Raw genomic sequence first — 47,110 nt, forward strand, 5'->3', positions numbered from 1 at the left:
TATTTTTCACTATATTTATCTATAAGAAGAAACAAAAAACCATTAAAAGGAGTAAGATCAAGATAAGAGTGAAACTCCGTTTGAAAGAAAGAATCGAGATCATTGAGTTTATTATCTAAGAGGAAGTCAGAAATATCTATAAATAACTCTTTAACACCATCCTGATTAACTTCAGATAAATAAAGATCCAATATAGGCTCAAGCTCATCCGTCTCTAACTCATATACAGTGTCTTGATTAAAGTAGGACCTTATAAAATTAAAGAAAATCTCATGTTTATTTTCCATAGTTCTAAACCTTTTTCAAGACAGGAAATGCAGTAAGAATATAATGTGGCATGTTATTATGCTGTTTGACTATCATTGTAAGATTGATTCTATTAGTTTCATGAACTACAGTAGCATCATCACTTTTAACTGCAACACCAATTTTTTGTGGAATATCCACTTCTTTAGAAAACCTAGCTTCATATTTGGCAGGTTTATTCAACCATTTTTTAAAATCTTCTAAATAACAACCAAACCATTCAGTGGATGCAAATTCAGCAAGATTTAAATCATCGAAAGTAGAAATTGATTTCAATCGTGTTGATTGTGCTAACCTACTGCGCAACTCAGCAATACTTTTGCCAACGTGTCTAGCTATTGTATGCCCACCCGTTTTTCCATCTTTTTCTTTCTCATGCTGAGATAGAATAATTGGAATTTGTGTCGGAAAAATTTTTTCAAGTTGTGAATCAGAAGCTAAAGAAGACATAATTACCCTCTGTGATAACTTTGCAGCACAAGTCTATGCGCAAAAAAACCAAATCTGCAGGAAAGGATTTATGTTAGATAAGTATGAAAATACACCATAAACTATAAAAGCACACTTCAAATTATAAAAATTTTTGAGGTCTCCCCCACATTGTTCACCTCAACCAGCGAAAGATGGGGGATGCCCTTTCACCCCGCGCCATTACTGTGACCATGGAATTCACTTCAGAGAATATGGGGGAGCCAGCCAAGAAAAAGCAGGTGGGGAATCAACCACAACATCTGTCCCTGATGCTGTGGTTGCTGTAAGAATTACTGAGGTAATTTCTCGTCTCTAAGCCGTCTCACCTCATCTTCTTCAAAAGCATCTCTTAACAGCTGTAGCTGGTAGGCAAGGATGAGAAGCAATGCATAATTCGGGCCGATATCGTCAGGATGCTCAAGCATCACATGCACCAGGACTCGCGAGCGATCAACCAGTTCTCTGGCTGAGGGTTGTTCTACGGTGATTTTCATAGATACCTCCGGCGGAGGCTGGTGCAAAGGGATATTCAGGGACAGGACACATACGCAGCGCTCCGCTTCGTGATAAGCAGGTTAACGCCACCACCGGAGACGCCAGGCTCACTGGTGGTGACCCAGACAGGGTTGGCGTACCGGTTATCACGACCCGGTGCTTCTTTCGAAGCCCCTGCCTGAGCCACCATTGAAGGGGCGAGCGCAGGCCGCGCCAGTAGCACTGCAAACATCGCTACCGACACTCGTGATAATTCGGAACGCCAATTCCGGTTGCGGTTTTGCCGCAACGTGGGGACTATAGCGCAAGTCAGTACGCAAAAACTATGCTTATCACCTCATAACAGAGGGCTATGCGCACTGCATAAAATCGTCCGCTCAGTTATTCAGGAGGCTCGATTCATTGACAAAAGCTATTGCCATTACGGGAACATCTGCAAATAAAAGCTGAACTCCCCTAAGTCCTCATAGGGTGATGGTTTTAACCGTGGTTCCACCAGCTATTTGTTTTTTGTGTCCTTGAATGTGCCCATAGCCATGTATTCAAGGTAACGTATCGCTGATAGATTAACGAGTTAGCTCGATTTTCAAGCTTCGTATCACCCGCATTAACGCCGCGTTAATGCGGGTTTTTTCTTGCCCTTTGCGGCGCAACGTTCTCTACTTTTATCTCCCCTTAACCACGAGACTAAAGCATGACCGTTGAATATACCGTGATCGAGAAGGTGCCCTCCGCCGAAGCGTTTTGCCACCTGCGAGAGGTAGCGGGTATGTCGCCGCGCCCCCTGGAAGGCGCCAGAGCCGGGCTGCCGCGCAGCTGTTATGGCGTACATATCCTCTGGCAGGAGACGCCTATCGCCATGGGGCGCATCGTCGGCGACGGCGCAATTAATTTCGACATTGTCGACGTCGCCGTCGATCCGGCTCACCAGGGAAAGGGCCTTGGCCGGCTGGTGATGGAGAAGCTGGTTGCCTGGCTGGACGCTAACGCCTTTGACGGCGCCTACGTTACGCTGGTGGCGGATGTTCCGGAGCTGTACGCGAAGTTTGGCTTCGAAAGCGTTCGGCCGGAAAGCGAAGGGATGGCCCGCGTGTGGCGATGCCGGGGCCGCTAGTTCGCGTTTCCTGCCAGGAAAATAGCGTTGTCCAAATGGCAACTCGTCTTGCGGGACGTTCCTCACTATGCTGAACGCCATTCACATCGCGAGGATCTCATGACACGCTTTCTTCTCTGCAGCTTTGCCCTGGTTCTGCTCTATCCCTCCGGCATCGATATGTATCTCGTCGGCCTGCCGCGTATTGCTCAGGATCTGGGAGCCAGCGAGGCGCAATTACATATCGCCTTCTCGGTCTATCTGGCCGGAATGGCCTCCGCGATGCTGTTTGCTGGCCGTATCGCCGACCGCTCGGGGCGTAAGCCTGTCGCCATGGTGGGGGCGGCGATCTTTGTTATCGCCTCCCTGCTCTGCGCGCAGGCGCACACCAGCAGCCACTTCCTTACCGGACGCTTTATCCAGGGGATCGGCGCCGGCTGCTGCTACGTGGTGGCTTTCGCTATTCTGCGCGATACGCTGAACGACCGTCGACGGGCCAAAGTGCTGTCGTTGCTCAACGGCATTACCTGCATCATCCCCGTGCTGGCGCCGGTGCTCGGCCACCTGATCATGCTGAAATACCCGTGGCAGAGTCTGTTCTACACCATGATCGGCATGGGGGTAACAGTGGGTTTGCTGGCGGTATTTATCCTGCGCGAGACGCGTCCGACGGCGCCTGCGCAGACGGCTATGCCGCAGCATGGCGCGGGCGAATCGCTGTTGAACCGCTTTTTCCTCAGCCGCATTCTCATCACCACCCTCAGCGTGACGGCGATCCTCACCTACGTGAACGTCTCGCCGGTACTGATGATGGAGGAGATGGGGTTCGATCGCGGCACCTATTCCATGACGATGGCGCTGATGGCGATGGTCAGCATGGCGGTCTCCTTCTCGACGCCGTTCGCCCTGTCGCTGTTTAAACCACGCACCCTGATGATAACCTCGCAGCTGCTGTTCCTGGCGGCAGGCGTGGCGCTGAGCCTCGCCACCCAGCAGGTCGTCACCCTGGTCGGGCTGGGCATGATTTGCGCCGGCTTCTCCGTCGGCTTCGGCGTCGCAATGAGCCAGGCCCTGGGGCCATTCACGCTGCGCGCCGGTGTCGCCAGCTCGGTACTCGGCATCGCGCAGGTGTGCGGTTCGTCGCTGTGGATTTGGCTCGCCGCCATCATCGGACTCAGCGCAATGAATATGCTGATCGGGATACTCATTGCCTGTAGCATAGTGAGTCTTGTTCTGCTACTGGTCGCCACTCCGCCGCGGGTTGCGCAACACAATGAAGAAGCCGCTTTCGAGTCTCGATCTTAATTTACTGCTCTGCCTGCAGCTCCTGACCCAGGAGCTCAGCGTCACCCGTACGGCGAAGCGGATGAACGTTTCGCCCTCGGCGGTGAGCAAGTCGCTGGCCAAGCTGCGCGCCTGGTTTGACGATCCGCTGTTTGTCAAAACGCCGCTGGGCCTGGCGCCTACACCGCTGGTCAGCAGCATGGAGCAGGATCTGGCGGACTGGATGCAGATGGGCAACCAGATCCTCGATAAACCGCACCACACCATGCCGAGCGGCCTCAAGTTCGAGCTGGCGGCGGAAACGCCGTTGCTGATGATCCTGTTTAACACCCTCTCCCAGCGCATCTATCAGCGCTACCCGCAGGCATTGATTCGTTTGCGCAACTGGGACTACGACTCCCTGGACGCCATCATCCGCGGCGAGGTGGATATCGGCTTCTGCGGACGCGAAAGCCATCCGCAGTCGCGGGAGCTGCTGAGCCTGCTGCCGTGGTATATCGATTTTGATGTGCTGTTCACCGACCTGCCGCAGGTCTGGCTGCGCGCCGATCATCCGGCGCTCAGGGAGGAGTGGGATCTGGCGGCATTCTTACGCTATCCGCATATCACCATCTGCTGGGAACAACGCGATACCTGGGCGCTGGACGACGTGCTGCAGGAGCTGGGGCATAAGCGTAATGTGGCGCTGACCGTGCCGGGGTTTGAGCAATCCCTCTTTATGGCGGCTCAACCGCAGCACACCATGCTGGCCACCGCGCCACGCTACTGCCAGCACTATAATCAGCAGCATCAGCTACCGCTGGTCTCCCGGCCGCTGCCGCTAGAGCCGCAGCATCTGGAAAAGCTTCGCGTCCCCTTCACCTTGCTATGGCATAAACGCAACAGCTACAACCCGAAGCTTGTCTGGCTTAGAGATACGTTGAAAGCGCTCTATTCCGGTACGCTGTAAGCTTTGTTTCGTGTCCGTAGCACCTTATTTGCGCAATAATTTGTAAAATCCAAACAAATTCCCTTTTCAAGGGGGGATTTCGGCATTAAAACCTGTTAATACCAGGCGATAATAGCGCCCGCAGTTTTCATTCAGACCATTACTCACGGAGCGACGTATGGCAACGCATTTTGCACGAGGGATACTCAGTACCGGGGAGCCGCTATCGACACGTTTGTCAGCGGCCTGTCATCAATCCGCACGTCGGCTCCCTGAATACCGGCAAGCCCGCTTTCGCGCTTCGCGGTCGCTGCTCGCCGAACTGCTGTTTATGCTTTACGGCATCGGCGAGCTGCCTGAAATCGTTAACGAAGCCAATGGCCGACCGGTTTTTAGCGATCGTCACCTTCCCCGCTTCTCTATCTCTTATACTGGCAATATCGTTGGCGTAGCGCTGACCACCGAAGGGGATTGTGGCCTCGATATGGAGCTGCAGCGCACTGTCCGCAGCCACGACGCCGACCGGCAAAATTTCAGTAACAATGAGAATCTGTGGGTTAACATTCAGCATGACCCGGACGAAGCGCGCAGCCAACTGGTGGCGCTGCGGCGCAGCGTGCTGAAGCTGACCGGTGAAACATCAACGCAGCTGCAGCTGCTGCCTGGCTCCGGCCGCCTGCGTACCGCCGGTAGCCTGCCGATCGAAGCCGTCTGTGACGCCGAATCGCTGCTGGTGTGGTCGATTGCCGCTACCCCGAATATCGGCCCGCTGAAGGTCTGGGAGTATGACGCTAAGGGAGGCGACTGGCACAGCCTGGCGGACGCTCAGCGGCGCGCGCGCGAGCCGTCAGCCCGCCTGATGCGCTTTACCAGCCTACCCACGGAAAAAACCTTATCCCTCAATTGACCGGTCTTGCCGGCATCATGATCCAAAGGAGCAATCATGTCAGATACCTTGAAAGTGGTTACGTTACTCGGCAGCCTGCGTAAAGGGTCGTTTAATGGAATGGTCGCGCGTACCCTGCCCGGCATCGCGCCGGCGGGCATGGACATCTCCGCGCTGCCGTCAATCGGCGATATTCCGCTGTACGATGCTGATATTCAGGAAGAAGAGGGATTCCCGCAGCGCGTGCAGGAGATTGCGCAACAGATCCGCGAGGCGGATGGCGTGGTGATCGTCACCCCCGAGTATAACTATTCCGTGCCTGGCGGCCTGAAAAACGCCATCGACTGGCTTTCACGCCTGCCAGAGCAGCCGCTGTCCGGCAAGCCGGTGCTGATTCAAACCAGCTCAATGGGCGCCATCGGCGGCGCGCGCTGCCAGTATCATCTGCGGCAGATTCTGGTGTTCCTCGATGCGATGGTAATGAATAAACCGGAATTTATGGGCGGCGTGATCCAGAACAAAGTGGATCCGCAGTCAGGTGAAGTGGTCGATCAGAGCACCCTCGACCATCTGCGCGGCCAGCTGACCGCCTTTGGCGATTATATTAAGCGGGTAAAAGCATAAAAAAAGCCCGGCAGCGATGCCGGGCTTTTTCATCATGCGTGCGGATTAATGTGCATCAATAAAGACAATCTTCAGCACGAACAGCAGCGAGACGATAATTACGCAAGGGCTGAGGTCGCGCAGACGGCCGGTGCCGATCTTCATCACGCAGTAGGAGATAAAGCCCAGGGCGATACCTTCAGTGATCGAGAAGCTAAACGGCATCATCACCGCGGTGATAAACGCCGGTACCGCTTCCGTCAGGTCATCCCACTTCACGCGCGCCAGGCTGGAGGTCATCAGCACGCCGACGTAAATCAGCGCGCCGGCGGCCGCATAGGCCGGAACCATCCCCGCCAGCGGAGAGAGGAAGATAACCAGCAGAAACAGGATACCGACGACAACGGCGGTCAGGCCGGTGCGCCCGCCTACGGAAACGCCGGAGGAGGATTCGATATACGCTGTTACCGATGAGGTGCCGATGAAGGAACCTGCCACCGACGAGACGCTATCGACAAACAGCGCCTGCTTCATGCGCGGGAATTTACCGTTGGCGTCCGCCAGACCCGCTTTATCCGTCACGCCGATCAGCGTCCCGGAGGAGTCAAACAGGTTGACCAGCATAAAGGAGAAGATTACCCCGGCCAGGCCCAGATTCAGGGAGCCCGCCAGATCGACATGACCGATCACCGAAGTCACGCTCGGCGGCGCTGAGACGATACCGGTGTAGTGCACATCCCCCAGCATCCAGCCCAGCAGGGTGGTCACAACGATAGAGACCAGTACCGCGGCGTGAATGTTGCGCGACGCCAGAATCGCGATGATAAAGAAGCCCAGCACGCCCAGCAGCACGCTGTGGGAGGTAAGATGACCAATGCTGACCAGCGTTTCCGGGTTGGCGACAATCACCCCGGCGTTCTTCAGGCCCATCATACCGATAAACAGGCCGATCCCGCTGGTGATGCCCACGCGCAGGCTCAGCGGAATATTGGCGATCATCCAGTAGCGTACGCGGAAGATCGTCAGCAGCAGCAGGCCGACGGCGCCCCAGAAAATCGCGCCCATGCCGACCTGCCATGGCAGGCCCATCGCCTGCACCACCACAAAGGCGAAAAAGGCGTTCAGGCCCATCGCCGGCGCCAGAGCAACCGGCAGGTTCGCGAACAGCCCCATCATGATACTGCCGAAAGCGGCAATCAGACAGGTGGTCACAAACACGGCGCTGGTATCCATGCCCGCTACGCCAAGAATTTGTGGGTTAACAAAAACGATATACACCATCGTCAGGAACGTGGTGAAACCGGCGATGGCTTCCGTGCGCACCGTGGTGCCGTGCTCGCGCAGTTTAAATACGCGCTCCAGCAGACCCTGGCCAGAAGACTGGCTGGTTTGTTGTTGACTCATTATCGGTTTCCGAACGTAAGGAGGGAAAATTCGACGCTATCCTATACCAAATTACAGCGCCAGGCGCGGTTGTATGGTAATTTTTTTCATTTATTTTGCTTATACGGCAACGATTGCGTCGCGGCATTGGACATAACGAAAACGTTAAACTTGTTAATATGGAATGGCTATGACTCAACCAGAAGCAGTATTTTTTGACTGTGACGGCACGCTGGTCGACAGCGAGGTAATTTGCTCCCGCGCCTACGTGCACATGTTCCAGGAATTTGGCATTACGCTGGAGCTGGCAGAGATTTTTAAGCGCTTCAAAGGCGTAAAGCTGTACGAAATAATCGACACCATCAACGCCGAGCATGGCGTTAACCTGCAAAAGGCCACCCTGGAGCCGATTTACCGTGCGGAAGTCGCCCGCCTGTTCGATAGCGAACTGGAGGTGATTGCTGGAGCCCAGGCGCTGCTGGATGCGGTAAGCGTCCCGATGTGCGTGGTCTCCAATGGCCCGGTCAGTAAGATGCAACACTCTCTCGGCCGCACCGGCCTGCTGCACCATTTCGCTGACCGGTTGTACAGCGGCTACGATATTCAGCGCTGGAAACCCGATCCGGCGCTGATGTTCCATGCCGCAAAGGCGATGAACGTTAACGTTGAGAACTGCATTCTGGTTGATGATTCCAGTGCAGGTGCACAATCGGGAATAGCCGCCGGCATGGAGGTGTTCTACTTCTGCGCCGATCCGCACAACCCGCCAATCGATCATCCCAAAGTGACAACCTTTACCGATCTGGCTGCGCTGCCGGCATTGTGGAAAGCGCGCGGTTGGGATATCACTCGCTAGCCCCCGGCGTCGCCCGGCCGGGCGACGGTTGGCAGCAAGGGTAGCCCGGTAGCGCTGTGATCTCGCCCAGAACAGGATGGCTGGCGACCGGCTTAACTCATTATCTTCGGACACAAGCACTTTCATCTTGTCTTTCTTCACTCGCGGAAAACGGGGGCTAAACGCCCCCTCCGGCTATTTAAACAGTTTTTGCACAAACTCCGCGTAGGCAGGGCGCCAGACGTCCATTTCATGGTTCAGGCCGGGATAGGCGTGATAGTCAAAGTTGATCTTCTGTTTTTCCAGCTCGCTTTTCAGACCCGCGATGTCTTTGCCGGTCACGGAATCTTTTTCCCCGACGACCACGGTAAAGTTACGCAGCTGTTTATTGATCGCCTCAGGATGTTTCAGCTGTGCTTCCACACCAGCATTCGGCACCGTGGTGGTTGTGACGCCGCTAAACGTGGCGAGCCAGCCAAAGCTCTCCAGATGATTCATTCCGGAGACCAGCGCCTGATAGCCGCCCTGCGACAGCCCGGCGAGCGCCCGGCCATCCGCGTCTTTACGCACATTAAAACGCGCATCAATCAGCGGAATGATATCGTTCATCAGCTCGTTATCAGCCGCTTTCGCATTTAGCGGATAGAAGGTTTTGCGTCGCTCCTGCGGCGGGAAGTTTTCCGCGATGGCTTCCGGGATATCGGTTTCGGTATCCGGGACCACCACCAGCATTGGCTTGATCTTGCCCTCCGCCAGCAGGTTATCCATGATTTGCGGGATCCGCCCCTGATCGATGGCCGACAGGCCGCTGTCGCCAAAGCCATGATAGAAATAGAGCACCGGCAGCGGATCGCCGGTTCCGCTATAACCCGGCGGCGTCCAGACATAGAGACGACGTTCAGCGTTCAGCGCCTTTGAGTGATAGGTAAGGGTGCGCAGATCGCCGTGCGCGACCGCCCGATCGTCAAGAATACTGCCCGGCACCAGAATCAAACTGGTGTTCACCTGGCGCTGCGGCTTCTGATAGCGGCCGCCGGTATCTACCGAGCGGAAGCCATCCACATCGAAATAGTATTCATAGAGATTGGGCTTCATCGGCTCGCTTTTCCATGTCCAGACTCCGTCCGCTGCCTTGGTCATGTCGTGCGAGACAAAAGAGTCCGGCGTGGCGCCGGTGACTACCGAAACCCGCCGGGCATCAGGGGCAAACAGGCGGTAAGTGATACTTTTATCCGCGTTAACTTGGGTTATAAAGTGGCTCACCGGCAGGGAGGGGTCCGGCACCGCGGGCAACGGTGCCGCCTGAATGGTGAACGCCGCGCCCGCCAGCGCCAGGGCGAAATAAATTGCATGTCGTTTCATCGTTATTCCTCTTATGTTGTGTCCGTTCTGTTATCGTCTCACCACCAGATTTCCGCCTGCGCCCCTACGGCAAACTGATCGTTTTTACCGTCTTCAAAAATGCTGGTGGTGTTATTCGCGGCCTTATCCAGGTCGATATCCTTCGCTTTAATATAGGTGGCATAGAAGCGAATTTCCGGGCGCGAGGTCAGCATACTGGTATTAACTTTGAAGGTATGGAACAGCGTGGTCTTATAGCCGGACTCGTTATATTTTTTGCCGGTAACATCTTTGTTTTGCTGCTTGAAGTACCCCAGTTCGACGCCGGTCTGGTTATATTTATTCCAGATATAAGCCGGTCGCAGGACCGTACGGATGGATTCAAAATCGGAGTGGGCCCCGGTCTCGTAGCTGTAAACGTCGTTACCAAAAGAGTAAACGATGGCATTCGCCATAATAATGTCATCACGTAAATAGGTTTCCCCTTGCGAGGTTAAGCGCACGGCGGTGCCATTGGTATGGTCGCCATAATAGCGGCCGTTAAAGGTTGTATAGGGGCTGGATCCGGCATAGCGCGAGAAGCTGCTGGCAATGGAGTTATTCGCCAGTAAGAAAGAGAATTCGTTAAAGCCGCCGTTAGCAAATTTTTGCGTTAACGAGGTGCCGGCCATCCAGGTATCTTTCCATGGATAATAGCCTTCATTGCCCTCTTTATATTTCTCAGAAGAACTTTGGTTGGCAGCGACATAGCGTCCGCTGACCATCAGGCTGGCTTTATCCCACAGCGGGATCTCTTTGTAACGGATATCAAGGGTATTGGTGTTTATTTGCTGCTTATTGCTCAAGGAACGATCGTAGTCATCAACATCTTCCCGCACCAGCGCGATATCGAATTTCCCGACGCCAACCTGCCAGTTTTCCAGCCCCACGCCAGCCGCCGCATCGGTTCTCTGCGTTTTCCAGTCCAGCATCTGGATCTCGATTTTTGGCGCACCGTGTTTGCCGACCCAGAAATCGGCCTCCGGGGCAAACGGCAGGAATCCTTTGGTGTTAACGTACATATCCGAGAATTGGATGTAGTTTTCGCCGCCGGCATTGTCGCCAAACCAGCCAGTGGAATACTGCTGGCCAACGTTCCCGTCGAGCATCACGATGGCGTCGACGCGTTTATCGCCTTCCTGAAACACCCGCTGCTTCAGCTGCAGATCGAACCAGCCGGAATATTCATTGCCCAGACGGCCAAGCGAGCCGATGGCCCACGATTTTGGCGAGCCATGCGAGGCGGTTCCCCAGCCCGAGCGGAAGTAGCCGTTATAGCTAAAGCCAATTTCATCTTTGACGAACCTGCTAAAATCTTTCAGCGTCATCGCGCTGTAGGCTGGTGCACTGTCTGTAGCAGGTTGTTGATTTTTGACCAGTACCGCATCCGGTTTCACCGCTGCTTTCGGTCCGGCTGCCGCCGCGACGTTGCGCTTCTGGCTCTCTGCAGGCGGAGACCATGAGGCCCAAATCTGGTCTCTTTTTCTCTCCTGGTCTTGATATTTTTTGAGCTCTTTTTGCGTATCGCTGAGCGCTTTTTCCAGCAACTCAAGCCGTTGCTCTACCGTCAGCTGGCTCGCGATCAGGGAGGTTGAATAACAAAGCGGCGCCAGCAAGGCTATCGCCGAAGCGATCCTGGTTTTTCTCATCATAATATTCCCTTATATAAGTATTGGCATTAATAAAAACGACAGCGACAAGCATCGCGCGGGTTCAAATAGCTTTATCCATACCGCTTAAGGGCGCGGGGACTGTTATTTTTGCGCCTGGAAAAAAGCAAAAAAACCCGAAGAAGACGATCTGCCTTAACAGATAATCCTCTTCAGGTTTTGCCCGCGCATCGCGGTAGCAACCCTTATTAAGTCATTCTTCGCACGCATAAAAAAACCTGATATCGCCGCCGTGGGGGCAATATCAGGTTTTGCCTGCTGTCGCAGTAACAATCCGTTTAAAACATTCTGAGCTTGCGCGCTCAGTCAGTGGATGCTGATTGTTACGCGATAAAATGAAGAACTCAAACGGGCAGCCTGTTAATTGTGACGATAATCTCAGCAATATCGCTGCCGGTGGAGGAATCATATCTAATTCTGATAAATCCATTCATCAGAATTAGACAAAATGATTATTACTCTTTCGGATCTTTACCAGCGAGCAATTTATCCAGTTCATCGCCGCCCACATGACGGAAATCCTGGCCTTTGACGAAGTAGAAAATATATTCGCAGATATTCTGGCAGCGGTCGCCGATACGCTCGATGGAGCGCGCGCAGAACAGCGCCGTCAGGACGCTGGGGATAGTGCGCGAGTCTTCCATCATGTAGGTCATCAGCTGACGTACGATGCCTTCATATTCCTGGTCGACTTTCTTGTCTTCGCGATAGATACGTACCGCCTCGTCGAGATCCATACGCGCGAAGGCATCCAGCACGTCATGCAGCATCTGCACCGTATGGCGGCCCAGCGATTCAAGGCTCACCAGCAGCGGCTGATGCTGCTGGGAAAACTTCTCCAGCGCGGTACGGCAGATTTTATCCGCCACATCGCCAATGCGTTCCAGCTCAGCGATAGTCTTGATGATCGCCATCACCAGGCGCAGGTCGCTGGCGGTCGGCTGGCGCTTGGCGATGATGCGCACGCAGGCTTCATCGATCGCCACTTCCATCATGTTGACCTGTTTGTCGCCGTCAATCACGCGTTTCGCCAGTTCGCTGTCCTGGTTATGCATTGCGGTGATCGCATCAGAAAGCTGTTGCTCCACCAGCCCCCCCATGGTCATCACCTGGGTGCGGATATACTCCAGTTCAGCGTTGAACTGGCCGGAAATATGTTTGTTAAGATTTAGGTTGTCCATGGTGTCTCCTGATTGCCCAACTGGTGAGAGCCTGAAAGCACAAGGGCAAATCAACCGTAGCGGCCAGTAATATAATCTTCAGTTTGTTTCTTCGCGGGCTTGGTGAACAGATCATCCGTATTGCTGAACTCAATCAGCTCGCCAAGATACATAAATGCCGTATGGTCGGAGCAACGCGCAGCCTGCTGCATGTTGTGAGTCACGATAACGACGGTGTAGTCCTGTTTCAGCTCGGTGATCAGTTCTTCGATACGCCCGGTGGAGATCGGGTCCAGCGCGGAGCACGGCTCATCAAGCAGCAGCACTTCCGGGCGGATCGCGATACCGCGGGCAATACACAGACGCTGCTGCTGACCACCGGAGAGAGAATACCCGCTCTGGTGCAGTTTATCTTTGGTTTCGTTCCATAATGCGGCTTTGGTCAGCGCCCACTGCACGCGCTCGTCCATATCGGCACGGGACAGTTTTTCAAACAGGCGCACCCCGAAAGCGATGTTGTCGTAAATGGACATCGGGAACGGCGTTGGCTTCTGGAACACCATGCCAACCTTAGCGCGCAGCAGGGCGATATCCTGGGTGTTAGTCAGAATATTGTCGCCATCCAGTAGGATCTCACCTTCCGCACGCTGCTCTGGATACAGTTCAAACATTTTGTTGAACGTGCGCAGCAGGGTGGATTTACCACAGCCTGACGGACCGATAAACGCCGTTACCTGGTTTTTGGTGATATCCAGGTTGATGTTCTTCAGGGCATGGAATTTGCCGTAGTAGAAGTTCAGGTTACGAACTGAAATCTTACCCGGAGCTGTATTCACCATACTCATCTCAATCTCTTCCTCATTCAGCGCAGCCGTGGCTGCGCCGCAAAAAATTAACCGTGTTTCTTCTTGGCGAAGATAACGCGCGCCAGGATGTTCAGCAGCAAGACGCACAGGGTGATAATCAATACCCCGGCCCATGCCAGTTGCTGCCACTCCGCAAACGGACTCATGGCAAATTTGAAAATGGTCACCGGCAGGTTGGCAATCGGCTGCATCATGTCGGTGCTCCAGAACTGGTTAGACAACGCGGTGAACAGCAAGGGCGCCGTTTCCCCAGCGATACGGGCGATAGCCAGCAGGATCCCGGTCATAATCCCTGAGACGGAGGCTTTCAGGGTGATCGCCGAGATCATCTTCCACTTCGGCGTCCCCAGCGCATAGGCCGCTTCACGCAGGCTATCCGGCACCAGTTTCAGCATGTTTTCGGTGGTACGAATAACGATAGGCACCTGCAGCAGCGCCAGGGCGATAACGCCCGCCCAGCCCGAGAAGTGCTGCATCTGCGCCACCACGATGGTGTAGACGAACAGGCCGACCACGATAGACGGTGCGGAAAGCAGAATATCGTTGATAAAGCGGATAATTTCAGCCAGCACCGACTTGCGGCCATACTCCGCCAAATAAATTCCGGCGAGGATACCCAGCGGCGTACCAAAGACGGTTGCCCACAGGATCAGCAGGCCGCTGCCGGCGAGGGCGTTGGCCAGACCACCGCCCGCGGTATTCGGCGGCGGCGTCATTTCGGTAAACAGCGCCAGACTCATGCCGTCGAAGCCGCGGGTTATGGTCGCCATCAGGATCCAGATAAGCCAGAACAAACCAAACGCCATGGTGGCCATCGACAGCGCCAGAGCGATACGGTTCTTCATGCGGCGTTTGGCCTGCATCTTGCGGCGGGACTCCGCCAGCTCGGCGGTGCTTTGCATTTCAATGGTCGCCATTAGCGTGCCCCCTCATTCTTCGCGAGGCGCATAATCATAAACTTCGACGCCGCCAGAACGATAAAGGTGATAACGAACAGGATCAGGCCCAGCTCCATTAGCGCCGCCACGTGCAGGCCGGTTTCCGCTTCGGCAAATTCGTTGGCCAGCGCGGAGGTAATGCTGTTCCCCGGCATATACAGCGATATGCTGTCGAGCTGGTAGGTGTTGCCGATGATAAAGGTGACCGCCATGGTTTCACCCAGCGCGCGGCCCAGACCGAGCATCACGCCGCCGATCACCCCGTTTTTGGTGAACGGTAAAACGATGCGCCAGATCACTTCCCAGGTGGTGCAGCCGATGCCATAGGCCGACTCTTTCATCATCACCGGCGTCTGTTCGAAAACATCGCGCATGACCGCGGCGATATAAGGGATGATCATGATGGCCAGAATGACGCCAGCGGCGAGAATGCCAATCCCAAACGCCGGACCGGCAAACAGCGCGCCGACGAACGGGATGGTCGACAGGACGTTCCCCACCGGCTCCTGAAAGTAAGTCGCAAACAGCGGGGCGAAAATAAACAGGCCCCACATGCCGTACACGATACTCGGGATTGCCGCCAGCAGCTCAATCGCAATGCCCAGCGGGCGCTTGAGCCAGGCGGGGGACAGTTCAGTCAGAAACAGCGCGATGCCGAAGCTCACCGGGACGGCGATCAGCAGCGCGATAAAGGAGGTCACCAGAGTTCCGTAGATCGGCACCAGCGCGCCGAAGATTTCGTTGGGCGCATCCCACTCTTTGGTCCACAAAAAGGCAAAGCCAAACTTTTGAATGCTCGGCCAGGAAGAGATGATCAGGGAAACGATGATGCCGCCCAGCATCAATAGCACAATCAGCGCAGCCAGTTTTACCAGCGCACTGAAAATTATGTCACCCTTTTTCCCCGGAGGGGTAAATGCAGGCTTGGTTGCAGCCATAGATTACTCTTTACGTATTAAAACTTGTTCGAATAAATGCCCGGTGGCGTTGGCTCCCGGGCCTACAGTCTGAACCGTAGGGCGGGCAGCGCCTGAACGCCCCCGCCATCTTCGTCAAAAATCTACTGTTAGTACAGCGCTTTACCGCTGCTGTCTTTGACGTTGGTTTTCCATGCCGCACGAACCTGCTCTACCACGCTTTCCGGCAGCGTCGCGTAATCCAGCGCATTGGCTTCTTTCCCGCCGTTTTTATACGCCCAGTCAAAGAACTTCAGCACTTCGGCGGTCTGCTCAGGCTTGTTCGTCGCCTTATGCACCAGGATGAAGGTGGTTGAGGTGATCGGCCATGCGTTTTCACCTTTCTGGTTAGTCAGGTCCTGAGCGAAAGACTTGCTCCAGTCAACGCCTTTTGCGGCGTTAGCGAAGTTGTCTTCAGTCGGGCTAACCGGCTTGCCGTCGGCAGAGACCAGTTTGGTGTACGCCAGGTTGTTTTGCTTGGCGTAAGCGTATTCGACGTAACCAATCGAGCCCGGCAGACGCTGAACAAAAGCGGCGATACCGTCGTTGCCATTACCGCCCAGACCGGTTGGCCAGTTAACGGTAGAGCCTGCGCCGATTTTCGATTTCCACTCTTCATTCACTTTGGACAGGTAGCTGGTGAAGACGAAGGAGGTACCGGAACCATCGGCGCGGCGAACCACGGCGATATTCTGCGACGGCAGCTTCAGACCCGGGTTGAGCTTAGCGATCGCTTCGTCATCCCATTTTTTAATTTTACCCAGGTAGATATCGCCGAGGGTTTTGCCATCCAGCACCAGCTCGCCGGATTTCACGCCAGGCAGGTTAACCGCCAGCACCACGCCGCCAATCACGGTCGGGAACTGGAACAGGCCTTCCTGGGTCAGTTTGTCATCAGCCAGCGGAGCATCAGAAGCACCGAAATCCACGGTGTTGGCAATAATCTGTTTAACGCCACCAGAGGAACCAATACCCTGGTAGTTCACTTTATTGCCAGTTTCTTTCTGATAGGTGTCAGCCCATTTGGCATACACCGGCGCAGGAAAAGTTGCACCTGCGCCAGTCAGGCTTGCTGCTGCGAAAGCAGAGAAAGCGCTCATCGATAAGGTCGCGGCGACAACTGTTGCGACGGTGGTACGCATAACGTTCATAATGTCTCCTGCTGGGATTCGTAAATCATTGTTTCGAGGCTATGGTGAGCAAAATAGGTCAAAGAGGTGACAGTAAAATGTACGAATTATGACAGTTTTATGACACGCCGGGAGGGGGGATTTTACGTCAAATAATACGCTTATAACTCAAATGGTTATCTACTAGCATGACCACACAATGACAGAGTAATTTTCTTTTTATGACAGCGAAATCGCAGAGCAAAACGATCGTTTGTCATCTATCGCCTCCCCAGATATTGCGCACAAGATCGGCGAAAAACAGCAGGTAAAAATAAAAAAGGGCCGCCGCCGGCAGCCCTTTGCAAAAGAGATAATACGTTACTCAACCGTGACCGATTTCGCCAGGTTACGCGGCTGATCAACGTCAGTGCCTTTGATCAGCGCAACGTGATAAGCCAGCAGCTGCAGCGGTACGGTGTAGAAGATAGGCGCGATGCTCTCTTCGACATGCGGCATCTCAATGATGTGCATGTTGTCGCTGCCGTTGAAGCCGGCGTCACCGTCGGCGAAAACGTACAGCTCACCGCCGCGGGCGCGAACCTCTTCGATGTTGGATTTCAGTTTTTCCAGCAGCTCATTGTTCGGCGCCACTACGATCACCGGCATTTCCGCATCAATCAGCGCCAGCGGGCCGTGCTTAAGCTCGCCTGCCGCGTAGGCTTCCGCATGAATATAGGAGATCTCTTTCAGCTTCAGCGCCCCTTCCATAGCGATCGGGTACTGATCGCCGCGGCCAAGGAACAACGCATGATGCTTATCAGAGAAACGCTCTGCCAGCTGCTCAATACGCTTGTCCTGGGAGAGCATCTGCTCGATACGGTTCGGCAGCGCCTGCAGGCCGTGGACGATATCATGCTCAATGGACGCATCCTGGCCTTTCAATCGCGCCAGTTTCGCCACCAGCATCAGCAGCACCGTCAGCTGAGTGGTAAAGGCCTTGGTCGAGGCCACGCCAATTTCCGTTCCGGCTTTGGTCATCAGCGCCAGATCGGATTCACGCACCAGCGACGAGCCCGGCACGTTGCAGATGGCCAGCGAGCCGAGATAGCCCAGCTCTTTCGACAAACGCAGCGCCGCCAGGGTATCGGCGGTTTCACCAGACTGGGAAAGGGTGATCATCAGGCTGTTACGACGCACCGCAGACTTCCGATAGCGGAATTCGGAGGCGATTTCCACATCGCACGGCACGCCGGCTAACGCCTCGAACCAATAGCGGGAGACCATCCCGGAGTTATAGGAGGTCCCGCAGGCAACAATCTGAATATGTTCAACCTGAGCCAGCATTTCATTGGCGTTCGGTCCCAGCTCGCTGAGATCGACTTCGCCGTGGCTGATTCGCCCGGTCAGGGTGTTCTTAATCGCATTCGGCTGTTCGAAAATCTCTTTCTGCATATAGTGGCGATAGATACCTTTATCGCCGGCATCATATTGCAGATTGGATTCGATCTCCTGGCGCTTCACTTGCGCAGCGGATTTATCGAAAATCACCACCGAGCGACGAGTCACTTCCGCAATGTCGCCTTCTTCAAGGAAGATGAAGCGGCGGGTAACCGGCAGCAGCGCCAGCTGGTCGGAGGCGATAAAGTTTTCCCCCATGCCCAGACCGATAACCAGCGGGCTACCGGAGCGGGCCGCCAGCAGGGTACCCGGGTCGCGGGTATCCATGATCACGGTGCCGTAAGCGCCGCGCAGCTGCGGGATGGCGCGCAGCACGGCTTCACGCAAGGTTCCACCTTGTTCCAGCTCCCAGTGCACCAGATGGGCGATAACTTCGGTATCGGTCTCAGTGACGAAGACATAGCCGCGAGACTGCAGCAATGCGCGCAGCGGCTCGTGGTTTTCGATGATCCCGTTATGGACCACCACAATGTGTTCAGAAACATGCGGATGCGCATTGCTCTCAGACGGTTCGCCGTGCGTCGCCCAGCGAGTATGGGCGATCCCGGTACCACCGTGTAACGGTTGCTCTTCGACCGCCTGAGCCAGCATCTGTACCTTACCCAGGCGACGCACGCGGGTCATATGACCTTCGCTGTCGACTACCGCCAGACCGGCAGAGTCATAGCCACGGTATTCCAGACGACGTAAACCTTCGAGAAGGATTTCAGCAATATCACGCTGCGCGACTGCGCCAACAATTCCACACATAGTTAAATTTCCTGATAATGGCGATATGCCATGCGTTGTCGCTGACCTGTATTTGCCCGTTTTCCGGGCGCCCCGAGCCTTGTAGAGAGTGGGGTTATTGTTATGGTACTGCCTGCGGACGGGGATCTATGTTGACCCTCTCATCCTGGTTCGCCGGGCGTTGTACACCCCCGGCGACAATTCTGTTCATTTTTTCTTCACCGGACGCTGCCAGCCCTGCTTATGGACCTGCGGCACGCGGCTCAACACCAGTTCGTTATCGGCGATATTGCGTGTGACGGTGGTGCCGGCGGCGATAGTGACGCCGTTGCCTACCGTAACCGGGGCCACCAGCTGGGTATCCGAGCCGACAAAGACATCGTCGCCAATAATCGTTTTGTGTTTGTTCGCGCCATCGTAGTTGCAGGTGATGGTGCCCGCGCCGATATTGACGTTATCACCGATCTCCGCATCGCCCAGATAGGTCAGATGACCCGCCTTGGAGCCTTTGCCGAGACGCGCCTTTTTCATTTCCACGAAGTTGCCAACGTGGGCGCCTTCCAGCAATTCGGCGCCCGGGCGCAGACGGGCAAATGGACCGATGGTGCAGGCCGCCTGCAGCTGGGCATCTTCCACCACGCTGTAGGGGCTGATTTCACAATCATCGCCGATAATGCTGTTTTTAATCACGCAGCCGGCGCCGATTTTCACACGATCGCCCAACACCACGTTGCCTTCCAGAATAACGTTAGTATCGATCTCTACATCGCGCCCGTGCTGCAGCGTACCGCGCAGATCGAAACGCGCCGGATCGCGCAGCATCACTCCCGCCAGCAGCAGCTTTTCCGCTTTCTCAGCCTGGTAGACGCGCTCCAGGCGCGCAAGCTGCAGGCGGTTGTTGACGCCTTCGACCTCGCTCAGGCGCTGGGGATGCACGGCAACGATCTCGCGACCTTCCTGATGCGCCATGGCGATGATATCGGTGATGTAGTATTCGCCCTGGGCGTTGTTATTGGTGAGATTCGCCAGCCAGCGCTTGAGGTCCGCTCCGCCGGCGATCAGGATCCCAGTGTTAATTTCCTGAATCTGGCGCTGCGCCTCGCTGGCATCTTTGTGCTCAACGATGCCCGTCACCTGGCCATTTTCACGGGTAATGCGGCCGTAGCCGGTTGGATCATCCAGCTTCACGGTCAGCAGACCAATCCCGCCCTGCGGCTTCGCGGCGCGCAGGCGCTGTAGCGTCTCGACGGAGATCAGCGGCACATCGCCGTAGAGCATCAGGATGTCTTCATCATCATTGAAGAACGGCGCCGCCTGCTGCATGGCGTGCCCGGTTCCGAGCTGCTCGGCCTGCAGCACCCAGTTCAGGTTGTCTTCATGCAGCGTCTGACGCAGCAGATCGCCACCGTGGCCATACACCAGGTGTACCGCACATGCGCCTAAATCGTTAGCGGCATCAATGACATGCTGCACCATTGGCTTCCCAGCCAGGGTATGCAGCACCTTAGGAAGATCGGAATACATGCGGGTCCCTTTGCCTGCGGCAAGGATAACCACGCTCATCGCACTATTTGACATACTCATCCTGACGGTAGTTAGAACGAAAAGTAAAAGCCTTTCACGTTGAAATTTCTACATATTTTTCATCATAAAACGAGACGTGGAGAAAACGTCCAGGCTCACTGCTATACACCATTTTATGACGCTATTTTTAACCACTGCAAATCAGTTTAACGCTGAAAAAGGAGGGCGGGGAGGATAATCATTGACTATCTCACTGCTTTTGCTGTTTTTTCGCCACCTGAATAAAGCCGCTGCGGAAAGCGATTTTCAGTACCCACAGCGGGAAGAACCAGGATAATCGTCGCCAGTCGCTGGCGGGGGAGGGCGGCAAAGTGATTGATGTAGCGATAAAAAACGAAAGGCCACCGTCAGGTGACCTTCTTTGCCCGGTTTCACATCGCCAGTGTTGTCGTTTTGATGGGCGATACGTCGTGTCAGCGGGGGGGATAGCGCGGAGCTTAGAAGCTCAGGACGCTAAATTTAGCGATGATTTTATGGAACAGTTTCATGATGATTTCCTGACACAGGTGCAGTTTGATAACGCTATTTTATGTGATATACATCACATAAAATAGAGTCTACGCTTCATCATTTAACTAATCAATAACAATTAAGGGGGAATTCTGTTTTCACTTCATCCGCTCGTCAGCTGCTGGGCATAAAAAAAGCCAGCCTGGAAACCAGACTGGCTTTTTACGTTCAAGCCGGTGTTACATCGCTTTTTTGGTCAACTCGATAACGCGCAGTTTAGCGATCGCTTTGGCCAGTTCCGCAGACGCCTGAGCGTAATCCACATCGCCGTGAGAGCTCTTAATGTGCTCTTCCGCTTTGCGTTTCGCTTCCAGCGCTCGCGCTTCGTCGAGGTCCTGACCACGAATTGCGGTATCCGCCAGGACGGTCACGCTGCCAGGCTGCACTTCAAGAATGCCGCCGGACAGATAGATAAACTCTTCATGACCGTGCTGTTTAACGATGCGAATCATACCAGGCTTAATGGCGGTGAGCAGCGGTGCGTGTCCCGGGTAAATACCCAGTTCACCTTCGCTACCCGTTACCTGGATTTTTTCGACCAGACCAGAGAACATTTGTTGCTCTGCGCTGACGACGTCCAGGTGGTAAGTCATTGCCATATCACCCTCCGATTAAGGCGTTAAAGTTTTTTGGCTTTTTCCACGGCTTCGTCGATGGAACCGACCATGTAGAACGCCTGCTCTGGCAGGTGATCGTATTCGCCTTCCATGATGCCTTTAAAGCCACGGATGGTGTCTTTCAGCGCCACGTATTTGCCCGGAGAACCGGTAAAGACTTCAGCCACGAAGAACGGCTGGGACAGGAAGCGCTGGATCTTACGTGCGCGAGCTACCACCAGTTTGTCTTCTTCAGACAGTTCGTCCATACCGAGGATGGCGATGATGTCTTTCAGTTCCTGATAACGCTGCAGGATGGACTGCACGCCACGCGCGGTGTCGTAGTGTTCCTGACCAACAACCAGCGGATCCAGCTGACGGCTGGTGGAGTCCAGCGGGTCAACGGCCGGGTAGATACCCAGGGAAGCGATCTGACGGCTCAGTACTACGGTTGCATCTAAGTGAGCAAAGGTAGTGGCTGGGGATGGGTCAGTTAAGTCATCCGCCGGTACGTATACCGCCTGTACGGAGGTGATAGAACCGGTTTTGGTGGAGGTGATACGTTCCTGCAGAACGCCCATCTCTTCCGCCAGGGTCGGCTGATAACCTACCGCTGAAGGCATACGACCCAGCAGTGCGGATACTTCCGTACCGGCCAGGGTGTAACGATAGATGTTATCGACGAACAGCAGTACGTCACGACCTTCGTCACGGAATTTCTCAGCCATGGTCAGGCCGGTCAGCGCAACGCGCAGACGGTTTCCCGGCGGCTCGTTCATCTGGCCGTACACCAGGGATACTTTATCGATAACGTTGGAGTCGGTCATTTCGTGGTAGAAGTCGTTACCCTCACGAGTACGCTCACCTACGCCCGCAAACACGGAGTAACCGGAGTGCTCGATCGCGATGTTACGGATCAGCTCCATCATGTTTACGGTTTTACCTACACCCGCACCACCGAACAGACCGACTTTACCGCCCTTCGCGAACGGACACATCAGGTCGATAACTTTGATGCCGGTTTCCAGCAGTTCCTGAGAGCTGGACAGCTCTTCATAGGACGGCGCTGCGCGGTGGATAGCCCAACGCTCTTCTTCGCCGATGTCGCCTTTCATGTCGACCGGTTGACCCAGTACGTTCATGATACGACCCAGCGTAGCTTTACCAACCGGGACTTCGATCGGGTGCTCGAGGTCTTTTACATCCAGACCGCGGCGCAGACCATCGGAAGAACCCATGGCGATGGTACGCACGATACCGCCGCCCAGCTGCTGCTGAACTTCCAGCACCAGAACTTCATTACCATTCTGTACCTCAAGGGCTTCGTACACGCGTGGTACGGCATCCTGAGGGAACTCGACGTCGACCACGGCGCCGATTACCTGGACAATCTTTCCAGTAGCCATCTTAAATCCTCTACGAAATAACCTGGTTAAACCGCGGCGGCCCCCGAGACGATCTCGGTGAGTTCCTGAGTAATGCTGGCCTGACGAGCTTTGTTGTATACCAACTGCAGCTCTTTAATCAGGCTGCCGCCATTATCGGTCGCGGCTTTCATCGCCACCATACGGGCGGCCTGCTCGCTGGCCAGGTTTTCAACCACGCCCTGATAAACCTGAGACTCGACGTAGCGGCGCAGGAGGGTATCCAGCAGCGCTTTCGGATCGGGCTCATACAGGTAATCCCAGGATTTACGTTTCAGATCAGCGTCTTCTGATGCCGGTAACGGCAGCAGCTGAGTGATCGTCGGAACCTGAGACATGGTGTTAATAAATTTGTTGCTGACAACGTACAGCTTGTCCAGACGGCCTTCATCATAGGCCTGCAACATCACTTTTACCGGGCCGATCAGTTCGGACAGGGATGGGTTATCCCCCATACCGGTCACCTGTGCAACAACGTTGCCGCCAACGGAGTTAAAGAAAGAGACGCCCTTAGAGCCGATCATTGCGAGGTCGCACTGAACGCCTTTATCGGACCATGCTTTCATTTCCGCCAGCAGTTTCTTGAACAGGTTAATGTTCAAGCCGCCGCACAAACCACGGTCGGTCGACACCACCAGGTAGCCCACGCGCTTAACGTCGCGTTCTTCCAGGTAAGGGTGCTTATATTCCAGATTACCGTTCGCAAGGTGACCAATCACTTTGCGCATAGTATCTGCGTAAGGACGGCTGGCCGCCATGCGCTCCTGCGATTTACGCATTTTGGAAGCGGCGACCATCTCCATCGCTTTAGTGATCTTTTGCGTGTTCTGGACGCTTGCGATCTTACTACGTATCTCTTTTGCGCCGGCCATGAGCTTCTCCTCAATGCCTTGCGGCCTGCCCTAAGACAGACCGCCAGACGTTACCAGGACTGGGTTGCTTTGAAGGAATCGAGGATGCCTTTCAGCTTGCCTTCGATTTCGTCGTTATAGCCACCGGACTGGTTAATCTCTTGCATCAGCGGAGCGTGATCACGGTCGACGTAAGCCAGCAGTGCGGCTTCGAAGCTACCGATTTTCGCCAGTTCTACATCAGCCAGATAACCACGTTCTGCTGCGAACAGAACCAGAGACTGCTGCGCGACGGACATCGGCGCATACTGTTTCTGTTTCAGCAGTTCGGTCACTTTCTGACCGTGGTCCAGCTGTTTGCGGGTTGCATCGTCGAGGTCGGATGCAAACTGGGAGAACGCCGCCAGTTCACGATACTGCGCCAGCGCGGTACGGATACCACCGGACAGTTTCTTCATGATCTTGGTCTGCGCTGCACCACCCACACGGGATACCGAGATACCCGGGTTAACCGCAGGACGAATACCGGCGTTGAACAGGTTGGTTTCCAGGAAGATCTGACCATCGGTAATGGAGATTACGTTGGTCGGAACGAACGCGGAAACGTCACCCGCCTGGGTTTCGATAATCGGCAGCGCGGTCAGGGAGCCGGTTTTCCCTTTCACTTCACCTTTGGTGAAGGCTTCAACGTATTCGGCGTTAACACGCGCAGCACGCTCCAGCAGACGAGAGTGGAGGTAGAATACGTCGCCCGGGAACGCTTCACGTCCTGGCGGACGACGGAGCAGCAGGGAGATCTGACGATAAGCAACAGCCTGTTTAGACAGGTCATCGTATACGATCAGCGCATCTTCACCGCGGTCGCGGAAGTATTCGCCCATTGCGCAACCGGCGTATGGCGCCAGGTATTGCAGTGCAGCAGATTCGGATGCAGTCGCTACCACCACGATGGTGTTAGCCAGCGCGCCGTGCTCTTCCAGTTTACGCACCACGTTAGAGATGGTGGACGCTTTCTGGCCGATAGCAACATAGACGCACTTGATGCCGGAATCACGCTGGTTGATGATGGCATCGATAGCCAGCGCAGTTTTACCGGTCTGACGGTCGCCGATGATCAGTTCACGCTGACCACGACCGATTGGGATCATGGCGTCAACGGATTTATAACCGGTCTGTACCGGCTGATCAACGGACTGACGTTCGATTACGCCCGGCGCGATCGCTTCAACGGCGGAGAAACCGTCGTTTTCCAGCGGACCTTTACCATCAATTGGCGCGCCCAGGGTGTTAACCACGCGGCCCAGCAGGCCACGACCAACCGGAACTTCCAGGATACGGCCAGTACATTTCACCTTCATGCCTTCGGCGAGGTCAGCGTACGGACCCATCACCACCGCACCGACGGAGTCGCGCTCCAGGTTCAGTGCGATAGCGTAACGGTTACCCGGCAGGGAGATCATCTCACCCTGCATACATTCGGCAAGGCCGTGGATGCGGATAACACCGTCACTTACAGAAACAATAGTACCTTCGTTATGAGCTTCGCTCACAACATTGAACTGAGCAATGCGCTGCTTGATCAGTTCGCTGATTTCGGTGGAATTCAGTTGCATGCTCCAGTCCCCTTAAGACTGCAAGACGTCTGCAAGGCGATCAAGACGGCCGCGTACGCTGCCATCAATGACCATATCACCCGCACGGATGATAATACCTGCCATAACAGACTTATCGATTTTGCAATTCAGCTTAACTTTGCGTGACAGACGTTTTTCCATCGCGCTGACGATCCTGGCAAGCTGTTCATCACTCAGTTGGTTGGCAGATATGACTTCTACCTCTGCGATGGCCTCACTGGCCGCGCGCAGGTGAATGAATTGCTCAAGAACGTCCGGGAGCACCTTCAGACGATTATTTTCCGCCATCACCTTAATCAGGTTCTGGCCGTTTTCGTCAAGTTGCTCGCCGCAGATAGCGATAAACGCTTCTGAGAGCGTTTCCGGCGCCAAAGCACCGGAGAGAAGCTCTGCCATTTGATCGTTTTTGGTCACTTCGGCGGCAAACGCCAGCATATCCTGCCAGCGTTCAACACTGTTGTGTTCGACGGCAAAGTCAAAAGCTGCTTTGGCGTAGGGGCGAGCTACCGTTACAAATTCAGACATCAGCCCCTCCCTCCTTACAGTTCAGCGACAAGTTTATCCACGATGTCGCTGTTAGCAGCTTCATCCACGGAACGTTCGATGATCTTCTCGGCGCCAGCAACAGCCAGGATAGCGACCTGCTTACGCAGCTCCTCGCGTGCACGTTTACGCTCAGCATCAATTTCAGCCTGCGCTTGTGCAACGATTTTGGTGCGTTCCTGTTCTGCTTCAGCTTTAGCTTCGTCCAGAATCTGAGAGCGGCGCTTGTTCGCCTGCTCAATGATTACCTGGGCTTCCGCTTTCGCTTTTTTCAGCTGGTCGGTCGCGTTGGCCTGTGCAAGGTCCAAATCTTTCTTAGCGCGTTCTGCAGAAGCTAAACCGTCAGAAATCTCTTTCTGGCGTTTTTCGATGGCAGCCATTAAAGGCGGCCATACGTACTTCATGCAGAACCATACGAAGATAACAAACGCGATGGCCTGGCCGAGGATTGTTGCGTTCATGTTCACAGCACAATACCTCTTTAATTAACTCTGTGGCTTAGGTTTCTAACAACTTACTACGCGACGGCGAACATCACGTACAGACCCAGACCTACAGCGATCATCGGGATAGCATCCACCAGACCCATAACGATAAAGAACTGAGTACGCAGCAGAGGGATCAGATCCGGCTGACGCGCTGCGCCTTCCAGGAATTTACCTCCGAGGATGCCGATACCGATCGCAGCACCGATTGCCGCCAGACCCATCATCACAGCGGCAGCCATGTACAGCAGATCCATATTCAGGTTTTCCATGACAGTCTCCAGTTTGTTTCAGTTAAAACGTAGTAGTGTTGGTAAAAATCAATGCTCTTCAGACGCCATCGACAGATAGACAATCGTCAGAACCATGAAGATGAAGGCTTGCAGCGTAATAATCAGGATGTGGAAAATGGCCCAAGGCACATTCAGAACCCACTGTGACCACCACGGCAACAGACCAGCAATCAGAATGAAAATCAGCTCACCGGCATACATGTTGCCGAACAGTCGCAGACCGAGAGAGACCGGTTTGGACAGCAGGCTTACCCCTTCAAGGATTAAGTTGACAGGAATGAACGCCCAGTGATTGAACGGCTGCATGGTCAGTTCTTTAACGAACCCACCCACGCCTTTCATTTTGATGCTGTAGAAAAGAATCAGGATGAACACGCCAAGCGCCATCGACAGGGTGATGTTCACGTCAGCAGACGGAACCACGCGCAGTGCAGGCAGGCCGAAAATGTGTTCGCCGATATAAGGAAGCAGGTCGATTGGCAGCAGGTCCATCAGGTTCATCAGGAAGACCCAGACGAACACGGTCAGCGCCAGCGGCGCGATAACCTTGCTCTTGCCATGGTACATGTCTTTGACGCTACCATGGACGAAGCCGATGATCATTTCGATGAAGGTCTGGAATTTCCCTGGTACGCCGCTGGTCGCTTTCTTAGCAACGCTACGGAACATGGCCAGGAACAGCAGACCGAGAACCACCGAGAAGAACATGGAGTCAATGTTGAGCGTCCAGAAGGTGGCCGGGGGGTTGTGCGGATCCACCAGCGAGAAAGTACGCAGGTCAATCTGAAGGTTGTTCAGATGGTGACCTATGTATTCCTGCGGCGTCATATTTTCTGAAGCCATGATGCCTTTTACCCTTTGTTGTTGATTACAGCTGGCGCCAGAACTTGTACCACCAGCACCAAAACCCACGTCACGATCAGTGGCAAAAATACCACTTTTAAAACGGCCAGCGCCACCGCCAGGAGGGCGAAGGTCAGCAACACCTTGAAGGCTTCACCGAAGGCGAAGGTCCAGGCCACACGGCCTTTTGCTGGTGTATGCGCCTGATGACGCCAGGCAAAAATCATAAACATCAGATTTGGCAAAACCACTGCCAAACCGCCGCATACCGCGGAAATGCCCCAGAAGGGGTCTTTGAGGCTGAACAGCAGTCCACTTGCCATTACTGCCAGTAACTGAATAAACAGAAGCTTGCGAGCAACGTTTCGACTCAAGAGCGACACTGACATCACGTTTTTACTCCTGCTCCCTTTGAGGTATGTCGCGTGTCGTATAAAACGTCCTTTAAGACGAAGAGTCAAGCATCAAAAAGCGGACAAATTATACGGTGACGCCCCGTGATTTCAAACAATAAGTAGCAAAATAGTGAATAAATGTTTAATTATTTTCCAACGGACAACTTTCCGCGCATTTCAGCGTTCTGTGAGCGGTCATACAAAACTGCAAATAACGTGGAAACACGGCAATTAAAGCGTGCATTAGATCACATAATAAACATTTCAAGCGCCCTTTAATGAATCAAGGACATAAAACACTATTTTTCATGCTTTTGATATTCAAGATAAAAAGTGAGGACATTATCTAAAACAACCCCACATACAATAAAAACCTTTTATTGACATTTATAATAAAAATTTAACATCGCTATGCTGTTTATCGTTGTCGATTTTTAGCACCCTGATATTTTCAAAGTTGACTATTTTGTCAGTGAATCAGTTACGCTAAGTTAACCGCAAGAAAAACCATAGTAAAAACATGGTTAAATGCAGCCCGATAAGAACGGGAGGTGTCCTTTATTTTTGTAACATTCACGGGCCACATTTTTTCCACATTTTTTGATAAAAATTAACTCGATTTTGGCGTAATCACCACCAGGTGCCGCTCCCCTTCCAGCTGAGGAACATGTAGCTCAATGACCTCGGCTATGGCATACCCTTCCGGCAGGTTTTCCATTTCGTCTTTTTGCGCTAACCCTTTGAGCGCATAGAAGTGACCGTTCGCGGCCGGCAAATGATGGCACCAGCTCACCATATCATTAAGCGATGCGAAGGCGCGGCTTATCACGCCATCAAACGGCGGCTCAGCCGGGAAAGCTTCCACGCGGCTCTGCACCGGGGTAACGTTATCCAGCTTCAGCTCATGCTGCACCTGACGCAGGAAGCGCACGCGTTTGCCAAGGCTGTCCAGCAGGGTGAAATGCGACTCCGGGCGCACGATAGCCAACGGGATCCCAGGCAGCCCCGGTCCCGTACCGACATCGATAAAGCGCGAGCCCTGCAGATAAGGCGCGACGACGATGCTGTCCAGGATATGACGCACCAGCATCTCATTTGGATCGCGAACGGAGGTCAGGTTATAGGCTTTGTTCCACTTATCGAGCAGCCCGACGTAAGCCACCAGCTGATTTTTCTGGTGATCGGTGAGCAAAATACCCGCTTCATCCAGCAGACGAGAAAGTTTGTTGAGCACGGTAAGTACCTTCAAAAAATAATGAGCCCGGAGGCGCTAACGCTTACCGGGCCAGGAATGATAAAGGCGAACGCTGATTATGCAACTGGGAAATCAGCGCGGCAGGCTGCCGCAATCAGGCGCTGCGACGCAGCATCCCCTGCTTTTTCAACCAAACCAGCAAAATAGAGATCGCCGCCGGGGTGATCCCGGAAATACGTGACGCCTGCCCTATCGACGACGGTTTATGGTCGTTTAGTTTAGCGATCACTTCATTAGACAGTCCGGTGACCTGACGGTAGTCGAGTGTCGCCGGTAACAAGGTATTCTCGTTGCGCTGCTGTTTCTCGATCTCATCCTGCTGGCGCGCGATATAGCCTTCATACTTCACCTGGATCTCAACCTGCTCAGCCGCCTGCCGATCTTCCAGCCCCGGCGCGAACGGCGAGAGCTGAACCAGCTGCTCGTAGGTCATTTCCGGACGACGCAGCAGATCTTCACCGCTGGCTTCGCGCGACAGCGGCGCGGTCAGGTGAGCGTTCACTTCGTTAGCGCTCTCAGCCTGAGGGTTCACCCAGGTCGATTTCAGGCGCTGGCGTTCACGCTCAATGCTTTCCAGCTTCTCGTTGTAACGCGCCCAGCGTTCATCATCCACCAGACCCAGTTCACGCCCCTGCTCAGTCAGACGCAGGTCGGCGTTGTCTTCGCGCAGCATCAGACGATATTCAGCACGAGAGGTAAACATGCGGTACGGTTCTTTGGTACCCAGAGTACACAGGTCATCCACCAGCACGCCGAGGTAGGCCTGATCGCGACGCGGTGCCCAGCCCTCTTTTTCCGCCGAGAAACGAGCTGCGTTAAGACCGGCCAGCAGACCCTGAGCCGCAGCTTCTTCATAACCGGTGGTGCCGTTGATCTGACCGGCGAAGAACAGACCCTGAATGAATTTGCTCTCGAGCGTCGGCTTCAGATCGCGCGGGTCGAAGAAATCGTACTCAATAGCGTAGCCAGGACGGACGATCCGCGCATTCTCCATCCCCTGCATCGAGCGGACGATTTGCATTTGCACATCGAACGGCAGGCTGGTGGAGATGCCGTTCGGATAAATTTCGTTTGAGGTCAGGCCTTCCGGTTCGAGGAAGATCTGATGTTGGTTGCGATCGGCAAAGCGCATGACTTTGTCTTCGATCGACGGGCAGTAGCGTGGACCGATCCCTTCGATCACCCCGGCGTACATGGGGCTGCGATCGAGGTTATTGCGGATCACGTCATGGGTTTTCTCGTTAGTGTGGGTGATATAGCACGGCACCTGGCGCGGATGCTGATCGGCAGATCCCATAAACGAGAAGACCGGCATTGGGTTATCGCCATGCTGTTGCGCCAGCACGCTGAAATCGATGGTGCGCGCGTCAATGCGCGGCGGGGTTCCGGTTTTCAGCCGGCTCACGCGCAGCGGCAGTTCACGCAGGCGACGAGACAGCGGGATCGACGGCGGGTCGCCGGCGCGTCCGCCGCTGTAGTTATCCAGACCAATATGGATTTTGCCGTCAAGGAAGGTCCCGACGGTCAGTACCACCGCTTTGGCTCGGAATTTGAGGCCCATCTGGGTGACCGCACCTACGACACGATCGTTTTCGACAATCAGATCTTCCACTGCCTGCTGGAAGATCATCAGGTTCGGCTGGTTCTCCAGCGCAGTGCGTACCGCCTGACGGTACAGCACGCGGTCAGCCTGGGCGCGAGTGGCGCGCACCGCGGGGCCTTTGCTGGCGTTTAGTATCCTAAACTGAATGCCTGCCTGATCGATCGCTTTGGCCATCAGACCGCCGAGCGCGTCCACTTCTTTTACCAGGTGTCCTTTCCCAATGCCGCCAATCGCCGGGTTGCAGCTCATCTGCCCCAGCGTGTCGATATTGTGTGTCAAAAGCAGGGTCTGTTGACCCATACGCGCTGCGGCCATTGCGGCCTCAGTGCCTGCGTGACCCCCGCCAATGATAATGACGTCAAAAGGATCCTGATAAAACATGGTGGTCTGCCTCGCATAACGCGGTTTGAAAATGGATTGAAGCCCGGGCCGTGGATTCTACTCGGCTTTGGTCTTTTGAGAAAGACTCCGGGATCCTGAGTATTAAAAAGAAGATCTTTATATAGAGATCTGTTCTATTGTGATCTCTTATTAGGATCAACTCTCTTTGTGGATAAGTCGGATCCACGAAGTAAGATCAAAAGCTTAAGAAGGATCACTATCTGTGAATGATCGGTGATCCTGGTCCGTATAAGCTGGGATCAGAATGAAGGGTTATGCACAGCTCAAAAACCATACTCCGGTTATTCTTTGGATAACTACCGGTTGATCCAAGCTTTTAAGCATGGTTATCCACAGAAGAACGGACGATCTTTACAATTCTCAGAGCAAATTTTTCCAGGATCCCAGCCAGATTTCCGCCGGATCCTCCGGAATTTCATGTTCCAGCACGTTGATCTTCAGAGTCTCGCCGATCTGTTTTGCCCCGCAGGCCTTCAGCGCCGCTTCTAATTTATCGATCGCGCCGCAAAAAGTGTCGTATTCACGGCTGCCGATCCCGATGGCGCCAAAGCGCACGGCGGAAAGATCGGCCTGCTGCGCCAGCAGTGCGTCATAGAAGGGAACCAGGTTGTCGGGAATGTCGCCGGCGCCATGGGTGGAAGAGATAACTAACCAGATCCCTTGCGCCTGCAGATCGTCCACCAGCGGGCCGTGCTGGATTTCAGTGCTGTAACCTGCTTCTTCCAGCTTTTCTGCCAGATGCTCCGCTACGTATTCCGCACTGCCCAGGGTGCTGCCGCTGATAAGTGTAATGTCTGCCATAGATCGCCGATCGCCCGCTCAACTGTTCAGAGTGGCGTATTGTACGCTGTGAGCGAGCTGGGATCTACCTGTGGAAAAATGTGGGATTAAAAAAACGATCAGGGCTTAATGGTGCGCATGATCGGGTTCTGCAGCACGATCAGGGTTTCAGTGGACTGAATTTCATCAATTGTTTGGATCTTGTTGATAAGTACCTGCTGCAGGGCATCGATGGATTTACACATCACCTTAATAAAGATGCTGTAGTGGCCGGTGGTGTAGTAAGCCTCGGTCACCTCCTCCAGGCTTTCCAGGCGGGCGAGGGCGGAGGGATAGTCTTTGGCGCTCTTGAGAATAATGCCGATGAAGCAGCCGACGTCATAGCCCAGCTGTTTGGGGCTGACGTCAATGCGCGCGCCAGTAATGATGCCCGCCTGTTTCATCTTTTCGACGCGCACATGAATAGTGCCCGGGCTGACGCTGAATTGTTTGGCCAGTTCGGCATAGGCGGTACGGGCGTTGGCCATGAGCGCATCGAGAATGCCGCGGTCCAGATTGTCGATCTGATAATTTTCCATATCTTTTTCTTATGAAGTTTGACGGTTCTTACTATTTTAGCTCTATATTTTGTTGAATTAAAATTTGTCGAGCCTTTTTATTGATTGATTATTGTATTGACGGCCTGTTTTGTTGCTTAATCAATGGCAACAGGACGCAGGAGTCATAAAAATGAAAACCGCTTATATCGCAAAACAACGCCAGATCAGTTTCGTTAAATCCCATTTTTCCCGTCAGCTGGAAGAGAAGCTTGGCCTGATTGAAGTCCAGGCGCCAATCTTAAGCCGCGTGGGCGATGGGACGCAGGATAACTTGTCCGGCTGCGAGAAAGCGGTTCAGGTGAAAGTGAAAACACTGCCCGACGCCCAGTTCGAAGTGGTTCATTCGCTGGCGAAATGGAAGCGTCAAACCCTGGGACAACACGACTTCAGCGCGGGCGAAGGGCTGTACACGCACATGAAGGCCCTTCGCCCCGATGAAGACCGTCTTACGCCGATCCACTCCGTCTATGTCGACCAGTGGGACTGGGAGCGGGTGATGGGGGATGAAGAGCGCCACGTCGGCACGCTGAAGGCGACCGTCGAAGCGATCTACGCCGGGATCAAAGCCACCGAGCTGGCGGTCAGCCAGGAATTTGGCCTGACACCGTTCCTGCCGGAACAGATCCACTTTGTTCACAGCCAGGCGCTGCTGAGTCGCTATCCGGATCTTGATGCCAAAGGCCGCGAGCGAGCGATTGCCAAAGAGCTGGGCGCCGTCTTCTTAATCGGCATCGGCGGCAAACTCTCTGATGGCAAGCGCCATGATGTACGTGCCCCGGATTATGATGACTGGAGCACTGAGGTTTCTGAAGGCTTTGCCGGACTGAACGGCGATATCCTGGTATGGAACCCGGTGCTGGAAGATGCGTTCGAGATCTCATCAATGGGGATCCGCGTTGACGCCGCGGCGCTAAAACGCCAGCTGGCGCTGACTGGCGACGAAGATCGCCTGCAACTGGAGTGGCACCAGGCGCTGCTGCGCGGCGAGATGCCGCAGACTATCGGCGGCGGCATTGGCCAGTCTCGCCTGACGATGCTGCTGCTGCAGCTCGACCATATCGGCCAGGTGCAGTGCGGCGTATGGCCGGCACAGGTTCGCGAAAGCGTTCCCGCGCTGCTGTAACGATTAGCGCCGCCAGCGTCGCAGCAGGCGGCTACGCAACCCGGTATCAAAGCGCCAGATATGATCGAAGATGCGCATGATGCCGGGTTTGCCGTGTACCGACATCGCCACCGCGTGAAAACGGTGCTGATGCTTTCGCTGTAGCTCCCCCACCTGCGCAATCACCTCATCCGGCAACCGCTGGGCAATAAAGTCGGAGATCACCACGGCATCCGCATCCACCCACTGCGGGTTTTGCAGACGTTCAATAATGGCGCGAAAACAGCTGGCCAGATCGGTGCCGCCGTGAAAGCGCTGGCTCAGAAAGCGGATCGCCTGCTCCAGGCCGCCCTCGCAGGTCAGTTCGTAGTGCACCACTTCGCTGGAGAACAGCATAATAAAGCAGCGGCGGTTATCCGCCAGCGCGACGCGCATCAGGGCCAGACAAAAGGCTTTGGCGCACTGCTCGTTAAAACCGCCCATCGATCCCGACGTATCGACGCAGACAATAAAGGGCCCGCGAGGCTGTTCATCAAAATCCTGCCGCGTCACCGGGCGTTCGGTGATTTTTTCGCGCCAGGCGTCACCGTGCAGCCGGTAAGTCAGGAGCTGTTTCTCCACCAGCTTGCGATAAAATTCGAACTCCAGCTCCGTGATGCCGAGCGTCGCCAGCTCCGGCGGCAGCAGGCGCAGAATGTCATCGCTCTGCTGGAGGCCGTCGACCTGTTCCGGCACCGTCGCTGGCTCGCGCACCAGGCTACGGAAGGTCTCCATCGGCGCGTCTTTCTTCGGCACGGATTTCGCTTCCCGTGAACGCCCTAGCTGTTCCGCCAGCTGCAGCAGCTCCGGCTGCTGGTTAAGAAAATCGCCATAGCGCACGATCAGCTGATAGTCGCCACGTTTCAGTTCGCCGGCACTCATATCCCACAGGCGTCCGGCGGCGGTGTCATTCTCCGCCAGCACCGGATCGAGCTGACCGCTGAGTGTCATTCGTTCCTGGACCTCACTGAGCAACTGATCGCGCTCCTCATCCAGCAACTGCTGATTAAGGCTGGTGGCTTGCACCACCAGGCTTAGGCGCCAGCGCTGTAAAAACAGCGTATGCAGCGCCGGGGTAAAGGTAGCATTGTCGTCCACCAGCTTCTGCGCCTGGGCGGCAAAAGGGGACTGGAGCTGGTGCAGCTTGCCGAGGATCTGCGGTAGCTGGACGATAAACTGTGAGGTAGAGAGCAGTTGAGCCTGCTGATAGGTTTGTACTTCGGCGTCCAGATCCGGCGGGATGTTAACCTCTTTTAAGCGGGCGCGAACGGCTTCCCGCCAGCGCGGAATATCCGCCGCGATGATGTTTTTCAGGCGGGGAAATTTCTCAAAGAAAACCGCCAGCTGCGGAGAGGCCAGCAGCGCCAGCAGCATCTCCTCGATCATTCCCTCTTCGCTGACTGCCAGCATGACATTCAGCATATCCAGCGTCATGGCTGCTTCGCCTGTTTAATCTGCGCGCCGACGTCCTGCAGGCTGGCTTCGATTCTTCCCAGCCACTCGACCGGGATAAACAGGCACTTCTGCTGCTCGCTGAAGCGGTTATGTTGCTGGTGCCACTCATCGTCCAGCGCCTCCAGCTGCTGGCGAATTTCCGCCGGCATGTTCTCCTGCGACGCGCTGCCGGGCAGCGCGAGGCGTGAGCCCTGCAGGCTGACGTCGCGAACGACCAGATGCTGGCTGGTGTCGACATCCATATTGAGCAGTTGGGCAAAGCCGATCCCGTTGAGCTTGCCGCGGATCTCGCCGCCTTTTTCCAGCCAGCTGGCTAACGCCTCGCGCTCAAAAGTAATGTGGATCACTTCCATATCGTGAAGTTTGAGCGGCTGCTGCAGCAGCAGGGTCAGGGTGGATCCCTGGATCTCCGCCGGCAGCTCATAGTGCGGCTTGCGGCTAAACATGCCGCCAAGGCGGGTGACCTTTAGCGCCGTTTTGTCACTTTGCTGCTGTTGGATCTGAATGCGTCGCTGCACAATCGCCCCGAGCCGCGTCAGCATTGCCTGCTGCTGCCAGGCGTGGCAGGTCATCAGCGTTTCCAGCTGCTGCGACATCAGGTGCATGCTCTCGACGTTGTGCCACAGACAATCTTTCAGCAGGATAAGATCTATCGGCGCGATGCTGTCGCGGCCGCTGAAGAAGGCGCTGGCCTGCAGCAGGCGAATGGCCTTTTTCCAGCGGCGATCTGAAACGTACGGCGCGTTTGGCAGGGCATCCAGCTGCTGGCGCAGCTGGAATATCAGCTCAAACACCGCGTCCGGTAGTTTGATATTGCCGATCTGCTGCTGCCATTGCGTAAACTCCTCGTCGCTTACCTGCAGCGCGCTGGGCACCGGATTGCTGTTTTCATCCTGTTGGCTGACCAGCATCGAACGGAAATTTCCTTTATCCTGCACTTTATCAAGCCACAGACGGATCAGCATTCGGTCATACAGCGCTTCCAGGCTGCTGTCGGCTTCGGGGAGTTCGTTCGAGGCGGCCACCAGCAGGCGCATCGGGATTTTCTCTTCGTGAGCGCCATTGCGGAAGTGACGTTCGTTAATCGCCGTCAGCAGGGTGTTGAGGATAGCCGGACCCGCTTTCCATATTTCATCGAGGAACACGATTTCTGCTTCCGGCAGGTAGCCGGCGGTTAAACGCTCGTAGCGCCCTTCATCTTTCAGCGCCTGAATGGACAGTGGGCCAAAAACCTCTTCCGGGGTGGAAAAGCGGGTCATCAGGTATTCAAAAGCGCGCGCCTGCTGGAAGGCGAACTTGAGGCGGCGGGCAATCAGGCTTTTGGCGATCCCCGGCGGACCGAGCAAAAATACGCTCTCGCCGCTGAGCGCCGCCAGCAGGCACAGGCGTATCGCGTGGCTGCGTTCAAAGAGTCCTTTTCGAGTGCCGCGCTGAGTCGGGAAATTCTTTCAGCCAGTAAATGTGTTTGAGCCATAATTGAGTTGCGTGCTTTGTCATGTATCGTTATTGGGACGAGTATAGATGTTAGAGCAGGGGCGGTAATAGCCTGAAGAATCGATTTATTTTTTTTGAGCCAGGTTAATATGGTGTCTGTTAGGGGTACGATTTCACAAATAATCGTGCATACTGTGCGCTTTTTGTGGGCCAAGGGACTAGGCACACATTTGTTTTATAAACGAAAAGACTAGTCTATGAGCACTGATAATAAACAATCGTTGCCGGCGTTAACGCTGGCGGCCATCGGCGTGGTGTACGGTGATATCGGTACCAGTCCACTGTATACCCTGCGTGAATGCCTGTCAGGTCAGTTTGGCTTTGGCGTTGAGCGCGATGCCGTTTTTGGCTTTTTGTCGCTGATTTTCTGGCTGTTAATCTTTACCGTATCGATTAAATACATCACCTTCGTGATGCGGGCGGATAACGCCGGGGAAGGCGGGATCTTAACGCTGATGTCACTGGCCGGACGCAATACCTCGGCGCGGATGACCTCTGTGCTGGTGATCCTCGGCCTGATCGGCGGCAGTTTCTTCTATGGCGAAGTGGTGATAACCCCGGCGATTTCGGTCATGTCGGCGATAGAGGGGTTAGAAATTATCGCCCCGCAGCTCGATAGCTGGATTGTGCCGATCTCCATTATCGTGCTTACCCTGCTGTTTATGATCCAGAAGCACGGGACCGGGATGGTCGGCAAGCTGTTTGCGCCGATTATGCTGATTTGGTTCCTGTTGCTGGCGGTGCTTGGCGCGCGAAGCATTTACGCTAACCCGGAAGTTCTGCAGGCGCTGAACCCCTACTGGGCGGTGCACTTCTTCCTGCAGTACAAGACCGTTTCCTTTATTGCGCTTGGCGCGGTGGTGCTGTCGATTACCGGGGTGGAAGCGCTGTACGCCGATATGGGGCACTTCGGCAAACTGCCGATCCGCGTCGCCTGGTTCTCCGTCGTACTGCCTTCGCTGGTGCTGAACTATTTTGGCCAGGGGGCATTGCTGCTTAAGCATCCGGAAGCGATTAAAAACCCGTTCTTCCTGCTGGCGCCGGAGTGGGCGCTGATCCCGATGCTGATTATCGCCACGCTGGCGACGGTTATCGCCTCGCAGGCGGTGATCTCCGGGGTCTTCTCCTTAACCCGTCAGGCGGTGCGTCTGGGCTATCTGTCGCCGATGCGCATCATCCACACCTCGGAAATGGAGTCCGGGCAGATCTATATCCCGTTTATTAACTGGCTGCTGTATGTCTCGGTAGTGATCGTCATCGTCAGCTTCGAGCACTCCTCTAACCTGGCGGCGGCGTACGGTATCGCGGTAACGGGCACCATGGTGCTGACCTCCATCCTTTCGGCAACGGTGGCGCGCAAAAACTGGCACTGGAATAAGCTGTTCGTTGGGCTGATGCTGGTGGCCTTCCTGTGCATTGATGTTCCGCTGTTCTCGGCGAACCTCGATAAGATTGTCTCCGGCGGCTGGCTGCCGTTATCCCTGGGTCTGGTGATGTTTACGGTGATGACCACCTGGAAGAGCGAGCGCTTCCGCCTGCTGCGTCGGATGCACGAGCACGGCAACTCGCTGGAAGCGATGATCTCTTCACTGGAGAAATCGCCGCCGGTACGCGTCCCGGGTACCGCGGTGTATATGTCCCGCGCCCTGAACGTGATCCCGTTTGCCCTGCTGCATAACCTGAAGCACAACAAGGTGCTGCATGAGCGAGTGATCCTCCTGACCCTGCGCACCGAGGACGCGCCTTACGTGCATAACGTTCGCCGGGTGCAGATTGAGCAGCTGTCGCCCTCGTTCTGGCGGGTGGTGGCCAGCTACGGCTGGCGGGAAACGCCAAATGTCGAAGAGGTGTTCCATCGCTGTGGCCTGGAAGGACTCAGCTGCCGGATGATGGAGACCTCGTTCTTTATGTCCCATGAGTCGTTGATTATCGGCAAACGGCCGTGGTATCTGCGTCTGCGCGGCAAGCTTTATCTGCTGTTGCAGCGTAACGCCCTGCGCGCGCCGGATCAGTTTGAAATCCCGCCAAACCGGGTTATCGAGCTCGGTACTCAGGTCGAAATCTGATGTCAAAAAAGCCCTTCCGTTGCGAAGGGCTTTTTGTTTCTCACTCCGTTTGTCATGTCCTGTCGCTGTCTCGCGAAACGTTTCGATGGCGATCACATTTCTCTCTTCTGGTGATGGTTTTCTGCTCACACATTGATAATAATTATTGTAGCGAAACGTTTCGCTAGTGGAGCAAAAGAGAAAAAATGAAAAAAGGCACCGTACTTAACGCTGATATTTCCGCGGTCATCTCCCGCCTGGGTCACACCGATACGCTGGTGGTCTGCGATGCCGGATTGCCGGTTCCCCGCAGCAGCGCGCGCATCGATATGGCGTTAACCCAGGGCGTACCTTCATTTATGCAGGTTCTGGAAGTGGTGACGACGGAAATGCAGGTTGAAGCGGCTGTCATCGCGGAGGAAATTAAGACGCATAATCCACAGCTCCACGCGACGTTGCTCAACCATCTTGAGCAGCTGCAGCAGCACCAGGGAAATACCATTGAAATTCGTTACACCAGTCATGAGCAGTTCAAAAAACAAACCGCAGACAGTCAGGCGGTAATTCGCAGCGGGGAGTGTTCCCCGTTCGCGAATATCATTCTCTGTGCCGGCGTGACGTTCTGAGGTCGCCGTCATGGAAGCCTTATTGCAACTGAAAGGGATCGATAAAGCGTTCCCTGGCGTCAAGGCGCTCTCCGGCGCCTCGCTGAATGTCTATCCTGGCCGGGTGATGGCGCTGGTGGGTGAGAACGGCGCCGGTAAATCCACCATGATGAAAGTGCTGACCGGGATCTACACCCGTGACGCCGGCGCTTTATTATGGCTCGGTAAAGAGACCACCTTTAACGGCCCAAAATCTTCCCAGGAAGCCGGGATCGGCATTATCCATCAGGAACTGAACCTGATCCCGCAGTTGACGATCGCCGAGAACATCTTCCTTGGCCGCGAGTTCGTTAACCGCTTTGGCAAAATCGACTGGAAGCGGATGTATGCCGAAGCCGACAAGCTGCTGGCGAAGCTGAATCTCCGTTTTACCAGCCAGAAGCTGGTGGGCGATCTGTCGATTGGCGATCAGCAAATGGTGGAGATCGCCAAAGTGCTGAGCTTCGAGTCGAAGGTCATCATTATGGATGAACCGACCGACGCGCTGACCGATACCGAAACCGAATCGCTGTTCCGCGTGATCCGCGAACTAAAATCGCAGGGGCGCGGCATCGTCTACATCTCCCACCGCATGAAAGAGATCTTCGAGATTTGCGACGACGTGACCGTGTTCCGCGACGGGCAGTTTATCGCCGAACGTGAGGTCTCTTCGCTGGATGAAGACCGTCTGATCGAAATGATGGTTGGCCGGAAGCTGGAAGATCAGTATCCGCATCTGGCTAAGGCGCCGGGTGCGGTGCGTCTGAAAGTCGATAATCTCTGCGGCCCGGGCGTGGAAAACGTGACCTTTACCCTGCGCCAGGGGGAAATCCTCGGCGTCGCCGGGCTGATGGGCGCCGGGCGGACCGAGCTGATGAAAGTGTTGTATGGCGCACTGCCGCGCAGCAGCGGCTCTGTGACGCTCGACGGTCACGAAGTGGTGACCCGTTCGCCGCAGGATGGTCTGGCGAACGGCATTGTCTATATCTCCGAAGACCGTAAGCGCGACGGCTTAGTGCTCGGGATGTCGGTAAAAGAAAATATGTCCCTGACCGCCTTGCGCTACTTTAGCCGGACGGGAGGGAGCCTCAAGCATAAAGATGAACAGCAGGCGGTCAGTGATTTCATCCGGCTGTTTAACGTGAAAACGCCGTCCATGGAGCAGGCGATCGGCCTGCTCTCCGGCGGCAACCAGCAAAAGGTCGCCATCGCCCGCGGGCTGATGACCCGGCCGAAGGTCCTGATCCTCGATGAGCCGACCCGTGGCGTCGACGTCGGGGCGAAGAAAGAGATCTACCAGCTCATCAATCAGTTCAAAGCCGATGGCCTGAGCATCATTCTGGTCTCCTCCGAGATGCCGGAAGTGTTGGGCATGAGCGATCGCATCATAGTGATGCATGAAGGGCATCTCGGCGGTGAATTCACACGCGAGCAGGCCACCCAGGAAGTATTGATGGCTGCCGCTGTGGGCAAGCTTAACCGTGTGAATCAGGAGTAAGAAAGATGACAACCCAGGCTGTTTCTGGTCGCCGTTATTTCACGAAAGCGTGGCTGATGGAGCAAAAATCGCTGATTGCCCTGCTGGTGCTGATCGCGGTGGTATCGACCATGAGCCCCAACTTTTTTACCGTCAATAACCTGTTCAATATTCTGCAGCAGACCTCCGTTAACGCCATTATGGCGGTAGGGATGACGTTGGTCATACTGACCTCGGGGATCGACCTGTCCGTCGGTTCCCTGCTGGCGCTCACCGGCGCGGTGGCGGCGTCGATCGTTGGCATTGAGGTGAATGCGCTGGTGGCGGTCGCTGCTGCCCTCGCATTAGGTGCGGCGATCGGAGCAGTCACCGGGGTGATTGTGGCGAAAGGCCGCGTGCAGGCTTTCATCGCCACCCTGGTGATGATGCTGCTGCTGTGCGGCGTGACCATGGTGTACACCAACGGCAGCCCGATCAATACCGGCTTTAGCGATAATTCCGATCTGTTCGGCTGGTTTGGTATCGGGCGTCCGCTGGGGATCCCGACGCCGGTATGGATCATGGCGATTGTCTTCCTGGCGGCCTGGTACATGCTGCACCATACTCGCCTGGGCCGTTATATCTATGCCCTTGGCGGTAATGAGGCAGCGACGCGTCTGTCCGGGATTAGCGTCAATAAAGTCAAAATTATCGTTTACGCGTTGTGCGGGATGCTGGCGTCGCTGGCCGGGATTATCGAAGTGGCGCGCCTCTCCTCCGCACAGCCAACGGCCGGGACAGGCTATGAGCTGGACGCCATTGCGGCAGTCGTGCTCGGTGGCACTAGCCTGGCGGGCGGCAAAGGACGCATTGTCGGCACGCTGATTGGCGCGCTGATCCTTGGCTTCCTGAATAATGGTTTGAACCTTTTAGGCGTTTCTTCCTATTACCAGATGATCGTTAAAGCGGTGGTGATTTTGCTGGCGGTACTGGTAGATAACAAAAAGCAGTAACTGAGAACTCTACAGGACATCTTAACTATGAATATGAAAAAACTGGCGACCCTGGTCTCTGCTGTTGCGCTAAGTGCGACCGTTAGCGCGAACGCGATGGCCAAAGACACCATCGCTCTGGTTATCTCTACTCTCAACAACCCGTTTTTCGTGTCTCTGAAAGACGGCGCGCAAAAAGAAGCTGACAAACTGGGCTACAACCTGGTGGTGCTCGATTCCCAGAACAACCCGGCGAAAGAGTTGGCTAACGTTCAGGATTTAACGGTGCGCGGCGCGAAGCTGTTGCTGATCAACCCCACCGACTCTGATGCCGTCGGCAATGCTGTGAAGATGGCGAACCAGGCAAAAATCCCGGTCATCACCCTTGACCGTCAGGCGACAAAAGGCGATGTCGTGAGCCACATCGCCTCTGACAACGTGCAGGGCGGAAAAATGGCGGGCGATTACATCGCGAAAAAGCTGGGTGAAAGTGCGAAAGTTATTGAGCTGCAGGGCATTGCCGGGACTTCCGCGGCGCGCGAGCGTGGCGAAGGCTTCAAACAGGCTGTGGCGGCGCACAAGTTCAATGTTCTGGCCAGCCAGCCGGCCGATTTCGACCGTACCAAAGGGCTGAACGTGATGCAGAACCTGCTGACCGCCCATCCTGACGTCCAGGCGGTGTTCGCGCAGAATGATGAAATGGCGCTCGGCGCCCTGCGCGCGCTGCAGACCGCAGGCAAGTCCGATGTGATGGTGGTTGGATTTGACGGCACTCCGGATGGCGAAAAAGCAGTAAACAGTGGCAAACTGGCGGCGACCGTCGCACAGTTGCCGGAGCAGATCGGCGCGAAAGGCGTTGAGACTGCTGATAAGGTACTGAAGGGCGAAAAAGTGGAGGCTAACTACCCGGTTGAGCTGAAGCTGGTCGTTAAGCAGTAATATGCGATTCGGACTGGCAACGGTCCGAGGGACAATATAAAAAAGAAAAGCAGGGCATGCGCCACCGGATCCCGGTGGCGCGCTTTCCCGGGAACAGAAACGATGAAAACTGCAGGCAAACTTGTCGTCCTTGGCAGCATCAATGCCGATCACATTCTCAACCTTGACGCTTTCCCGACACCGGGTGAAACCGTCACCGGCAACCACTACCAGCTGGCGTTCGGGGGGAAAGGGGCCAACCAGGCGGTGGCCGCCGGGCGCAGCGGGGCGGATATCGCGTTTATCGCCTGCACCGGCGATGACGACATCGGTGAACGCATCCGCCGCCAGCTGGCAAGCGATAAAATCGATGTGGCGCCTGTGCGCGCGGTCGCCGGGGAAGCAACCGGCGTGGCGTTAATCTTCGTTAACGCCGAAGGTGAGAATGTCATCGGTATTCATGCCGGCGCCAATGCGGCATTATCCGTCGCTCAGGTAGAGGCGGAAAAAGCGCGGATCGCCAGCGCGCAGGCGTTGTTGATGCAGCTCGAGTCACCGCTGGAGAGCGTGCTGGCGGCGGCGAAAATCGCCCATCACCATCAGACCACCGTGGTGCTTAATCCCGCGCCAGCGCGTGAACTATCCGATGAACTGCTGGCGCTGGTGGATATCATTACCCCCAACGAAACCGAAGCGGAAAAGCTGACGGGTATTCGCGTTGAGAGTGACGAGGATGCGGCAAAAGCCGCCGACGTGCTGCATGCCAAAGGCATTGGTACCGTGATGATCACCCTCGGCAGCCGCGGCGTCTGGCTCAGTGCCGAAGGCGAAAGCCGCCGGATCCCAGGGTTTCGTGTGCAGGCTATTGATACTATCGCCGCCGGCGACACCTTCAACGGCGCGCTGGTAACCGCGCTGCTGGAAGGGACCGACCTGCCGGAGGCGATCCGCTTTGCGCATGCCGCGGCGGCGATTGCCGTAACCCGCAAAGGCGCGCAGCCTTCCGTGCCGTGGCGCACAGAGATCGATGAATTTTTAGCGCAACAGGGGTAATGCTTGGCTACGATGAAAGATGTGGCCCGCGTAGCGGGCGTTTCCACATCGACGGTGTCACACGTCATCAATAAGGACCGCTTTGTCAGCGAGGCGATCACCGCCAAAGTCGACGCCGCGATCAAAAGCCTTAACTACGCCCCCTCTGCGCTGGCGCGTAGCCTCAAGCTTAATCAAACCCGCACCATCGGCATGCTGATCACCGCCAGTACCAATCCGTTTTATTCGGAGCTGGTGCGGGGCGTGGAGCGCAGCTGCTTTGAGCGGGGTTATAGTCTCGTACTCTGTAATACGGAAGGTGATGAGCAGCGAATGAATCGTAATCTGGAGACGTTAATGCAAAAACGCGTCGATGGATTACTGCTGCTGTGCACTGAGACCCACCAACCCTCTCCGGAAATTATGCAGCGCTATCCGTCGGTTCCGACGGTCATGATGGACTGGGCGCCGTTTGATGGCGATAGCGATCTGATTCAGGATAACTCGCTGCTCGGTGGTGATATGGCGACCCAGTACCTGATCGATCAAGGGTATTCACACATCGCCTGCATTGCCGGCCCGCTGGATAAAACCCCGGCGCGTCTGCGCCTTGAAGGTTACCATGCCGCGATGGCGCGCTGCGGTCTGCCCGTAGCCGAGGGATACGTGGTGACCAGCGATTTTGAGTTTGGCGGCGGGTTTAGCGCGATGCAGCGGCTGCTGGCGTTGCCGCAGCGGCCGCAGGCGGTGTTTGTCGGTAACGATGCCATGGCGGTTGGCGCTTATCAGGCGTTATACCAGGCCGGGCTGCAGATCCCGCAGGATATGGCGCTGGTGGGTTACGATGATATTGAACTGGCTCGCTATATGACGCCGCCGTTGACCACCATTCATCAACCGAAAGATGAGCTGGGGGAACTGGCCATCGACGTGCTGATCCATCGCATGGCCGACCCGCAGCAAAAACAGCAGCGCGTACAGTTAACCCCGGAGCTGGTGGTCCGCGGTTCCGCTTAGCGTTTGTGCCGCTCGCTAATCAGGTTGCGGCCATCCTTCGCTCTTAACAGCATAAACATCAGCGCCGACACGATGGTTATCACGCCCATGGTAATAAAGGTGTAGTGAAACTGCTCTACGGTGCTGGCGCTGTCAAAACCTTCATAGAAGCGCAGCACCGCAGCGCTGATGGCCACCCCGAGACTGATGGAAAGCTGCTGGGTGACGGCCAGCAGGCTGTTGCCGCTGCTGGCATTGTCATCCGTCAGATCGGCCAGGGTAATGGTATTCATGGCGGTAAACTGCGTGGACATCGCCATCCCCAGCACGAACAGCGGCAGAAGAAGCATCCACAGCGGCATTTCTGGCGACTGCAGCGAGAACTGGGCAATCATAAGGCCAATAAACACGGTGATCCCCACCAGGGTCTTACGATAGCCAAACCAGCGCAGCACCTGGGTAACGGTAGATTTCGCAATAATCGAGCCGATAGCGGTGGGGGCGATCATACAGCCGGCGATAATAGCCGGATAGCCGAAGCCAACCTGTAGCATGAGCGGCATCAGAAACGGCACGCAACCGGTACCCAACCGCGTGGCAAGGTTGCCGGCAATGCCAACCGAGAACGTATGGGTCTTAAATAAAGAGAGCGAGATAAGCGGCGCAGGATGGCGGCGCGCGTGACGGACATAGGCCAGGAGCAATATCAGACTGACGGCGATCACCGCCAGCGCCAGCCATGTCGCCACAATTTTTTCGCCAAACAGTTCAATACCGCTGGAAAATAACACCAGGCTTAAGCCAAATAACAGAAAACCGGTTATATCGAAGCGTCGGCGCGGCGTTGTGAAATTTGGCATGTATTTACGGGCGTACAGAATGCCGATCACGCCGATGGGTATGTTTATCAGGAAAATCCAATGCCAGCTGGCCCAGGTAACAAATACCCCGCCGAGCACCGGACCCAGAATCGGTCCCACCAGTCCTGGCATGGTGACAAAGTTCAGAACCGGCAGCAGTTCGCTGCGCGGATAGGCGCGCAGGAGGGCCAGCCTCGCCACCGGCATCATCATCGCCCCGCCGATCCCCTGAATGACGCGAAAAATGACCAGTTCCGTTAATGAACTGGAGAGCGCGCAGGCGAGGGAGCCGAGAGTAAACAGGCTAACGGCGATGATAAAGACCCGACGCGTGCCGAAGCGATCGGCCAGCCAGCCGCTGACCGGGATCAGCATCGCCACCGTCAGCGTATAGCTGATGATGGCCGACTGCATTGCTAACGGGGAACGATTCAGGCTGTGGGCGATAGCCGGGAGGGCAGTGTTAAGAATGGTGGCATCCAGCGCCTGCATAAAGAAGGCCATCGCCGCAATCCACGGCAGGCCGGCCATGCTGCGCCCTTTTTTTCCGCTCATGCCAAATCCTTGTTATTGATTTACGTGGTGTGGGGCGTTTAGCAGCGCCTGGCAGGCAAGTAAGGCACCCGGCGCATCACTGTTGAGAATGGCATCGACAATCGCCTGGTGGAGATCGAGCTTCACCACTTCATTTTGCGTAATTGATGTGAAGTAAGTGTGGTAGACCGAATGAAATAAAGAAGCGAATGAGCTGAGGAAAGGATTACCGCTCATTTCATAGATATGTTCATGCCAGGCCATATCGACTGCTATCCAGCGATCGCGCTGAAAATGGCGTTTCAGGGCAATCATCTCTTCCATTAGGGTATTGAGCTGCGCTTTCTGCTCTGCGGTGCCGTGGGCGGCAGCGAGAAAACAGGCCTGTGGCTCCAGGCTGCTGCGCATGACGAGAAAGTGGCTCACCACCTCTTCGAAGTTATCTTCTGTTAGCCACCAGGAGAGGAGCTCTTTATCAAGGAAGTTCCAGCTGCTGCGCGGCATGACCCGGGTGCCAATGCGAGGGCGGGGCAGCAGCATGCCTTTTGCAGTGAGTGTCTTCACCGCTTCGCGGACGGCGGTACGACTCACGCCGAACTGCTCCCCTAACTCCATTTCGCCGGGAAGAATGCTTTCCGGCTGATATTCGCCAGTCAGTATTTTTTGGGCGAGCTTCTCGGCTAGTACCCAGGAGATGTTCTTTTGTGCCGCCAGTTGCTGTGCGCTTAAAGACATAAATGCCGTTCCTTTCTTTTCTCTACTCTAACAGTATGCCACCAGGCGCCCCGTTTCGTTGGTTAAAACAGCAAAACGGCGGTTTTTTGCGACATTCCTCGCCGCATTGTTGAAAAAAGAGACGGTTGAAAAGTTTTTTTGCATTTCCCCTTGTCACCTCGGAATTACTCCCTATAATGCGCCTCCACTGACACGGAACAACGGCAAGCAAGCCGCCGGGTCAGCGGGGTTCCGGTGAGAACCTCGCAGAGAAAAGCAAAAATAAATGCTTGACTCTGCAGCGGGAAAGCGTAATATGCACACCCCGCGCCGCAGCGAAAAACGAAGCGGCACTGCTCTTTAACAATTTATCAGACAATCTGTGTGGGCACTCAAAGTGACATGGATTCTTAACGTCCTCGGACGAAAAATGAATACCAAGTCTCAAGAGTGAACACGTAATTCATTACGAAGTTTAA

43 protein-coding genes and 2 pseudogenes (1 of these 45 cut by a window edge) are annotated in these 47,110 nt (G+C 55.0%); 14 read left to right on the plus strand and 31 right to left on the minus strand.

Features of this window, described 5'->3' with window-relative positions:
• From MKS11_RS22625 to MKS11_RS22640, 4 genes and pseudogenes are all read right to left on the minus strand, one after another.
• A protein-coding gene (locus MKS11_RS22625) for a contact-dependent growth inhibition system immunity protein (RefSeq protein WP_284109705.1) crosses the window boundary here: on the minus strand, positions 1 to 287 show its 5' portion. The gene continues 499 nt to the left of window position 1, outside the view; the window shows 287 of its 786 coding nt (coding positions 1–287); its start codon is at positions 285 to 287; its stop codon lies beyond the left edge, outside the window.
• A gap of 4 nt (positions 288 to 291) precedes the next feature.
• Positions 292 to 756, minus strand: a complete 465-nt coding sequence (locus tag MKS11_RS22630) for an RNase A-like domain-containing protein (RefSeq protein ID WP_131091157.1) — start codon at positions 754 to 756, stop codon at positions 292 to 294.
• Between the two features lie 311 nt (positions 757 to 1,067).
• Positions 1,068 to 1,271 carry a hypothetical protein gene (locus MKS11_RS22635; protein ID WP_087771387.1) on the minus strand — a complete coding sequence of 68 codons (204 nt, stop codon included), beginning with the start codon at positions 1,269 to 1,271 and terminating at the stop codon, positions 1,068 to 1,070.
• An 83-nt stretch (positions 1,272 to 1,354) separates the two neighbouring features.
• Positions 1,355 to 1,474 (minus strand): annotated as a pseudogene (locus MKS11_RS22640) (ash family protein); the annotation flags it as partial.
• Positions 1,475 to 1,966: 492 nt separating this feature from the next.
• Here MKS11_RS22640 and MKS11_RS22645 point away from each other — a divergent pair.
• The 5 genes from MKS11_RS22645 (at position 1,967) to MKS11_RS22665 (ending at position 6,087) form a co-directional block, all read left to right on the plus strand.
• Positions 1,967 to 2,386, plus strand: a complete 420-nt coding sequence (locus MKS11_RS22645; protein WP_004202289.1) for a GNAT family N-acetyltransferase — start codon at positions 1,967 to 1,969, stop codon at positions 2,384 to 2,386.
• Positions 2,387 to 2,485: 99 nt separating this feature from the next.
• The gene (locus tag MKS11_RS22650; RefSeq protein WP_032456771.1) at positions 2,486 to 3,670 is read left to right on the plus strand and encodes an MFS transporter; all 1,185 of its coding nucleotides are present in this window, start codon (positions 2,486 to 2,488) and stop codon (positions 3,668 to 3,670) included.
• A complete protein-coding gene (gene yidZ / locus MKS11_RS22655; protein WP_004202291.1) occupies positions 3,639 to 4,598 on the plus strand; it encodes an HTH-type transcriptional regulator YidZ in 960 nt (319 codons plus the stop codon). Before MKS11_RS22650 ends, yidZ begins: the two co-directional genes overlap by 32 nt.
• A gap of 310 nt (positions 4,599 to 4,908) precedes the next feature.
• Positions 4,909 to 5,484 carry a 4'-phosphopantetheinyl transferase superfamily protein gene (locus tag MKS11_RS22660; protein WP_072140520.1) on the plus strand — a complete coding sequence of 192 codons (576 nt, stop codon included), beginning with the start codon at positions 4,909 to 4,911 and terminating at the stop codon, positions 5,482 to 5,484.
• 36 nt (positions 5,485 to 5,520) lie between these two features.
• A complete protein-coding gene (locus MKS11_RS22665; protein WP_004202293.1) occupies positions 5,521 to 6,087 on the plus strand; it encodes an NADPH-dependent FMN reductase in 567 nt (188 codons plus the stop codon).
• Positions 6,088 to 6,132: 45 nt separating this feature from the next.
• On the opposite strand, the gene MKS11_RS22670 is transcribed toward MKS11_RS22665, so the two are convergent.
• Positions 6,133 to 7,470, minus strand: coding sequence for an NCS2 family permease (locus MKS11_RS22670; RefSeq protein ID WP_004202294.1), 1,338 nt, complete (start codon positions 7,468 to 7,470; stop codon positions 6,133 to 6,135).
• A 169-nt stretch (positions 7,471 to 7,639) separates the two neighbouring features.
• Between MKS11_RS22670 and yieH the strand changes: the two genes are divergently transcribed.
• The gene (gene yieH / locus MKS11_RS22675; RefSeq protein ID WP_004202295.1) at positions 7,640 to 8,305 is read left to right on the plus strand and encodes a 6-phosphogluconate phosphatase; all 666 of its coding nucleotides are present in this window, start codon (positions 7,640 to 7,642) and stop codon (positions 8,303 to 8,305) included.
• A 174-nt stretch (positions 8,306 to 8,479) separates the two neighbouring features.
• On the opposite strand, the gene MKS11_RS22680 is transcribed toward yieH, so the two are convergent.
• The 22 genes from MKS11_RS22680 to asnC all read right to left on the minus strand — a co-directional run bounded on the left by MKS11_RS22680 (position 8,480) and on the right by asnC (position 32,329).
• Positions 8,480 to 9,646: an alpha/beta hydrolase-fold protein gene (locus tag MKS11_RS22680; RefSeq protein WP_049116822.1), complete on the minus strand. Its 1,167-nt coding sequence runs from the start codon at positions 9,644 to 9,646 to the stop codon at positions 8,480 to 8,482.
• A 38-nt stretch (positions 9,647 to 9,684) separates the two neighbouring features.
• The gene (locus MKS11_RS22685; RefSeq protein WP_017899655.1) at positions 9,685 to 11,316 is read right to left on the minus strand and encodes a carbohydrate porin; all 1,632 of its coding nucleotides are present in this window, start codon (positions 11,314 to 11,316) and stop codon (positions 9,685 to 9,687) included.
• Between the two features lie 473 nt (positions 11,317 to 11,789).
• Complete coding sequence (phoU, locus tag MKS11_RS22690; protein WP_004107251.1) at positions 11,790 to 12,515, minus strand: phosphate signaling complex protein PhoU; 726 nt, start codon at positions 12,513 to 12,515, stop codon at positions 11,790 to 11,792.
• 50 nt (positions 12,516 to 12,565) lie between these two features.
• Entirely contained in the window at positions 12,566 to 13,339 is a 774-nt protein-coding gene (pstB, locus tag MKS11_RS22695; RefSeq protein ID WP_004145006.1) for a phosphate ABC transporter ATP-binding protein PstB, read from the minus strand.
• A 47-nt stretch (positions 13,340 to 13,386) separates the two neighbouring features.
• Positions 13,387 to 14,277, minus strand: a complete 891-nt coding sequence (gene pstA / locus MKS11_RS22700; protein WP_004202301.1) for a phosphate ABC transporter permease PstA — start codon at positions 14,275 to 14,277, stop codon at positions 13,387 to 13,389.
• The gene (pstC, locus tag MKS11_RS22705; RefSeq protein ID WP_004202302.1) at positions 14,277 to 15,236 is read right to left on the minus strand and encodes a phosphate ABC transporter permease PstC; all 960 of its coding nucleotides are present in this window, start codon (positions 15,234 to 15,236) and stop codon (positions 14,277 to 14,279) included. The genes pstA and pstC overlap by 1 nt, the downstream gene beginning before the upstream one ends.
• 128 nt (positions 15,237 to 15,364) lie before the next feature.
• The gene (gene pstS / locus MKS11_RS22710; RefSeq protein ID WP_284109706.1) at positions 15,365 to 16,405 is read right to left on the minus strand and encodes a phosphate ABC transporter substrate-binding protein PstS; all 1,041 of its coding nucleotides are present in this window, start codon (positions 16,403 to 16,405) and stop codon (positions 15,365 to 15,367) included.
• 339 nt (positions 16,406 to 16,744) lie between these two features.
• On the minus strand, positions 16,745 to 18,574 hold the full coding sequence (gene glmS / locus MKS11_RS22715) for a glutamine--fructose-6-phosphate transaminase (isomerizing) (RefSeq protein WP_032456774.1): 1,830 nt from the start codon (positions 18,572 to 18,574) through the stop codon (positions 16,745 to 16,747).
• Positions 18,575 to 18,760: 186 nt separating this feature from the next.
• The gene (gene glmU, locus MKS11_RS22720; RefSeq protein ID WP_259596598.1) at positions 18,761 to 20,131 is read right to left on the minus strand and encodes a bifunctional UDP-N-acetylglucosamine diphosphorylase/glucosamine-1-phosphate N-acetyltransferase GlmU; all 1,371 of its coding nucleotides are present in this window, start codon (positions 20,129 to 20,131) and stop codon (positions 18,761 to 18,763) included.
• Between the two features lie 695 nt (positions 20,132 to 20,826).
• Positions 20,827 to 21,246, minus strand: a complete 420-nt coding sequence (locus MKS11_RS22725; RefSeq protein ID WP_001251971.1) for a F0F1 ATP synthase subunit epsilon — start codon at positions 21,244 to 21,246, stop codon at positions 20,827 to 20,829.
• A gap of 20 nt (positions 21,247 to 21,266) precedes the next feature.
• Positions 21,267 to 22,649, minus strand: coding sequence for a F0F1 ATP synthase subunit beta (atpD, locus tag MKS11_RS22730; RefSeq protein ID WP_004144997.1), 1,383 nt, complete (start codon positions 22,647 to 22,649; stop codon positions 21,267 to 21,269).
• 26 nt (positions 22,650 to 22,675) lie between these two features.
• Positions 22,676 to 23,539, minus strand: coding sequence for a F0F1 ATP synthase subunit gamma (atpG, locus tag MKS11_RS22735; protein ID WP_004144996.1), 864 nt, complete (start codon positions 23,537 to 23,539; stop codon positions 22,676 to 22,678).
• A gap of 50 nt (positions 23,540 to 23,589) precedes the next feature.
• Positions 23,590 to 25,131: a F0F1 ATP synthase subunit alpha gene (atpA, locus tag MKS11_RS22740; RefSeq protein ID WP_004144995.1), complete on the minus strand. Its 1,542-nt coding sequence runs from the start codon at positions 25,129 to 25,131 to the stop codon at positions 23,590 to 23,592.
• A gap of 12 nt (positions 25,132 to 25,143) precedes the next feature.
• Positions 25,144 to 25,677 carry a F0F1 ATP synthase subunit delta gene (gene atpH, locus MKS11_RS22745; protein WP_004202307.1) on the minus strand — a complete coding sequence of 178 codons (534 nt, stop codon included), beginning with the start codon at positions 25,675 to 25,677 and terminating at the stop codon, positions 25,144 to 25,146.
• A gap of 14 nt (positions 25,678 to 25,691) precedes the next feature.
• Entirely contained in the window at positions 25,692 to 26,162 is a 471-nt protein-coding gene (gene atpF / locus MKS11_RS22750; RefSeq protein ID WP_004107293.1) for a F0F1 ATP synthase subunit B, read from the minus strand.
• A 50-nt stretch (positions 26,163 to 26,212) separates the two neighbouring features.
• Complete coding sequence (gene atpE / locus MKS11_RS22755; protein WP_000429386.1) at positions 26,213 to 26,452, minus strand: F0F1 ATP synthase subunit C; 240 nt, start codon at positions 26,450 to 26,452, stop codon at positions 26,213 to 26,215.
• A gap of 48 nt (positions 26,453 to 26,500) precedes the next feature.
• A complete protein-coding gene (gene atpB, locus MKS11_RS22760; protein ID WP_004202309.1) occupies positions 26,501 to 27,316 on the minus strand; it encodes a F0F1 ATP synthase subunit A in 816 nt (271 codons plus the stop codon).
• Between the two features lie 8 nt (positions 27,317 to 27,324).
• A complete protein-coding gene (gene atpI / locus MKS11_RS22765; protein ID WP_004202310.1) occupies positions 27,325 to 27,705 on the minus strand; it encodes a F0F1 ATP synthase subunit I in 381 nt (126 codons plus the stop codon).
• Positions 27,706 to 28,321: 616 nt separating this feature from the next.
• Positions 28,322 to 28,945 (minus strand): 16S rRNA (guanine(527)-N(7))-methyltransferase RsmG, encoded by a 624-nt coding sequence (gene rsmG / locus MKS11_RS22770; RefSeq protein ID WP_004202311.1) that lies wholly within the window; start codon positions 28,943 to 28,945, stop codon positions 28,322 to 28,324.
• 115 nt (positions 28,946 to 29,060) lie between these two features.
• A complete protein-coding gene (mnmG, locus tag MKS11_RS22775) occupies positions 29,061 to 30,950 on the minus strand; it encodes a tRNA uridine-5-carboxymethylaminomethyl(34) synthesis enzyme MnmG (RefSeq protein WP_004202313.1) in 1,890 nt (629 codons plus the stop codon).
• Between the two features lie 381 nt (positions 30,951 to 31,331).
• Positions 31,332 to 31,772: an FMN-binding protein MioC gene (gene mioC / locus MKS11_RS22780; RefSeq protein ID WP_017899651.1), complete on the minus strand. Its 441-nt coding sequence runs from the start codon at positions 31,770 to 31,772 to the stop codon at positions 31,332 to 31,334.
• A 98-nt stretch (positions 31,773 to 31,870) separates the two neighbouring features.
• Positions 31,871 to 32,329 carry a transcriptional regulator AsnC gene (asnC, locus tag MKS11_RS22785; protein ID WP_002882510.1) on the minus strand — a complete coding sequence of 153 codons (459 nt, stop codon included), beginning with the start codon at positions 32,327 to 32,329 and terminating at the stop codon, positions 31,871 to 31,873.
• A gap of 151 nt (positions 32,330 to 32,480) precedes the next feature.
• On the opposite strand from asnC, the gene asnA reads away from it, so the two are divergent.
• Positions 32,481 to 33,473, plus strand: a complete 993-nt coding sequence (gene asnA, locus MKS11_RS22790; RefSeq protein WP_004202316.1) for an aspartate--ammonia ligase — start codon at positions 32,481 to 32,483, stop codon at positions 33,471 to 33,473.
• Positions 33,474 to 33,476: 3 nt separating this feature from the next.
• Here the strand turns inward: asnA and viaA are convergent, their stop codons facing one another.
• Positions 33,477 to 34,925, minus strand: a complete 1,449-nt coding sequence (gene viaA, locus MKS11_RS22795; RefSeq protein WP_087771388.1) for an ATPase RavA stimulator ViaA — start codon at positions 34,923 to 34,925, stop codon at positions 33,477 to 33,479.
• Positions 34,922 to 36,420 (minus strand): annotated as a pseudogene (gene ravA, locus MKS11_RS22800) (ATPase RavA). Before ravA ends, viaA begins: the two are co-directional and overlap by 4 nt.
• Positions 36,421 to 36,637: 217 nt before the next feature.
• Between ravA and kup the strand changes: the two are divergent.
• From kup to rbsR, 7 genes are all read left to right on the plus strand, one after another.
• Positions 36,638 to 38,506, plus strand: coding sequence for a low affinity potassium transporter Kup (gene kup / locus MKS11_RS22805; RefSeq protein ID WP_004202319.1), 1,869 nt, complete (start codon positions 36,638 to 36,640; stop codon positions 38,504 to 38,506).
• 185 nt (positions 38,507 to 38,691) lie between these two features.
• Positions 38,692 to 39,111, plus strand: coding sequence for a D-ribose pyranase (gene rbsD / locus MKS11_RS22810; protein ID WP_004202320.1), 420 nt, complete (start codon positions 38,692 to 38,694; stop codon positions 39,109 to 39,111).
• A 10-nt stretch (positions 39,112 to 39,121) separates the two neighbouring features.
• Positions 39,122 to 40,627, plus strand: coding sequence for a ribose ABC transporter ATP-binding protein RbsA (gene rbsA / locus MKS11_RS22815; RefSeq protein WP_004202321.1), 1,506 nt, complete (start codon positions 39,122 to 39,124; stop codon positions 40,625 to 40,627).
• A gap of 5 nt (positions 40,628 to 40,632) precedes the next feature.
• Positions 40,633 to 41,598, plus strand: a complete 966-nt coding sequence (gene rbsC, locus MKS11_RS22820) for a ribose ABC transporter permease (protein ID WP_284109708.1) — start codon at positions 40,633 to 40,635, stop codon at positions 41,596 to 41,598.
• 27 nt (positions 41,599 to 41,625) lie between these two features.
• A complete protein-coding gene (rbsB, locus tag MKS11_RS22825) occupies positions 41,626 to 42,516 on the plus strand; it encodes a ribose ABC transporter substrate-binding protein RbsB (protein ID WP_004202323.1) in 891 nt (296 codons plus the stop codon).
• Between the two features lie 102 nt (positions 42,517 to 42,618).
• The gene (rbsK, locus tag MKS11_RS22830) at positions 42,619 to 43,548 is read left to right on the plus strand and encodes a ribokinase (RefSeq protein ID WP_004202324.1); all 930 of its coding nucleotides are present in this window, start codon (positions 42,619 to 42,621) and stop codon (positions 43,546 to 43,548) included.
• 3 nt (positions 43,549 to 43,551) lie between these two features.
• The gene (gene rbsR, locus MKS11_RS22835; RefSeq protein WP_004202326.1) at positions 43,552 to 44,544 is read left to right on the plus strand and encodes a ribose operon transcriptional repressor RbsR; all 993 of its coding nucleotides are present in this window, start codon (positions 43,552 to 43,554) and stop codon (positions 44,542 to 44,544) included.
• Here the strand turns inward: rbsR and mdtD are convergent.
• Positions 44,541 to 45,938 carry a multidrug transporter subunit MdtD gene (gene mdtD / locus MKS11_RS22840; RefSeq protein ID WP_004202328.1) on the minus strand — a complete coding sequence of 466 codons (1,398 nt, stop codon included), beginning with the start codon at positions 45,936 to 45,938 and terminating at the stop codon, positions 44,541 to 44,543. The two genes, rbsR and mdtD, sit on opposite strands and share 4 nt — an antisense overlap.
• A 12-nt stretch (positions 45,939 to 45,950) precedes the next feature.
• Positions 45,951 to 46,652 (minus strand): FadR/GntR family transcriptional regulator, encoded by a 702-nt coding sequence (locus tag MKS11_RS22845; protein ID WP_004202329.1) that lies wholly within the window; start codon positions 46,650 to 46,652, stop codon positions 45,951 to 45,953.
• Between the last annotated feature and the right edge of the window lie 458 nt (positions 46,653 to 47,110).

This window comes from Klebsiella sp. K5-45, assembly GCF_030128605.1.
Taxonomy (GTDB): Bacteria; Pseudomonadota; Gammaproteobacteria; order Enterobacterales; family Enterobacteriaceae; genus Klebsiella; species Klebsiella quasipneumoniae.

Excerpts from the sequence above, each read along its gene's own strand:
- atpA (WP_004144995.1), bottom strand. The coding sequence starts at position 25,131 with ATGCAACTGAATTCCACCGAAATCAGCGAACTGATCAAGCAGCGCATT.
- MKS11_RS22845 (WP_004202329.1), bottom strand. The coding sequence starts at position 46,652 with ATGTCTTTAAGCGCACAGCAACTGGCGGCACAAAAGAACATCTCCTGG.
- yieH (WP_004202295.1), top strand. The coding sequence starts at position 7,640 with ATGACTCAACCAGAAGCAGTATTTTTTGACTGTGACGGCACGCTGGTC.
- mioC (WP_017899651.1), bottom strand. The coding sequence starts at position 31,772 with ATGGCAGACATTACACTTATCAGCGGCAGCACCCTGGGCAGTGCGGAA.
- kup (WP_004202319.1), top strand. The coding sequence starts at position 36,638 with ATGAGCACTGATAATAAACAATCGTTGCCGGCGTTAACGCTGGCGGCC.
- pstS (WP_284109706.1), bottom strand. The coding sequence starts at position 16,405 with ATGAACGTTATGCGTACCACCGTCGCAACAGTTGTCGCCGCGACCTTA.
- yidZ (WP_004202291.1), top strand. The coding sequence starts at position 3,639 with ATGAAGAAGCCGCTTTCGAGTCTCGATCTTAATTTACTGCTCTGCCTG.
- rbsD (WP_004202320.1), top strand. The coding sequence starts at position 38,692 with ATGAAAAAAGGCACCGTACTTAACGCTGATATTTCCGCGGTCATCTCC.
- MKS11_RS22630 (WP_131091157.1), bottom strand. The coding sequence starts at position 756 with ATGTCTTCTTTAGCTTCTGATTCACAACTTGAAAAAATTTTTCCGACA.
- rbsK (WP_004202324.1), top strand. The coding sequence starts at position 42,619 with ATGAAAACTGCAGGCAAACTTGTCGTCCTTGGCAGCATCAATGCCGAT.
- mnmG (WP_004202313.1), bottom strand. The coding sequence starts at position 30,950 with ATGTTTTATCAGGATCCTTTTGACGTCATTATCATTGGCGGGGGTCAC.
- MKS11_RS22680 (WP_049116822.1), bottom strand. The coding sequence starts at position 9,646 with ATGAAACGACATGCAATTTATTTCGCCCTGGCGCTGGCGGGCGCGGCG.
- atpD (WP_004144997.1), bottom strand. The coding sequence starts at position 22,649 with ATGGCTACTGGAAAGATTGTCCAGGTAATCGGCGCCGTGGTCGACGTC.
- MKS11_RS22665 (WP_004202293.1), top strand. The coding sequence starts at position 5,521 with ATGTCAGATACCTTGAAAGTGGTTACGTTACTCGGCAGCCTGCGTAAA.
- rbsB (WP_004202323.1), top strand. The coding sequence starts at position 41,626 with ATGAATATGAAAAAACTGGCGACCCTGGTCTCTGCTGTTGCGCTAAGT.
- atpG (WP_004144996.1), bottom strand. The coding sequence starts at position 23,539 with ATGGCCGGCGCAAAAGAGATACGTAGTAAGATCGCAAGCGTCCAGAAC.
- mdtD (WP_004202328.1), bottom strand. The coding sequence starts at position 45,938 with ATGAGCGGAAAAAAAGGGCGCAGCATGGCCGGCCTGCCGTGGATTGCG.
- rbsC (WP_284109708.1), top strand. The coding sequence starts at position 40,633 with ATGACAACCCAGGCTGTTTCTGGTCGCCGTTATTTCACGAAAGCGTGG.
- MKS11_RS22660 (WP_072140520.1), top strand. The coding sequence starts at position 4,909 with ATGCTTTACGGCATCGGCGAGCTGCCTGAAATCGTTAACGAAGCCAAT.
- rbsA (WP_004202321.1), top strand. The coding sequence starts at position 39,122 with ATGGAAGCCTTATTGCAACTGAAAGGGATCGATAAAGCGTTCCCTGGC.
- asnA (WP_004202316.1), top strand. The coding sequence starts at position 32,481 with ATGAAAACCGCTTATATCGCAAAACAACGCCAGATCAGTTTCGTTAAA.
- atpI (WP_004202310.1), bottom strand. The coding sequence starts at position 27,705 with ATGTCAGTGTCGCTCTTGAGTCGAAACGTTGCTCGCAAGCTTCTGTTT.
- MKS11_RS22635 (WP_087771387.1), bottom strand. The coding sequence starts at position 1,271 with ATGAAAATCACCGTAGAACAACCCTCAGCCAGAGAACTGGTTGATCGC.
- MKS11_RS22650 (WP_032456771.1), top strand. The coding sequence starts at position 2,486 with ATGACACGCTTTCTTCTCTGCAGCTTTGCCCTGGTTCTGCTCTATCCC.
- pstC (WP_004202302.1), bottom strand. The coding sequence starts at position 15,236 with ATGGCTGCAACCAAGCCTGCATTTACCCCTCCGGGGAAAAAGGGTGAC.
- pstA (WP_004202301.1), bottom strand. The coding sequence starts at position 14,277 with ATGGCGACCATTGAAATGCAAAGCACCGCCGAGCTGGCGGAGTCCCGC.
- glmS (WP_032456774.1), bottom strand. The coding sequence starts at position 18,574 with ATGTGTGGAATTGTTGGCGCAGTCGCGCAGCGTGATATTGCTGAAATC.
- atpH (WP_004202307.1), bottom strand. The coding sequence starts at position 25,677 with ATGTCTGAATTTGTAACGGTAGCTCGCCCCTACGCCAAAGCAGCTTTT.
- glmU (WP_259596598.1), bottom strand. The coding sequence starts at position 20,131 with ATGTCAAATAGTGCGATGAGCGTGGTTATCCTTGCCGCAGGCAAAGGG.
- MKS11_RS22645 (WP_004202289.1), top strand. The coding sequence starts at position 1,967 with ATGACCGTTGAATATACCGTGATCGAGAAGGTGCCCTCCGCCGAAGCG.
- viaA (WP_087771388.1), bottom strand. The coding sequence starts at position 34,925 with ATGACGCTGGATATGCTGAATGTCATGCTGGCAGTCAGCGAAGAGGGA.
- asnC (WP_002882510.1), bottom strand. The coding sequence starts at position 32,329 with ATGGAAAATTATCAGATCGACAATCTGGACCGCGGCATTCTCGATGCG.
- pstB (WP_004145006.1), bottom strand. The coding sequence starts at position 13,339 with ATGAGTATGGTGAATACAGCTCCGGGTAAGATTTCAGTTCGTAACCTG.
- phoU (WP_004107251.1), bottom strand. The coding sequence starts at position 12,515 with ATGGACAACCTAAATCTTAACAAACATATTTCCGGCCAGTTCAACGCT.
- MKS11_RS22685 (WP_017899655.1), bottom strand. The coding sequence starts at position 11,316 with ATGATGAGAAAAACCAGGATCGCTTCGGCGATAGCCTTGCTGGCGCCG.
- atpE (WP_000429386.1), bottom strand. The coding sequence starts at position 26,452 with ATGGAAAACCTGAATATGGATCTGCTGTACATGGCTGCCGCTGTGATG.
- MKS11_RS22670 (WP_004202294.1), bottom strand. The coding sequence starts at position 7,470 with ATGAGTCAACAACAAACCAGCCAGTCTTCTGGCCAGGGTCTGCTGGAG.
- atpB (WP_004202309.1), bottom strand. The coding sequence starts at position 27,316 with ATGGCTTCAGAAAATATGACGCCGCAGGAATACATAGGTCACCATCTG.
- MKS11_RS22725 (WP_001251971.1), bottom strand. The coding sequence starts at position 21,246 with ATGGCAATGACTTACCACCTGGACGTCGTCAGCGCAGAGCAACAAATG.